Raw genomic sequence first — 52,550 nt, 5'->3', positions numbered from 1 at the left:
GGGAAAAAATGCACACTTATTATCGTTACCGCGGCGGCGAACCGGCGCCCGGCGCCTTGATCATCAGGTTCTATCATTCCGGAGACCAGATCCGCGGCTATATCAGAAGAGTTGCCGATCCAGCCGAGAACGACACGATCTTCCCCGGCGAAGAGATGGAGCCGGATGACGCCTTTCGGATGGCGGAGAACAAGACCAGGGACCGGACAAGCAACCGATCTTCGTGGAACTTTCAGAGGGAGTAGAATGGAACCCTGCCTGGGGCAAGCTGATGTGATTGTCGGAAAACTGGAGCGGGTGAAGGGAATCGAACCCTCGTATTCAGCTTGGGAAGCTCGGCCTATTTGAGCGATTGCCGGCACTTCGCTGTAAAACTCGGCAAATTCCATCCTGAAAAACCAAATGAGTTCAAGCGGGGTGTAAAACCGAAGCGGGCTTGTCGAGAGCGGCTTTTCCGCTATCTCGGCAGAATGAGCAGCATCCCTCCGCCAACCGTTCCGCCCGGCAACGAGAACCGACACCTGTTCTGTCAGATGGCGGTCGAACTGCCATTGCAGGACATCATAGAAGGCGCGGTCAAGGCGGGCTGGGATGATAAGGAAGTGCTGGCGGCCATCATCGAGGTTGCGGACAATCTCATGCTGGCGGCCGGAGCCAATGCCGAGCTGGATGCGCTGCTGATGGCGCTGAAGCGGAAGCTCGAATAGCGGAACGACTCTTCGCGATCATGCGTTGCCTTGATCGAGAGGAGGCCTTGCGTCATGGAGCGCGGACACTGGAACAGGCCGGTGACTTATGAGGAAGACGATCAAGGCGGCTATCGCACGATCACCAGCACGGAGGAAGCCGCCCGTGCTCTGTTGCTCGCGTGGCCGGTCGACGAGGGCAAAGAATATTTCGCGGCGCAGCGCATCTGCCTTGCCGTGCTGGAAGGGAGACAGGCGCCCGAGCTTGCTCGTGAGGCCTTCCTGAAGGCGGCGGCGGAGGCTGGCGTGTTCGTGCGGGATCAATAGCCAGAACGAATATCTCAAATTCCTGATTGACTCATGCGACGATGAGAACATAATTAGAACATCGGAGCCGCAAGGCGGCTGTGCTCCAACCTGAAATCTGACGATAACAGCGCGCTTCGGCGCGAAGGAGAACCTATGCGTATCGACGACAATGACGACGGCTTGCGCCACTTCGGGGAGGCGATTTGCGCCGGTTGTGGTGGAAGCCTGATGAAGGAGTGCGATTTCCCGGGCGCCAGCGACACGATCTATTGCGCCGGGTGCGGCCGGAAAGCCACCTTCGACGAAGTCGCGAAGGATTGCGAGGCCTGGTATCAAGAGTACACCGACTTCTATTCACAGCAGATCGCCCTCGGCAGGGATCCTGAAGCGCAACTCAAGCACTGGAAGCCGCAGGGCAGCTATCGTTTTCAGGTGAAAATCGTCGGGTTTGGCCAGACCGAGGAATTTGCAGAATGTCAGCCGATCCCGCTCAACTACTGACGGAAGACGATGAGCTGCGCTGGGCTGTCGAGGCAGAGCTCGCCTGGCATGATGGAGACGCAAAGGCGGCGATCGCCACCCTGATTAGGGACCGTCAGTTTCTAAGGCAGCAACTCGAATTGTCCGATTTCGCCGGCAGCAAGGGTTTCTCGCGCGGCTGGCGGCCGAGCTACGAACGCCACGAATGACCAAACCGAAAATGAAGATGGTGGAGACGCTGGCCGATCGCAAAGGCCGGAAGGTCAATGTGATCTGCGAAGAATGCGAGATCCTGCGAAGTTTCGACGGAACAGCACTATTCGAAGAACACGGCGACGTTAGCATGCCCGGTTTGCTGGGAGATCTCGCCAAAGCTGTGAGGTGCGATCGGTCCAAGAGCGGTTTCTACAACCGGTGCACACTGCACTACTATTTCACTCATGATGAGTGGGCAGATCGAACGGGGCTGGTCAGCCGCGACGAGTTTGAAATTGCAACGGGGAAACGGCTGGCTGACCTTCAGGAATGGGAAGTTCTTACCGCCAGATGCCGCTGCGGGCGCTATGGAACTTTGAACCGCAAAGCGCTGGAACGGAGATGCGGTCGGGAGGCGCGCCTGAAGGACCTCGCCGGACGGCTGCGTTGCAAAGAGTGCAAACGTTGCGATAGCGTGATCGAGATTTCTTCTCTGCCGAGGTGAGACATGTGCAATCTCTACAACGTCACGACGAGCCGCGAGGCCGTCCTGCAGTTCACCAGGGCCTTCCGGGATAAGGCCGGCTGGAACCAGCCGTCTCTGGACGTCTATCCCGGCTACCAGGCGCCGGTCGTACGAGTGGGGGAAGATGGGCAGCGGGAGATTGCCAGCCTCACATGGGGAATGCCCTCGCCACCGGCTTTCGTGAAAAACTACGACCCCGGCGTGACGAACATCCGCAACGTGAGCTCGCCGCACTGGCGGCGCTGGCTTGGCCCGACGAGCCGCTGCGTCGTGCCTTTCACATCCTTTGCCGAGCCCGATCCGGCGCGCAAGGTGGAAGGCGGCCGCGTGCCGAATGCATGGTTTGCCGGAAACGAGGAACGCCCGCTGATGTTCTTCGCGGGCTTCTGGACGCCGTGGAAGGGCGTCCGCAAGGTCCGCGACGGCGAGAGGGAATACGAGCTGTTCGGATTCCTGACGACGACGCCGAACGAGATCGTCTCTCCGATCCATCAGAAGGCCATGCCGGCGATTCTAACCACGCCGGAAGAGATCGATCTCTGGCTGACAGCGCCCTGGGAGGAGGCAAAGCACCTGCAGCGGCCGTTGCCGGGAAACATGCTGGTAATCGTCGATCCGCCGGCAAAACCTCAAGATCAGAAGGAACCGAGCCTGCTATGAGCATCAGTCCCGATACTCGAACCGAACAGCCGGGCGCCGGCATCCACGACAATCACTGGTGCGAACATCCGGGATGCTCCGAATGGGGTTGCTACGGTTTCGCGCGATCGAAGGCGGACAAGCCGATATGGCATTGCAGCGAGCACTACCCGCACAAGCCGTTCAACCGGGATTGACCATGCATCGGCTGTCGAGCTGGACAATCTTCGTCATCATCGCCGCACTGATTGCGCTGCAGGTCGTGGCGATGGTCATGCGGTTTATCTGAGGAGCAGTTTCCCAAGCCACGGTCTGACGGTATCCCACATGGTGAAGAAGACCCCGCCGGCCGTGAAGCCAAGGCCAACGAAGATCAATGAGGCCGTTTTTCCCAGCCGCTTGATGTCCTTCACCTCCTCGATCGTCGGCGAGATATCCTCGTCGATCGTCTTTTTGAGGCCGACAATCACGTCCCTCTGTTGGGCCACGGTCTGACCGCTGAGAACGACCGTCGTCTCCAGATGGGAAATGTCGCTCTGTTGTTTGTCGAGCCGTTCATGAATGCGGGACCGGGATTCCCTCGCCCTCTTCTCCTCAACCTCCAGCTTCTTGTTGATATGGCCTATCGCAGTTTCTTGGCGCTTCATCCCCTCGCGCAGCTCCCCGAGCATGAGGATGATTTCATTCTCCAGTCCCGCCATCAGTCCCCATGCCCTTTCGAAATGCGTATGCCAGAAATAGACAGTGCCGCGCGGTTACCAGAACAGCGAAGCGACGACGATCAGGATAGCCGCCACGATGCAGAAGACCTTGAACGGCTCGGTTTGCAGGAAGCGCATGGTGACCTCACTTCCGGCACGCCGGCTGAGCGCCACAGGTCCGATTATGGCCCGCAACCTGCTCAGCAAACGGGCGATCATTGTTGATGATGAATGATCGTGTGGCTGAAGACGGGCTGAGCATTTCGAACCCGGCACCATTATTGGCAGGCGCCGTTGACGTACAAGCCGCCAAGAGCAGCGCAAAGGCCGGCATCATCAAGATTGCGGATTTCGGCATTGGTTTTGCCCCGTTCTTCAATGAGTTCCATGCTTTTCTGTAGAGCCGCCGCGCGCTCCTGCTGGCGGGCCTCGTCACGGGCGGCAGGAAGCCACACAAACGCATTGATGGTGAGGCAGGCAACGAAGCCTATTCCTGCCCCGCCGGCAATCTTGAGCCAGTCAAGGAGGCCGAACATTACCCCGCCTCCCGAACCCGCCGGATGAAATACCAGATGCCGGCAAAGACGATGGCAATGCCGCAGATCGCGATCATCCAGGCGACCGGCCCGTCTCCAGTGATCGAAGAGACGCCCGTCAGCAGAGTGCCAACCCCAGGAAGCAGAGCCTCCGGCTTCTTGATGATCTCGATCACGCCTGTATCTCGCACGTCCGCCTTGGCTTCGGCCTCAGGCGGAGCGTTGATCGGCAGCGGCAGGGAATTCCCGGGGCGGTTATCGTGCGCTGCAGCGGCAAGCCGGATGGCATTCCCGACCACGCCCGGCTGATCCTTCCATTCTCTCTTCGGGTCCTTGCCGGTGACACGGATCGTCCAGCCACGACCGTTCGCCGGGAAGCCGGTCTTCGCGTTGGTGAGGCTGCGCAGGTACCGCATGCGCTCCTCGCAATAGTCGCGAATCAACTTCTCTAGGCCACCGGGATATGTCGCCACCGCTGCGGCCGTCTGCTCGCCGACATGGCCGTCCTCACGAACGCCAAGCACCTTCTGGAGCTTCTTTACCGCCGTCGTTGGGTAGGAGTTCACACCGAAGTCGAACGCCGCATAGTCAAGGCCGGCCGGCAGAATGTCACCCCCAGACTGAGACCAGTAGGAGCGACGGTAGATCGCCTCCGCCTCTTGCAGCGTCATGCGCTTGACCTGATCGGCCGTTACAGAAGAAACGCCGCGATGCGCCGCGAGTGTTGTGTGCGTGATCCCATACTTCGTGGGGCCACCGCGATCCGATTTGACATTCACATAGCCGCCCTCGTGACCAAACATAAGGTCAAGAGCGACGGGAAGAGTTTCCCGAGCCATATATTTTCTCCGATTTAAGGCACGATGAGGCGCCACTGCGCGTGCGTCAGGGCGATCTATAAACTCGATATTGATGATTGACTTACTTAGCGATACCTAGGAGACCGAAACGGCCAAACGCTCAGGAGCTATACTTGGATCATCAATCCGCACATCTTCGAATTGTGATTGCATTCGTCATGCGTGAGGTGGCCACAAGATATGGAAGAAGCCCTGGCGGCTATCTATGGGCGCTCCTAGAACCGATAGCATATGTCGCTATGATGAGTGCCATCTTTTCGTCGTTTGCTCGTGTCCCAGCTATGGGAGAGTCTTTCCCCCACTTTTTCGCTACTGGTTTCATCGCATACGGCATGTACAATGGGATGGTGAATTATTTATCGTCATCAATCGCGGCCAACAAAAACCTAATGCAGTACCCAAGGGTCGCTCCCATCGACCCCATCGTTGGCCGAGCAATACTCCAAGCCTTAACATCAATAGTTGTCGGATTCATCATACTGGCCGGGACGCGTAAACTCGAGGCACATCCGCACGACATTATTTGGAGTGCGGTCTTGGAGGCGGTTATTTTTGCATGGACGCTCGCATCTGGCGTCGCGTTAACCAACATCGTTCTCTTTGAGCGTTTCCCGCTGTACCAGAAAATTTTTGGCATCGTCACGAGGCCTCTGTTTATGCTTTCGGGCGTCTTTTACATTCCGAGTCAAATGCCCCACCCGTACCGTGAAGTCCTTCTGGCGAACCCCATCACTCAAATCGTTATAATCTTCAGAGAGGGGTTCTATGGCGTTAGGGCTACAGACGGAGTCAACTTCTCGTATGTCTTCTGGTGGTCGATCGTTGTCGCGTTCGTCGGGCTGTTCATCTTCACAATGTGGCCCGTCGGGCGAACCCGCTAACGACCAGAGGGTTAAGTAATGGCAATACAGGATCTAATCCGTCAGCTCCAAGCGGCATCTCATCCAGATCGAACACTAGACCTGGCTCTTGCGCGTATAATTGGCTACCGGCGAGAAGCCGGAAACGGTGAGGTAAAGTGGTTCGACCCCAACGGAGAGTCCACGAAGCACATACCTTCTTTCACGTCTACGATCGAAGATGCAAGGTCCCTCGCGGAAACTCTCTTGCCACAGCACGCCGGCGCCTGCACGTTCCACGCCCCATTCAGTGCAAGGATCAACCAGGGCCCCCGATGCGTAGGGGCGACACCAGCAATCGCCATTTGCATAGCGGCTTTAACCGAGAAACTTGACGAACAGCACCATGACTGAACAAGACCCAGCAAACAAACCTTCCCTCAATATCCATCCCTCAGTGGCTCTTTCGAAGAAAGTCTTTGTTGCCCACTCGCTGGGCCGTGGGAACAAGGTCGTCATCGAAGGGGGATGCAACATCATACGCCTCAAAGTGACGTTCGCTGGGTCCAACAACACCTTGATCATCCGAAAGCACTGCAAGATAAACTGCGTCGTCGTGTTTAAGGGTGACGGCGGGTCGATCGAGGTGGGCAAAATGGTCGGTCTTGTTGATGCTGTCCTTCATGTGGAGTACGGGACATCAATTGAGATTGGAGAAGGCGGCATATTTAGCCGCGGACTAATCGTTAGAACTGGCGATTCTCATTCAGTAATCGATATTTCCTCCGGAAAGAGGCTCAATTATCCCGCTTCAATCGTAATCGAACCATGGGTTTGGGCGGGATATGATGTAAGCATTATGAAGGGCGTCCGCGTCCGAAAAAACACGATCATTGGTGCCGGAACGCTTGTCAATCGAACCATCCCGGAGAGCGAATGCATGATCGCCGGAGTTCCGGCAAAGGTCGTCCGAAGAGGCGTTGTTTGGGATCGCCGATCTCTCTCGGAAGATCCTTCCCCTAGGTTTCTGGACAGTCTCTTGCAAGCGCGCGGGGTGGACGTTGCGACTATAACGGATCAATCGGGATCGAAAATGAGGGGCCGAATATATTCCAAGGTCAGGTCGCTGTTCCGCTAAGCGCATTGTGTGGTGACAGGCGTGATGGCGGTCTGTCGCAGATAACACTTGGCTATGCAGCGCTCCTTTGTATAACCCGAACGGAACGCAATGTGCCTGGTGGATTCTCTGCATTTAACCTGTTAGGAGCTTTTACAAGGTGAGGTCATGAGCATACGGGCGCTACTACAGGAACTGGAAGAGGCTGATCAGCCGAGCAAGAAGCTAGACACAGCTCTCGGACTCATCGCCGGTTATAGGCCTACCCCCGGCTGCGCTGATCTAGCTCTTGCAACATGGAATTCACCGTCGAATACAACCGTGACAACCCTCCCCAGTTTCACCGCGACTATTGACCATGCGCTGGAATTCTTGATGCGGATCGCTCCTTACGCGAAGGGAGGATTCAGTTGGGAACCCGGAATGGGGTCGGCAATCATTTCAGGCAATCCGCCGGCGCAGGCCGCCAATCCTGCGATCGCACTATGCGTGGCGGCGCTCCGATCAAAGATCAGTGACAATCAGTTAGACAACGACATTAGGACGTAGGGTATGGCCAACTTCAACGAACGATCCGCTGATGCGATTGCTCAAAAGACCAAGGAAATCCTCAAAGACCCTGCGCTGATCGAGAAAGCAGTGAAGAAAGAGGCTGCCTCGATAATTTCTGGAAGGATCGCCAAACGGTTCTTCGACGACGCTTATGCCATATCCTATTCAAAGGCCGACTTGGCCAGGCGTCCGTTTCTCAATATTGGCCCCGGTTCATTCCGACATTCAAACTGGCGCACCGCAGACAAGAAATACGGCGACGGTAGTGCTGCATGGACCGAAATGCGGCGCGGCGTAAAACAGGCGCCCGTCGATTACTATTGGGATGTGTACACCGGTGACCAAATGAGTGAGGAAGACAGTTTCTTCAAAGTGATTTACACGAGTCACGTCATCGAACATCTCTTTCCTCAGGATGTCACCTTCCTCCTTTCCGAAGCGCAACGACTGCTTGAACCAGGCGGAGTTCTGCGAATCGTGTGCCCTGATGCAGAGCAAATTGCCAATGCCTATCGCGAACGCGATTGGGTGTTCTTCATGAACTACCTGATCGCGAAAACCGGGCGTCAGTCCACGCCGATGAGCAAAATGAGGGAACCTCTGTTGGCCGAGCTCGCAGCAGAATTTCTTATCGAATGGACGAGTCTCCTTACCCACAAGGGAAACCCTATAACCTTGAACAGAGCCCAATGTGTCAAGTTTCTTGCAGGATACTCCGATATCTTCGAAGCCTTTGACGAAGCGTCTCGATTGTCCTCTCGCGAGTTGAACCAATCAGCCGGCGGTCACGTAAACTGGTTTAGCAGAGAAAAGCTAAAACGGCTGCTTCATGAAGCGGGGTTCTCTAGGATTAATGAGAGCGCCTATCTCAAGAGCTCTATACCGGTTCTTCGAGATAGTAGGTATTTCGACCGAACCGATCCGGAAATGTCTCTCTTCATGGAAGCAATTAAATAAGCCGCTCTGCCGCCGTGATCGTACGTTTGAAAGGTGCCTCGAATGTCAATTGAGACTTTGTTGGACGCTTTGAAGCAAGAAAACGGACCAGATCGCGTTCTCGACACGGAGATTTCGGTTCTCATTGGGTATCGAAAGATTGTTGATGAAGCCGATGCAGGTGCGCCGAAGGTTTCGTGGCTGCACCACTCTGGTAAAGGAAGAGCAAACATCCCCCGCTATACAGCGTATATTCAGCATGCCAGAGGACTGGCGGAACTTGTGGCGCCGCAGCATGGCGGAGCGTGCCGTTGGGATGAGAGCGGAGGCGGCGCAAGAATCAACGATGAGCCGGTTTCTATGGCGTCGTCGCCGGCGATTGCACTCTGTCTGGCGGCGCTGAACCACCGCCAGCATTTTCCATGACCACTCACTTCAGGACAGACAAAACATGCACGTGCTGATCTGGTGCCCACCATGGGCTGGCCAAGGCGGAGATATCTTCTTCGGCTTAAATTCATTCGCGAAACACCTGCTCATCCAAGCCGAATTGCTGCAGTCACGTGGCTGGTCTGTGACGGTATCCTGCCCTTCCGCCTACCAAACTCACCTAAATCACTCCCTCGACGGTATTAACGTCATCGAAATGGACTCGCTTGCCTCGATAAAGGTGATTGGCTCCTGGGAGGACCCCGCACCGCATCTCTATCGCGATCCAGAAGCTTTTGGTCTTTCGGATCGGATCGCGAAATGGCTATCTCCTCAACTGCCACCAAAGGTAGACGTAGTGCTCGTCTGGGAAGCGCCCGTACCCTACCTGAGAACCATCTATCCCGACGCAACTATAATCAGCCAAATGCCAGGCGCATTGGCGAGAGCGCCATATCCACAAACCACGGTATTTGACCCGGTAGGACTATACCGGGATGGAGTACAATACAAAGCGGCTTCAGAAATTCTCGCCAAGCAGTCACCAAGTTCGCTAGCCCAATCCGTCTCGGCCAAATCCCGCGAAATATTTGGACGCTTGCCTTACTCTTCTCGGCGGGCGTTATTGGCAAAAGGCGGGAGAGACAAACTGACGCTTTTACCCCTCCAAATCTCCGACCATTACGCATTCAAAGTCGACACCGGCTTCTCGTCTCAAGCAGAATTCTGCCTTGAAGCAATAGACACAATAAGCCCGCAAAGTGCGATCGTCGTAACCGAATACGTGTCTCGGCTTTATCGTGATCAGATAATGTCTCCGGAGTTCACGTCGCTGCTGCAGGAGCGGCGCCCAGATCTCGTCTATGATCCAAGCACTTCAAAAGTGCCATCGGTGTCGCAACACTTATTGCAGTTCGCCGATGAAATTGCGACCGCCACCTCCGGCCTGGGTCTACAGGCTATGATGTGGGACATTCCGTTGGTGGTTTTCGGAAACACCCATTTAAGGCCTTTCGATCATGCCAGCGTGGACACAGCGGAAAAGCGCCAGAGAGTATTGAGTTTTGCGCTCAATAAACACCAGCCCCTTAATGAGGCGATCACATCTGATGGTCGCTTCCTCGTGCACCTCATCGAGGAAATTCATGGCCGCCGCGATCGCCCATTGCTTGATCGCCTACCCGATCTTGGCACGATTGATCCAGACTACGCAGACCGAGTCATGAGAGCGTTTCGAGGGCATGAAGTGACATCATCGTTTGTTAAGCTCGGCTTAGCCCAACAGGAACCGTCAAAGGCTACTCAGTTTGCGGAGCTCTTGGCAAAAAAGAAACCGAAGCTGATTTCATTCGACCTGTTCGACACTCTCGTCAAACGGGGCTTCGAGCAGCCTGCCGATCTCTATCGATATATCGAGCAGGATTTGCGGTCTGGTGGCGCAGACGTGCCATTCGATTTTGCCGACAAACGGTTAGCCGCAGAACTCATGGCTCGCGCCAATGCGAAAGGCGACGAGATTTCCATCGACGACATCTACAAGGAACTGGCTTCGGCAGAGGGGCTTACCGAGGCAGAGGTGACGCGGTTCCGCGATCGAGAATTAGAAATTGAAGCGAGCTCATGCCAAAATCGTCCTCTCGGCTCCGCTCTGTTCGATATAGCCATTCAAGCAATGGTCCCAATCTGCGTCACCAGCGACATGTACCTGCCCCGTTCTACGATCGATGCAATCATTGAACGATCAGGGCTGACACATGTCGAGTATGTCTACCTTTCCAGCGAAGTAAGTCTAACGAAAAAATCCGGCGCCCTGTTCGATCACATCGCTGCCCACCGCGGAATTTCTGCGTCAGAAATCGTACACGTCGGCGACAATGAGAAGACTGATGTAATTCCGGCTCAACTAAAGGGCGTTACACCCTTCCATGTACCTAGGGCGGTCGAGTACCTCTGGAAACACGAATCGTTCGCTCCGTGTTTTCCCAAGAAGAGACCCCCCATTACCAGCCTCGGCCGTAGCGTGACAGCGGCTGCGATTGCCGGAACCTTGTTTGACGACCCAAAGAATATCTCAATGAGTATCTCCGGTGGAGACCCATGGAAGCTGGGCTACGCCACACTCGGACCGCTCATCTATGGCTTCGTCACGTGGTTACGGACCGCTGCGCTTGAGCACGACACGCAAGTCCTGCATTTCCTCTCCCGTGAAGGTAAAATACTCAAGGATGTTTTCGATCGGATCGAGCTTGAGTCCCCATCAGGCATTCGCTCGAGTTATCTATGGGGTTCACGTCGAGCCATCAGAGTGGCGCAAATGCAGACTCTTGCCGATATAATTGAACTCGGCAAGCAGACGGTAGACCAGACAGCGACGCTTGGAAGCCTTCTGGCAAATCGTTTTGGCCTCCAATTGCAAGACATCGATGGCAAGAAGATTCGGGCAGCTGGCTACAAAAGCCTAGGCGATAAAGTGCACCAAAGTGGGCCAGAGAGAACCAAATTGGTCCATCTACTAACATCGCTTCAGGATGATATTCTGAGCGTAAGCAGGGCCGAAGGGGCAGTCTATCGCGATTATCTGAAGTCTAAAGGCCTGTTTGCCGACGCGGCTTTCGCGGTCGTCGACGTCGGCTGGAACGCAAACATGCAAGGTAGCTTGGGCCAGCTTATTGGGAAGCCGATCACCGGGTATTATTTCGCCACGCTCGCTGCCGCGGCACGCTGGAAGCCGGCCGGTCACCGCATACACGCTTACTATCTCGAAGAGTGCACAATGACGGAGAACAAGCCGGTCCTTGCAAACCGACTTATGATCGAAAATCTCCTATGTGATATTACCCCCACGGTCCAATCCATTGAAAGGACAGCCGACGGTTCTTTCAGACCGAAGTATGCCGGAAAGGTATTGCCGCATCGCGTGCAACTAATAAACGCTATACAGGATGGAGCACGAAGCTTCGCCGATGATGTTTGCCGGGTTCTTGGCCGGCAATCGGGAACGACCGAGATTCGACCTGACATCACGCTTCCATTGATGGAGCGGTTTCTATCCAACCCGAAGGCTGAAGACGCCAAACTGTTTGAAGGCCACGAACTTGAGGACGCGTTCAGCGGGCTTCAACGTCGCTTTCTCCTTGCTCCATTCGAGCGCGGTCGACCACAACACCCATCTTATTGGCGAGCGGGAGAACGAGCCCTAATGGAGGCAAACCAAAGTCTGAGTAAGCGCCCCTCGACCAAAACCCCATCAAACGCGAAACTCCCTACATCGCCGCACTGGACTCATCGACCTATAATGCCGTTCGTGAGACCCTTCGTTAGGAAATTAGGAAATTCAGATGACGTTCGCGAATTCAACGCTGACCCGTCGGCATTTTTCGCGAAATTGAGTAATCCTAGGTATCGGCGTATTGGAGCTATACTCTTCCCGATCAAACGCTAATAGACGGCATGGAACAACATCAGATGGCTGATATCCCCCTAAACGAGATGAGCTATGCAGAGCTACTCAGCCTCAGAGGTGAAATCGATAAGATCCTCCTGCAGAAAGCTGATGAACGCAGGAACGAGCTCCTCGCAGAGCTAGCTGAGGTCAACAAGATTCGAACCTCTGCGAAGGCGACTAAATATCGGCACAAGGCGAAGTATCGCTCTCCTGAGGGGCATAGTTGGTCGGGACAGGGCGTAACGCCAAAGTGGCTTCGTGAACACGAGGCTAGGGGGGGATCTCGTGACGACTTCCTTATAAAGGGACAACGATAATGAGAATGCCAATCGTGAAGCCGCGACCACTCGCTTCAATGGAAGATGTCGCGCAACAGGATTTCGAATGGCAGGCTGGAATCCAGCAACCGGAAGTGCCGCTCGAGGTCGATTACCCGAAAGCCCCCCCAACCACACTGGATGATTGGGAGCGGCTCGAAATCGAGGACTAGCTACCCTAAAGTCCACGACAGACGAGATATGAACCGCACCCGGTGTGCACAGTTCCCGGTGTGCCGCTGCATGATACTTGTCCTAGATAGCATGCCCCTCGAAATAGGTGCGGGTGACGTCGCCTGAAACGGTCTTGTCGCCCGTACCGCCAAGGTTGACCCACGCCTCAAAGTAATCGTCTCCATCGGCCTCGAATATCGCATCAATTGCCAGTGATTGAGCCGACGTGCCGCTAGGCCGCAGAACGTATTCGGCCGCTGTTGCCCCGTTCTTGGCGATCCGTATCTGGAATTGTGCGGCATCCACGACATTGACGGTCACGTAAACCTGGGCATGCAGGCGGTATCGACCGGCCGGCGGTGTCCAGCGGGCGTTGACAAGATCGAACGCATTCACTGTGTCGAACGCTTCTGCTGCCCATGTCAGCTTTGTACTGGCGCCCGTCGTGACGACTTGATCAGCTGCGTTTTTCGTCACCTTGAAAGCGACAGTTAAGCCGAGAGCAGCGGGATCAATCGGAAGCCCGGACACTCTTCGTTCCCGGACTTCTTGCGCAGAAGCGAAACGTGGGAACTTCAATGCCCCGCCAACAAAGAACGAACTCGTGCTGATAACCCCGCTTTGTTCGCCCCACTGATAGCCTGCCAATGTCTGATGCGTGCCGTCACTGGTCAGAGGTACGCCGGCGGGGGCCTTCCATTTTCCGCTGTCCCGCGCGCTCTCGAAGACATCGGCAATATCGAAGTACCCGGCAACGCCATCGACACCTGACCGAACGGTGTTGTTATAGGAAATACGAGCGGAGTTGGACGTCGCGTCTATGGTCTGGCCAGATACGGAACTCCACCCGTCGCTCGACGTCGTAACCGGCTCAACAGTACCCAACCAAACCTCTTGATTAGGTAAAAGGCCGATGACTGTGTCGAGATCGGCCAGCGCCCCTGCCGAGGTCTGCCCGGCCGTAAAATCGTTGATGCCCATATGAATGACGACATGGCTGCAATATTGAGCCAACGCGATACGGCGAGCGTGAGACGCCACGAACTCTGCCAGGCGCTCTCCGCCCCTGGATACGTCGATATATGCGCATGTTGGAGCGACGGCCCGTGCAACATGTCCGATCACCGAAAGATAGTTCGGCGTGTCAAAGCCAGCAGCGCTCTCGCGGCTGTCGCCAATGACGAAGACGGACGGCTTGCTCGTCGTTCCAATAATAGCACACGGGCCGTAGACGGCATTGGTGCCGCTGTCGGCGATCGTGCCGCCCATGGTCTTGTCTGTGATACCGGAAGATCCGAACTCTGCACCTTCGCCGCGCGCACTGTCCTCCGTCGCGGAGAATAGGATCCCGGTTGCGCTTGTCGAATACGTTCTGATGAAGAATTCCGCGCCGTCCGGTATGCTGATGGCGAGCATATCGGACGGTGCGGAAGTCGTTCGGTCGGCAATTGCAGTGCTCGTCGCGCCACCCCACGTTACCTGATGAAACTCACCAACCGGATACTCGATTGAGGCGGATACGGTGATAGAGCCGTCGATTCCAGTCTCCGTATTCCCGTTATGAAACCAGTTTGGGTAGAGAAGCTGGATCTCTGAAACCTGGTCCCGAGCAAAGTGCCGCGTGCGCGACATGATCTGCTTGTTGGTGGTATTCGAGAACCCGGGGATTACGGATCGGGTTGCGATTTGGCCATTACGGCTTTCACCTCTCGCATCAATTGCCCTGTACCACGCACGCGCGGTGGCACCGCTGGACGTAAACGATGCGGGCCTTCCGTTTGGTTGATCGACATAAAGGCCGCCGAAACCGTCGCCGGCAACCAATCCCCCATTCAGTCTTACGGCGTGAACAAGCGCTGATATTTCAGCGGCAGATGCCGCGGCTTCCGTATCGTAAATCGAAAGGAGCGCAGCAACGCTCGCGGCAGCAGCTTCCGCAGCGGCCTGCGCAGCTTCAGCCGCAGCAACTATCGCACTCGAAATCTGATCGTTCACCAGTCGGAACGTTGCTCCGGACACGATGCCAAGCACGCTCAAACCGGCAACCAGTCCACCCTCAGCAGGGTCATTGCCGCTGTTCGTCTTGATCGTGTAGACAGGGCCTGCACCATTGAATTGCACCGTCGTCGGGCCAGGGCCGTTTGCTCGGAAGATCGTGAAAAACACCATCATCCCGGCCGTGACCGCGTCCTCGGTCGTCACATGAATGGCATTGGCGGTCCCTTCGCCGGTGTCTTCGCCGGGGATGACAGTCTTCGCATTGGCTGGGATCACACCCCAGTTGCCGCCAAAGCCCGTTGCGGAGGCGTTATCGATCAGTGCAACGATCCGGTCTCCAACCGCGAAGAAGCGTCCGCCTGTGGTACCGGCGGTCGTCACAAGCCAGGTGTCGCCTTTTGTCGCCGTCCCGCCACCCGGAAAAGCGCCGGATGAGGCGCTCCATTCGCCCCGGAAATTCCCTGCTGCTGCGATCGCCGCGACCTGCTGATCAATGGCGTCAACGAACGGAAAGATATCGACCGTGTCGGGTTCGTTTGGTCCAGACGACGATACGCCGTCGAGCTTCCATTTGCGCCAGGCATAACGCCCGAGCTGGCTTATCAGTCCCATGATGGTCTCCAGAAAGGTTTAGGACACGGTCGCGCCGTCCGGGCCGGAAAGCGGCCCGGAGATGTTCGAGCGGTTGAAGGGCCGCGCGTAGATGTCGAAATTCCCTGCCGTCGAGAGGATCGGCAGGGCGTAGGAAATGCCGGGGGCGACGGCGTAACGCCCCACCTGATGCGTCCCTTCATCCGGCGCGCCGCCGGCTGGAACGCGGTAGATCGCCACCGTCGCCAGATGCTCATCGTTCGTCGTGCCGAAATTCGCGGTGAACTGCCCCGTTCCATCGGAGGCAGAGAAGGCGACGAGTGCCTGCGGCGGCGTAGGATCGACGACCACAGTCACCGGCGCGGTCGATTCCTGCCAGTCGAAGGTCTTGCCGCTGGCGATATTCCGTATCTGCCAGTCATAAGCGCCGCCGTCCGCAACAGCGGCATAAATCGCCGTGTTCTGATCCTGATTCACCGTCGCGTCGTGCCAGTCATCCAGATCCGCAGCGGAGACCTGCACTTGCTGGCTGTAGCTGTCCGGCAGGTCGGCCCCGCCGGCGGCCGTCCAGGCAAATTTCAGGACAGGCGCCGAGTTCTCCTGCAACTCGACAGTCGCCGTCACGTTCAGCGCCACGTCATCGACATTCGACGGCAGCTCCGGCGGCACGATCACTTGGTCCTGTTCGTCGATTGTCGCGTTCCAGTCGTTCGCGCCATCGCGGAAGATCACGAAAGGCGATGAAACCGCCATCGACTGCTGGTCGTATTCGATTGTGCCGGATGCGCAGGCCACCCGCTCGAAAGCGTCTTCCGGGTTAAGGTCGAGTGTAAAAACGTAGTCTTCCATCAGGTCGAGCGCCTGCGGCCCGGAGGTGAGCTGCCCCGCGAAATCCGGGTTTGCCTCATAGACGGCAAGCTTGCCGATACGCTGCGCCTGGGTCGCCGATGGGCAGAGAAGCGCGCTCACCGGCTCGGAATATTCCTTCCCGTCTTCGTCCAGAAGCTCCGGATGCCGCCAGCTAACCTCATTTGCCTTGTAGTTCAGCGCCGGCTCCACATAGGTCACCTTTGCGGTGTTGAAGAGTTTTTGAAGCGCCCGGCCGCCCTCCAGGTCGAGGCTCAGATGGTCGCCGTTTTTGGCCCTTAGCGCGATCGACGGAACAGAGCGCATCTTCGGCCGCACCGCGATACGTCCCTCGGTGTCGAAATAAACGTCCGCATTGCAGATGGTCGCGATCGAAGCGATGCGCCTTTCGTTCTCGCTGTCGAGATAGATCACGCCGGCGCAGCGATAACGCTTCTCCGTGCCGCCCGCCTTCAGCGCGACGTCCTCGTCGCAGTGATCGGCAAAGGCGGCAAAGCTGTCGAAATTGATGTCTTCGGTGCTCTCATGCGTCAGGCCGTAGACGTCCATGATTTCGGTCAGCAGGCAGTTCCCGGCATTGCCTCCATAACCATAGGTCTCGCTACGAGGATCATAGACGTCCCGCCATCCATCCAGGACGAATTGCAGCGTCGGCATGTTGTTCGGATAGACGTCCTGGAGCTGCTGTGCCGGAACCTGTTCGACGATCTGCAGCGCCATGGCGCAGCCGCGATGCCGGAACGGCGTCATCGGCGTGTCGAGTTCCGGAAACGCCGCGATCAGCTCATCGAACGGTCCATCCGTCATCGTGCCGGTCTTTGTCAGGATCCGCACGCGGGAGCGCCCACCTACCTGGTATTGCGCCTCCTGCACATAGCCGTTGGCATCAAGCGTCACCGGCTTCTTGTCTAGCCGGAAGGACGCGAAACCCTCGATCGGGCCTTCGCAGACATAGTGCAGCAGGTAGCTCTTTTCGCCGCGCCGGAATCCGAAGATGATGACCGAGCCCGTGAGCGTCCGATAATAGATGCGCCGCCGCGGCGATATTTCCTGCCGGATGTTCGACTGAACGTCGGAAGGCTGCGGCGTTGCAGGCTTCGATTGGCCAGGCGCAAAGGCCCGCGACAGGAAATAGGCGCCGGCCGCGATCGCCGCATAGCCCACTCCCAATGCCAGCGCGCCGAGCCCGGTAAACCCGATCGCGCCGACGACGCCGGTGAGAAGCCCCGTCGCGCTGAGGAGGTTGATGAACACCAGCCCGATCGCCTGCGGATGGAACACCACCTGCGAATAGATCGACGTGCTGCAGGTAAGCCCCCATCGGGCGTCCCGCATGCGAGTGTGGAAGCTCATGAAAATCTTAAATCCCAGCAGATATCCGGTGCGCTGCGGGTGAATTTCACGCCGCGCGTTCCGGCTCTCAGAACCCACATCGATCCGGTGCAGATCATTCCCAGATGCCAGCCGTTGGCGGCCATGAGGCCGATATCGCCGCGGCGGGCATCGCTCCCCAGGCGCGGCGGCCCGAGAACGTCAATGACGGCGGCTATGGCGCCGCCGAAGCGCTCAAGCATCCACCAAGCGCCCTGATGGTCGCCATATTCTCCGCGCCATGGCCGGCTCGCATGCGCGCCAGCCGCCAGTTCAGCCCAGCCGAGCAGGAAAAGCAGGCAATCGCCGTTTTCCTCGCCCCAACGGAATGTCTTTTCCTTTTCTTCCGCCAAGTAGCGGTCGAGAAGATCAGTTTCGCGCATCGAACAGGTTCAGGGTCTGGTCGACCATCTTTTGCACATACATAAAGCCGGTGGAGCCGGGGTCGCGCTGCTGCTGGTCGCTGTGAGTAACCATGGAGTTTGCCGAACGGCGGCGCCGCACGAAATAGTCCTCCAGCATCAGCACGATCTGCCGCGAGGAAGGCCCGCTCTTGCTCATCTTCAACCGGTCGCCGAGACCGGTATAGACGTGTCCGCGCGGATCGAGCGGCTGGAGGTCGGCATCATAGAACTGCCGCCAAAAGCGGAACCGCCGCCCCTTTATCTCACGCTGCTCGCGCTCGAAAAACCATTCCTTGATGTTCGCACTCTCGACATTGAGCGTGCAGGTCACCTGCCGGGCTGCGCCGATCTTCGATGCGCCGAGCCCGGAGACGGTGGCGAGGCCCTGCAAGCCTTTCCAGTCGATCGCCTCAATCTGACCATCGAACCCGCGCGATCGCAGAATGCCGCCCTCATTGTGGACATACATCGTGCCGGAATCAAACTGCAGCTCGGCCAGGATGACGCAATGCACGCGATGCCCGCGCGTCGCCCATCTGATCGTTTCGGAAAGCATCAGTCGACGCTCTCCACCAGCCGCGTCAGGTCCTCGACGAATTCAAGCGTGTGCTCGCCATACCAGCCCTGCACCAGCGCCTCGTAACCGGGGCTGTCGGTCAGGCAGAAACCGACGAAGACGGGTGCGAGCGATATCGTGCCGCCGGCCGCCGCAGGTTTGCGCAGCACCGGAGAAAGCCGGAGACGCTGTTGCCCGTGCTCGATCCACGATCCGCCAATGCCATAGCAGAATTCGTCGATCGAGATGGCGCAGCCGGCCGGTATCTCGTCGGTCGCGGTTACGTGAATTTCCCGCGCGCCGAGATCCGCATCCGTCGAAAAATAGGTCTCGACTGTCGGCACTGCATGGCCCACGCCGGTCGCGTACATAGCATCGGTGGCGAACGGAATGCCGTCCGGATACTGGTCGCGGACTGACTGGGTCGCGAGCGCAAACGGCCCGTCTATCCCGTAACGATCCGGCATCCTGATCCGCACCAGCGTCGAATCCGCTTCCATCTGGAAAAGAAAGGCCCGCATGTTGCGCACGCTTTCTTCGTCATGCACCAGCACGTCGAATTTCATTTTCCATTGCGCGCCTGACATGCCGGTCGAGCGGCGCATGCCGTTGGTTGCTTCGTGTCCCGGCCTGGTATTGTAGGCCGGCGCGACGGCAGGGTTGCGAATCTTGAGCGCCGTGAGCGGAAATTCGAGAAGCGCAGCCACGATCAGCCGCCGTTCCGTTCGGTGATGTCGGAAATCCGCCCGGGCAGAGCGCGATCATACTGGCTCAGCCCCTGCTTGACCCCAGCGGAAACCATGTCCTGAATCTCCCGGTTTCCACGGGCACCGGAAACATTAACATTGATATCCACTTTCTGCGGCCCGCGGGCACTGCCGGCCTGTTGACCTGGTTTTGTGACGGTCACCGTCTCGTTCGGGCTGGCCTTGAATGCCACAAGTTGGCTGTCAATCCCGCCGGCACCGCCGACCTGAAACGATCCGCCACTCGCAAAGCCGAACAGCCCGCCGAGCAGGCTGGTGATGATACCGCCAAAGCCACCGCCACCACTTCCGCCGCCCATGAGCTGGCCGAGGCTGGAGACTGCATTCGATCCGATTGAGCGCAGCGCATCCACCATCACGTCGCGCCAGTCTTTCGTTCCTTTGATCGCATCCGCTATGGAGGAGCCCACGTTGCCGAAGGCATTGGAGATCCCATCACCGACGCCTGCGCCGACATTCTCGATCCCGTCGAATGCACCCTTGATCCCGCCGGCCACGTTCTGTGCAGCCGCCACCGCTTCCGGCCCCTTGGTATTGATCCCGTTTGTCAGGCCTTGAACAATGTTGAGGCCGATATCGTGCATGACTTGCGACGGCGAATGAATGCCGAGGGCATCGCGGATGCTCTGGCTGATGGAATCCCCGATATCGTAGATCCCCTGCTTGACGCTCTCCCACTTCGCCTTGATGCCGTTCCACAGTCCTTCGATGATCTGTCCGCCGATCTCCACCATCTTTGCCGGAAGCGCCGCGAAAGCCGCGATCAGGTCGGCGACAAATTGTTCGATTACGGGCCCCACCGCATTGATCTTCGCCGATATCCCGTCCCATGCAGATATGAAACCAGCCCATGCACCGGAGAGAAATTGGCTGATCGCCGTGCCGAGCTGCTGGATCTGCGGCCAGAACGCCACGACGCCGGCTGCGAGGAGACCGATACCAGCCACCACGCCCGCGATCGGTAGCCCGACCGCGGCGATCCCGGCCGCGACCACGCCGAGCGGCACGGCAAGCGCCGCCATACCTGCTGTCAGCGCTGCGGCAATCGAAACGAACCCCTGCATTTCCGGAGAGAGCCCGCGAAAATACCCGACAGCCTGCACCAGCCAATCGGAGAATTGCGCCAGATAAGGCACAAGGTTGGTAGCGACCGCAGCAGAAATGTTGGCGAGCACGCCCTGAAGCCTGGAGATGTTGTCATTAAACGCCTCCGCGTTCGAACCCATCTCCTGGGTAAACACCGTACCGAAGGAACCTGCTTCCTTCATAAGATCCTGAAGCGCCTGCGATCCGCCGTTCAGCAGCGGAATCATGTTCGCGCCGGACCTGCCCATCAGTTCCATGGCAAGCGCGGTCTTTTCAGCCCCTTCCGGCATGTTTGCAAAGCGATCGGCGACCTCGGAAAGCACCTGGCTCGTCGATTTCAAGGAACCGTCCGCATTCGTAGCGACGATGCCGAGCTGCGAGAACGTGTCGAGCGCCGATTTCGAACCGTTCTTGGCCTCGTTCATCATCTTCGCCAGGCGCCCGACCGAGGTCTGAAGCCCTTCGAAGGAAACGCCGGAGAGATCGGCGGCATATTTGAGCCGTGACAGTTCCTCGATCGGTACGCCGATCTTTGCCGCAGCCTTCGACATCTCGTCGGCTTCGTTGATTGCCGAACGCACCCCGGCCGCGATCGCCGTACCGGCCGCAGCGGCAGCAGTCGCGGCAACAGCAAGCCCGGTCTTGATCGACGAACCAAGTTTCTTCATGCGGGCCTCGGCCTTCGTCGCGCCGCTTTCCAGTGCGGCAGAGTCCAGGCCCAGCACGACGCGAAGCGCCCCGATGACTGCATTCATGATTGTTTCGAACGTCCCTTGACGAAGGCGGAAACCTTGGCGAACTGTTCCTGCCAGTTTGCCTCGCGCGGCTTCTCAGCCGGTGATTTCCATGTAACGAGCTTTTCGAGCTTCCAGAATTTTCGCGGCTTGTCCGGCGCGTAGCGCGACATGAAGGCGATGTGCCATGCGAGCCAGGCAAGCGCCTTGAACCGGTTGCGCTGGCGGGCCTGCGCGCCGCGGATGATGATGTCGATTTCGCGGAAGGTAAGCCGCCAGAAGGTTTCCGGGTCTTGCCCGATCTCCACCCAGGCGGCGAGGCGGTCGGCCCAGCTTAACGCGCCGCCGCCCTTTTCGGCTTTCCCGCCGGGCTCGCCTTCACCTCCGGCATGGAGGCGACGATGACGGTCCCGATGAGTGCCGCGCTCTCGACGAGCCCGAGGCTACGCATCAGCACGCCGGCTTCCTGAAGCGTGATGTTCTGCTTCGAATAGGAGACGGCAGCGCGGAAGATGGACCGCAACAGCCGCATGTCAAGCTGCTCGTTTTCGGCCATCGTGCCGAACTCCTTCAGGATCTCGTCGGTCTTCTTGCCGAATTCATCCTCCAGTTCGCACCATTCGTTGGCGGAAAGGCAGAATTCGAGCCTTTCGCCATCGATCTCCTGGGATACGATTCCACGTACACTGTTCGTCATGGATCAACCTCAGGCCGCGATGACGTTGGCGGTAGCGGCGGTCTCGACCTCCGTGTCGAAATCGTCATTGATGGCTGTCACCACGCAGGTGACGGGAGAACCGACATCCGCCGTTTTGGGCACATAGGAAAGCCCCGTTGCGCCGACCACATCGACGTTGTTCACCTGCCACTGATATTCGAACTGCAACGAACCAGCCCAGATGCCCGGTTCCAGCTCCAGCGGCACGCCGACCTGCGCAGTGCCGATGATTGCAGGATTGGCGATTGCGCGGGGCGCGGTAGGCTCGGTAAGAATGTAATCGCCGGAAGCCTTGAAACTCACGTCGGCGGTCATCTTGTCGTCGGTCGGCGCGGTACGTTCATTGCTCTGCAGGTTGCCCTTGAACAGAAACTGGCAGCCGTTGGGAAACGTGACGCGGACGCGCTTCCGCTTGCCCTTCGCCGCGATCAGCGCACGGTCGGAAGTGGAACCGGGAACATAGTTCATCGAGAAGGAGCACTCACCGGAATCGCTCATTCCGTCGATGAATTCCCGGGTCTTGTTCGGACTCTGCATGTTGGAAGCGTCGACCTGGTCAATGGTGTCGGACGGCAGAGTAATATCGAAGATTTCTTCGATGTAGGTCATGTCCGTCGGCGTCGCCAAGTCGGCCATTTCGAAGGTGATCCCGTGACCAATGCGGGCTTTGGTATCAGGCATGATCGTGATCCTTTAGGATGAGTACCAGAGGAAGATGTCGGTGGAGCGCCGGAAGAGTTGCTTGCCGGCGGCGCCGTCCGGCTGGAAATCGCGGCGGCTTTCGATCAAGCCGCCCTGGAACGTTACGCCGGAGATCTTGCCCCGGTATTTTTCGAGAATGTCTGTCGCCGCGTCCGCACAGTCGCGGGCGGTGAGGAAGCGATCAGCGTAACCATCGACCTGCAAACGCACCCTCTCAAGACCGCTGCGGCCGGAATTCACGTGATCGATCTGGGAGCTGATCACCTGCAGGATCACGTAAGCTCCCGGTTGCGCTTTCTGCGGCAGGCGCCCCCAATGGATGCGATCTCCCATGAGGTATCGCACCCGCGCATCGGCGGTAAGCAGAGCCGTGACGGCCTCTTCCATGGATTACCTGCCCCTTGCCAGCCGCGCCGCTTCCCGTGCCGCCTTGCGGGCCTGCCGGCTGACGGCCTTTTCGATCTCAGTCGTCAGCTCTGATTTGACGATCTCCAGCGCTTCGCCCTGCTTCGCATCCCAAGCCGGCCGCAGGTGCGGCTCGGCCGCCTGATGCTCATTGCCAAACTCGGTTTGCACGGCCGCCGGATCGTTCGGGCCTGCGAATACTTCCACCGGGCTTTCCTTGCGGTGCTGCTGGCGCTGGCGTCGCGTAAGCTTCGTTCCGACACCATAGGACGCTTTCAAATGGCCTTCCTTTTCGGGCGCATTGTCCCGGCCGGCGTCGGCGATGACCTGCCCCGCCTTCATCAATGCCCGGCGCGACACGTTCTTGCCGGTCGCCCGAGGCAATCCACCGAGCGCCTTGTCAAGTTCCTTCAACCCTTCGACCCTGACCTTCAGCCGCATCACTCTGCCCTCGCCTGGCAATCGAATTCGCTCACTACGCCGCGCCCGATCTCGCGCACGGCGGTGATGTCCCATTCCTTGCCCTTGTAGCGGACCCGATCCTTGACACTCAGATCGGCGCGATAGCGGATATGAAAGGTCATGACCTCGGTACCGGCGAGCTGCTGAGCCTGAAACCGCTCTTCCCCGCGCACCGGCCGCGCCTGCACCCATACGGTTGCGACATCGGACCATCCATAAATCGGCTGGTTCGCCCCGTCGCGGCCGGTCTCCGTAAGCCGCACGATCGTCAACCGCTTGTCGAGCTTCCCCGCGCGCATCTCAGATGATATTCCGCCGATACGGGAAAGTCAGTGTCTCGACCGCCGCAGAAACAGGAAGAGAGGCAACAGGAACGCCGATCACGGTCTCCTCACGATTTTCATACCAGGCGCCCACAAGCAGAAGTATCGCCTGCTTAATATCCTTTGGCAGAGGCGTGTAACCCGCCTTGTAGGTAACGGCGATCGCGGCGATCTCATAAAGATCGGACGGAAAACTATAGCTATTCCGGAAGCGGCAGACGCTGACGCCGGCCGCATCGGTCTTGAGCGCGTATTCCGAAGACGATATCGTCGCGATTTGGCCTGCGCTATTCCGCCAAGTGACGCTTTCGATCGAGGCGACGGGCGACAGCGGTAGTCTAAGGCATTGTGAGAAAGCGTCGAACTCCTGTTTCCAGACCTGCTCGCCGATAACGACCACGCCGCCCAATGTGCCATTCCACCCTTCGAGATGACTCACCGCCGCGCCGATATAGCCCTCCAGCAGCGCCGTCACTTCGGCGAGGGCGACATCGTCGCCGTCGTCGATCGTGATGCGGCACTGCCGCATGGCCTCCTCGACGGAGACCGGCAAACCGGCGGCAGGAGTGACCAGAACGGGACGGTGCATAGGTTATGCGCTCTTGTTTTTCGGTGCGGCCTTCTCGGCCTTATTGGCAGGAGCCGTTTCGGCCTTGGTCTTGGCTTCCTTGAGCACGCCGGCGTCAACCAGATGCTTCACGTCGGAAGGGCTGGCCTCGCGTGTCTCGCCGGGCATGTACTGCCTGTCGCCATAGTGCTGGCGGATGACGTCATAGGTTTTCATCTCAGTCTCCTTCAGTTCATAGAGAGGGCGAGCGGACCCGCCCTCCTTGATGAGCCGAACTCGATCAAGCCACCCGGCCGAAGTCGCCGTAGATGAAGGCCTCGGGGCGGTAGACCGCCAAAGCGAGACGCTCCTCCGCGAGGATGGTGATCAGATTCTTGATGAAGTCATCCTCGGTGTAAGCCGCTTCGATGCGAGCGTCCCATCGGTCAAAAACCTGGGCGCCGAGACGGAAAGCCCCGGTCAGGAACTTGTCGACCGTCATGGCCTGCGTCTGCACGACAGGGAGCCCCCAGAGCGTCGGCGTGATGCTGCCCTGCGGATTGCCGATGATATAGCGGCCCTCGCCGTCTTTGAGGGTCTCGATCCACGTCCAGTCGATCGGGTTCATCACGTGACCAGTCGCCGGGTATTCCGCCAACACTGCCTGCAGCATCGCGAGACGCATCACATCGATGCTCGTCGGGCTCGTCAAAGTGATCGGCGCCGCATAGGCGGTGGCTTGCGGGATGATACCGTGCAGGTTCTGGCCGGTACCGTCGCCGTTGAGTAGTTGCTGCTCTTCGACATAGGCGAGACCGTAGAGTAGGCGCTGATCGATCATCGATCGGAGCTGGCTGATGTCATCCAGGACCTGCTTGGACGCCTTCATCCAGTGGGCAATCACCTTTGCCGACGTGGTAACCAGGTCCAGTTTGATGTCCGATGATGGCTTTGCCGCGCCTTCAGCGACAGGGGCGGCATTATTGGTGAAACCGGTCTCCTTCACATACTCCAGCGTGTTGCCATCCATACGGCCAGGCGTGAGTAGATCCCGAACAGTCATGCGGCGCTGGGGCAGCTGCATAACACCAGGCAAGCGAGTGTTCTGGATCGCATCGCCGACTGAGCCCGCGGCGTCGGTCGTCAGCGAGGTCAGTGTGGCCTTCACCTTCATGTCGGCGCCGCGAGCGCTCTTGGAGAACTTGCTGTCCTGGAAAGCCTTGAAGCTTTCCGATTCGGTGAACTGCTCGCCAAGCGATTTTTCGCCTTCCTCGCCACTCTTGTTGCCGCGAGCCATCTTCTGCTCGATCTCGGCAATCTGCTCGGTCAGGCCGTTCATCTTCACAAGAGCTTCGTCGGCCTTTTCCTTGAGCGAGGAGGCCAGTTCCTCGCCAGACTTTGCCTTGCCGAGTGCTTCTTCGGCGATCGCCTTGACGGCATCGACGGCCTGCTTGTGCTCGGTCTTGATCTGCGTCGCGAGAGCATTGATGTCGACGCCCTGGTCATTCGGCGGCTCAAAGACAATGCGAGGTGCGAAGCGGGAATAGCACATGCCAGCCACGAGCATAGCGATACCACCCGCCGCAATGAAGCGATGGTTATTCATGGGAATACCTTTCCGGAGTGTTTGAGGGTTTCAGTCTGTCTTCAGCATCTGCAGGAAGCGCAGGGCCTGATCGTTCGCCTTCTCGCCCTCGGATTCACTCCGAATGGCCTTCGCATAGCCGTGCGAGGCGATCGCAACGGCCATGCTTTTCGGAACCCCTGCCTCGCGCAGGATGTCCTCGAAATCCTTGATGGGCATGGGGTCGCCATCACGCAGCCGGCGGGCGAATTCGTCCATGCGCTCTGATTTGACGGTCTCCACATTCGCCCGACGATTGGCGGGGAATGAAACGATCGACACCTCCAGCAGGTCGACTTCAACCAACTTGCGCGGGCCGCCGTTTTCGGCTGGCTTGGTGTCGACCTCTCGATATCCGATGGAGAGCCCGCGGATCGCCTTGTTCTTTAACATGATGCGAACCTCGTCGGACTTCTGGACGCCGGACAGGAGGAGCCCTTTGACCCACAATCCCTTTCCGTCTTCGGCAAGCTCTTCCCAGACGCCGATGGGCGTCCATGGATCATGCTGCCACAGCATCAGTGGCATTGTCCCTTCACGACGATGTTTTGCAAGGCTGGCCACGAATGCCCCAGGCTCAACGCTTTCGTTGTAGCTGTCACGGACACCGAACACAGACCCGTAACCTTCGAAGATGCCCTCTTCCGACAGGTCTTTGACTTGCAGCTCGAAACCTTTGGTCTTCATCTCAGCTATCCCCGTTCTGGGCGATCATTTCCCGCAATGCGTCACGGTCGATCTCGACAATCGGCACATTCTGCATCTGCATGCGCGGCACGTCGCCACCGTCGACCCTTGGCAAGTTTTCGAGCGCGCGTACCTCGTTGATGGTCATCGCGCCGATTCCGGTCATGGCCTGGTAAAACCGCGCCCTACCTTGGCTATCTGCCCGCAACAGGCCTTCCAGGTTGAATTCGATCGTGATGCCGTTTGCGCGATCGGAGGGCGTGAGAAGCTGCTTTTCAAGCGCCTGCTCGATACGTTTGAGGCGACGCCGCAACGTGAACTTCTGAAATCCAAGCGTTTGTTGCTCAATACCGGTACCCCAGCTCGTCGACTTTTCGGTATGCCCGATCATGAAAGGAGGAACGCCGAAGAACCGGCAGATTTCCTCAACGGAAAAGCTCCGCGATTGCAGCATTTGGGCATCTTCCGGCTTCAGCGATAGCGCTTCCAACTTGGCGCCGCCTTCGGCGATATATGGACGGCCGGAATTGACCGCACCGAGATACTTTTCAGCCAACTCCGACTGGGCTAGAGCGCGTTGCTCTGCAGTTAGCCACTTCTCGAAAATGATCTGGAACGTCGGGCGTAGACCGTTCTTGAATGTGGATCCCGCCGATCTGTCGATGGCGCGCGCCAAACCAAACGTATTTCGACCGAAGTGAAGAGTGGACAGGCCGCCAAGCGGGTCGCCACCGAACCCGCGGATGTGCAGCACGCCGCTATCCGTCTCGACATATGATCTGCCATCTTGCGTCCACCTATACTCCAGCGTCCCGGTCGGCAACCGTCGTACAGACATTAGGCTTGGCGTCACCGGACGAAGAGCAATTACCCGGTCACCATTTCGCTCGATCTTCGCATAGGCACTGCCCCACAGTTCCAGCGAGGCGCTGAGGAACTCCCAGAAGTCTACGGCCGTCTGGTCATAGTTCGGGCTATCATGAAGGATGCGGTACAGCGCGTGCGCTTTGGCAACTTCCCGTTCTCCGGACGCATTGGTGCGGTAAACCATCAATGGTAGACTACCGATCGTCCCGGCCAGCAGATTGACGCACGCCCAGACCGCTGACAGGCCAAGCACCGTCTCTCCGCTGACAACCTCACCGGAATCCCCCTTCAAACCGTCTGGATACCAGACATCCGTCTGCCGAAGCGTTAGAGGACGAATGATGAGGCTCGCCATTTTGCGAAGAATGTTCACGCTGCCCCCGCCAGACTTTTGAAGTAGCCGTCCATGCCGTCTTCCTCGCCACCCATCGCCAGCCCGACTCCCATGACGGACGCTACGGCGCCGTCGATCTTGTCGAGTGAGTTCTTCTTGTCCGGCACATAGTTCAGGTTTGCGTCGAAGCGCACCGTGCAGTGGCCGAACATCCACGCGAGAACCGGGTGTCCGCCATGCTCGACCTTGCCGGCGAATACCAGGCGCTCCAGTTCCTTGGTCGGGCCCGAAAGCGTCTGATGCCCCTGTCGCATCTCCACCTGCAATTCGGCGTCCATGCCGTCATGCTGCAAGTCTCCCGCGAGTTTGCGGGCGTTCCACGGGTCGAAGCCGAAGGCCTGCACGTCGAAATGCGCGCAGGCATCCTTGATCGCTTCCTGCACGAAGGACTGGTCGACGGAATCGCCGGGCGTGGTGCGTAACGCACCGCTGGATACCCACTTTTTCCAGTCCACTCGCCGATCCTGCTCCGCCCGCTCATCAAGCGTTGCTTCCGGCACCCAAAAGAGCGGGATGATCACCCAACGTTCACAGGTATCATCCGGAGGAATGACAACGACCAACGCGGTAAGGTCTCTGGTCGAAGAAACGTCGCAGGCGAGAAACGCCTTTCGCCCCTTATGTTGGTTCCAGAGCGCCGGCCAGGACTTCGCATCGATCGTGCAGGCCGCCCATTTGGTGCGCGGTATCCAGCCGGAAAGCTGGTCCACCCAGCGATTGAGATGGTAGCACTGGAAGATTGCTTCCTGTGCCGGCCGCCCCTTGGCTTTCTTGAACTCGGTACGAAGGTAATCGAGTGTCGGTGTCAGGCCGAGGCTTGGATTTGCCTTTCTCCAGACCGTTTCGTCGGTCCAGTCGTCATCCTCGTCGATGCCGAAAAAGAGGACCAGCGTGGCGGGATCGTCGATCTCGCCACGCATGATCGCTATGGACTCTTCGAACCATTCGAAGCCGGTACGGTTCTGCTTCCGACCGGATGTCGAGGCGTAGAGCTCGATCGGTTGCAGCCTGGCGCCCGTTCCTTGCCGCAGCGTGTCGGCGAGATCGCGGGTTTTCCATTCGTGGATCTCGTCGCCGACGATGACGGTCGGCGAACGTCCGTGTTTTCCGTCCGGTGCTCCGGTGAGGAGCTGGCAGAGCGAGGTCGTTTCCCTGAGGAAAATCGACTTGTCGTGAAGGGAAATCCGCTCGTTTCCCTTCGCATCCTCCATCAGTCCATCCGCCTCGCGGATGATGTCCTGCATCTTGCCGAACGGAACACGGCCCTGATCCTCGTTGCGGCCGAAGACGTAGGCCTCGGCGCCGTGGATCTTCTCCAGCACGAAGAACAGGACGGCGAGCGCTGCCAGGAATTCCGATTTCCCGTTCTTGCGCGGGATCCAGAGATCGAGCCGACGGAAAACCCTGACATGCTCGATCGCCGGTTTGTGCGTGGCCGGATCGATGACTTCGATCGGCTTTTTCCAGCCAACCAGAAGGCGAACCGTGATTTCCTGCCACTTGACCAGCCGGAACGGGATGCCCTTGAACCGGTCATTGGTCAGCCGGAAGATGCGCGGCCATGCGGCAACGACCTTGTCGGCCTTGGCATGGTCGAACCATGCCCCCGGCACCGCCGCGGCACGGTTCCAACCTGACAGTGCCCACTCATAGGCCGGATCGTCCGCCACGTCTGCGAGCCATGCCGGCAGCGGTGCCGGCGTGGTCACCTCCTCAGTTTGGTCGGACGCCTGGCGGTGGGCTGTCTGCCCCATTCATGAGATCCATCGGGTCTTCGGTCGGCTCGCCGGGCGATGGCGATCTGTGAGATTGGTCGGGATGGGTGCCGCCGAGAGGCAATTTGCCTTGCGCTCGGTTGAAGGATTCGACGCGGACTATGTCCTGGTCGCGGAGCGGCGTGAAACCGAACTCGGCATCGAGGAGGCGCAGCGCTGTTTCGCACCGTGCCATGAAATCGATGTTCGGATGTTGCCGGATGACGGTTTCGCCGTCGCCCTTCTTCACCTTGATCGATGCCCCGCCTCTGGGAAGATCGCGCCGGAGCTGGTCGGCTGCCGAAACATAGAATTGCGTCCAGATGCAGTAGCGGGCAAGGGCGTGGCGATAGCCTGGGCGGCGCCGGCCTGCTGCTCTGAGCACTTCCGACTGTTCCTTCCAGACTTTGATCGCCAGCGCCCAATAGGTCGGCGCCTTGGTGAACAGTTCCGGAAGCGGAAACGGATCGTCCGGCGTCGCCTGCATGGCGGCGGCAGCCTCCGCAGCGTGCTCGATTTCCTTCTCGACCGCCTTTTTCCGGCGCCCGGGGAACCCTTTTGCCGCCTGCAGCAGCGGGTCATCCTTTCGCCGTCCCATCGTCAGTTCTCACCGGTCCCAGAAAAAAAGTTATCCGTCAAAAATAACGCGCCCCTTTTTTTTGTGTGAGGCCGCCGGTCAGGAAGGGGGTGGGCTGGACTTTTGACCCACCCCCGGCCTCAGGCACCGAGGCCGGGCAGCATGCCCATGGTGAGGCGCTTTGCGGTCTCGCTGTTCAACCAAAGCTCGATTACGGGTATGCGACCGGCCCGCCACATCGCCTCAAGCTGCTGCTTCACGCTGTTATGATGCCAGTCGCACGACGACTGCCACATGCCCGTGTCCCAGAACTTGACCTGGTCGCCTTCATGGGGCTCGACGTGATCGACGAGAGTGGCTGGCACGACGAGGCCGACAGCCTCGCATCCTATGCAGATCGGCGAACGAGAGAGATGCGTCTTGCTGGCCTTGGACCATCGCCACGTGTAGCCGCGATCGCTGGCGCTGCCTCTCCACCTGTCCGCCTGACGCTTCTGCTCTTGCCGTGTCGGAGCACCTGCCGGCCTGAACTGCTTCGCGCGCTTCATACCCTTGATGCGACAAAGGCGACCATTCGGCCGCCTTCTCATTCGTTCAGACATGGCTTGCGCACTGGCCTTGAATCGATGGCTCTCAGTTGAGCCCGTCAAGGCTGGGGTAGGATGCCCTGTTCCGTGACACCTGTCGGCATCGTCTGGCCCGAACCAAGCATCGGGCGATGATGACGGTGAGTCTTTCCTACGCGTCCACTGTGCAAATGACTCTCACAGCTTCTTGAGAAACACAAGGGGCATGCTTTCGATCTCGAAAACCTTGCCGCCGCAGTCGATCGCTACTCTTGCGCTCGGCTGCCTGCACCACTTGACGGCAATGACAAGGCACATGAACCCGGCGAAAGGACCGAGCACGATGTCAGCCCTGTCGCCGTCGACAAAGGTCTTGTCGGCTGCGATGCGTGGCGCTTCTCCGTCACCTATCATCCTGAAAATCTCCACATCCTCGTCACGCACCACATGGTAACCGCTGTCGCCGCCGACGATGTCGAGCACATGCTCCACCTGCTTCAGGCCAAGGAATGCGTCTGCCGTCGGCACGCAATGCACCAGGATATAGCCGGGGAAATACGGACGATCCGGAGCGTCGACACGAACGCCCTTGCGGATCCTGAACTGGCCCTTGTCCCTTGGTACAAGCGTCGTCACCTTCGCATCGGCAAGCGACTTTTCCACAGCAAACTCGCGTCCGGACCACACCTGCAGGCAGAACCAACGGGCCGATTCGGGCATCGCGTCGACGAGATCGGCCGACGCGGATTGCAGCATCGCTTCCTTCATGCCGAATTGCTGCGCAGCACGGTCCTGCCTCGAATAGACGCGCTCGCGCTCGCCTGCCGACAATTCCGCCTCGATCATCGGCCTGTAATTGATCTTCCGTCCCGTGATCCTACGCTGCATCGTCATTGCCCTTGCCCTCGTTCAGTCGCATCTGGAATTCCGCCATCGCATCCTCCGGCTCACCCGGCGGCAGGTAGAGCCAGTCGAATTTCGTCGAAGGCCAGGGCCAGCCATGCCGTTCGAACATCGCCTGCCAGCGTGCGGCGGTCCCGCTGTCCCGATGCACAGCCGAAAATCCTTCCGAGAGCGGCAGGAGGTGAACCGGCACCAGCGACGGTTTCATGTCCGCCGCCATCGCCGCAGCCTTCGGCCAGCCGTATTTCGCCCGCCGCTCGCGCTCGATTTCCCGTGCCTTGTCGGCGTCGCGCATCTGCATCTGCTGGAACGAGGTGAGCGCCGGCCATGCGGTCGCCATGGGCTTGGAGACTTCCGAGAGGAGAAGGGCCATCCACGGCCGGCTCATCGCGTTGTGCATCTGCGGAGCTGCCGCTTCCGGCTTCGGTTCCGCCACGTCGTCGAAGAGCTTTTCCCGGAAATAGGTGGACGGCGCCGGCACATGGCTCTTGCGCTGCGCCTTCAGCATCGCGAACCAGGCATCGCGGCGTCGCTCGGCCCGCTCCCGCTCATCCGCCGTCAGGTTGAACCATTCGCGCTTCGCCTGTTCCTTCGGCATGCCAGCGAAACCAGGCCAATCCTTGATCGTCCTCCAGAAGGCCCGCTCAATCGCCTTCCGATCTTCCCCGTCAGGCTCGCGCGCGCCCTCTCTCGAATTTACGGGTTCTATTACTGGTTCCCTTACAGGTTCTATTGAGGACTCAGGAGTCCGGTTCAAAGCGCCACCAGAGTCCGGTTCAATGGTGCAATCCTGTCCGGTAGACGCAGCGGTTGAACCGGACAAATTGTCCGGTTGATTTTCGGGTGTTTCCGCAGGCTCGGCGCGGCGGAACCCGGGCTCGAAAGCAAGGCTATAGCGATTGGCCTTGCGGTTCTTTCCCTCACGCGCCTCGGTCCAGTTGATCAATCCCTTGTCGCGCAGGGAGGCCAGCGAGCGGCGCACGGAACGCTCGTCGATCTCGCAGGCGTCCGCAAGGTAATCCTGCTTCGGATAGCACCCGTAGATCGGGTTGTGACAGTCGGCGAGATGCCAGAGCACGCGGGCTTCCGTGCAGGAAATCCCCCTGATCTTGACCGCCCACATGGTCGCTTCGTGAGACATCAGGCGGCCACCTCAAGCGCATGCCCGCCCCATTGCGCGGCCATCGCATCAGCAATGCCCGGATATGTCCTGGAGCGGATTTTCCAGCGGTCAGGTCCGGGCGTGGCACGATGCACGCGCGACCACCGCTTATGTTCGTCGGTACCGGATTTCGGCGGCGTGAGCCGATTCGTCGCGACGAGGGAGGGGAGATTGCGAAGATAGAACGATGTCGCCTTGAAGGCTTCGTTTCCGAACCACCACGGCTGCACGGTCTGGGCCGGCGCCTGATAATTGACGATTCGGTCCTTCGCATAGTGATGCATGACGGGGTTCTCGATCGCCACGCGCTCGATCGGGGCGTTCCAGCAAGCCGAAAACAGCGCCGCGCCTTCGTCCAGTTCTGCCCACATTTCTTCGCGCGTGCGGCCCGGCGGCGGCACCTTCAGCCACCGCACACCCGAATTGCAGAGCCGCGTGCAGGGCGGATGCATGACGGCGAGCAAATCCCATCCATCGTCCAGAATGTCGCGGATATCACACCGGATATGCCGGTTGCTGCCGTCGTCTGCCGGCAGGAGGTCGCAGGACCAGACATCGTGCCCGAGGTTCGCAAAGGCGAGCCTGACGACGCCCGAAGTCTCGCATCCGATCAGAACACGCATCACCGCCTCCAGACGCCATAATCGGCGCAGACATCGCGCACGGTGTTCTCGCTTCCGAGAAAGACCGGCGGTTGCGTCCGTCCGGAAAAGACCGAGAGGAATATCCTCCCCGTGCGGGTTACCTCCGCCAGCTCCTCCGCCGAAAGCTCCCAGCACGAGACCGAGCAGAGGCCGTTCGTGAATGTGTGAAGATCCTGCACGGTCTCCTCCTGGCCCTTCGGAGCCCTGAGCACCATGTTCGCGCCCTGAAATGCGACAGGCTGTCCCATCCGTTTCCCTCTCAGCGTGGCGGCAGGCCGTCCGCCACGCGCCAGAGGCGACCGTTGGCGGTTGCGAATGCCATGTAGTTCATGAGATTGCCGTCCTCGCGCCGGTCCTCGCGGAGAACGGAAAGCATGGTTTCGAGGTATGAAAGCCCCTCGCGAAACCCGCTCAGCCGCAGGGTGCGTCGGATGAAGGCTTCCTCGGTCACCAGCGTCGCCAGAGGGCAGGCAAGCAGCCAGGCGGCCGTCTCCTGTTGCGTCGCGCAGTCGGAAATATCGGGGCGCAACAGACGATCGCTCACCGGCCCAGCTCCCGTTCGATGCGGCGACCGAGCAGGCGCAGGGATTCGAGCGATTGATGCGCGGCATGATAGGCCGGGCGGAACTCGTCCAGCGCCTTCATGACCGCGTCATGCGCCGCCTTCACGTCGCACCAGTGCCGCTCGACCTCGTCCCGCGCCGTCAGATACTCGTCGAACAGCGGGTTCGATCCCTCCGGACCGAAGAACTGGTCGCGTACTTGCGCAACCCAGTCGCGCGGCACGCCGAGGTCTTTCGCCACCATCGCATCGCACCAGGGAGACTTGTAGCAATCCTTGCCGTAGACCTCGTCTAGCTTGTCGTTGATGATGCGGCGGTCGTCGCGGGTCATCTCGCGTGGCTTTTCCGCGCGCGGATTGTCCGCCTGCGGTTTTGCCGCAGCGGTCATGTCGGCCATAACCTTCTCCTTTTTGGGCTTCCTGCGGCGGGCGCATTCGGGGCAGAGGTCCTTACGGGCACCGCTGCCGACGCTCCATTTCATTCCGCGAAAATGTTCGGCGATCGAATGCAGCGGGCGGCGTATGCCAATCCGCTTTTGCGGATAGAATCCCACTGCCGCGCAGGATGAGCATTCGATGCGATAGGCGACAGCGGTGACGCCACCGGCCTCGATTCGCTGTTCGGGAAAGGTCCGCTCACTCATGTGCAAGCTCCATTTCCCGAAGGCTTTGCTGTCCGCCGACCCTGCTGGTAGAGGTCACGAAAAAACCCGGCAGGCCGCACGCGGCGAGCTGCATCGCATTGGCTTCGCCGAAGGCGGCAAGCACGATCGGCGCTCCGGAATTCGCGGGCTGGCGTTTTCCGTCGATCGTATGGAAATGCAGCCGGTCGGCCAGGAACAGGATCGCGTCCGCGCGCTCCCAGATCGGACGGAACCAGTCGGCCTCGGTGCGGGCGTGCACGAGGCAGATACCGTTTCCATGCTCGGCGAGCTTTCCGATCCACCGGCCGACCTGATAGCGATCGAAGGGAGGATTGAGCCAGACCCTGCCCCCCCATGGCTGCGAAAGCCCATCATCTTCGATCGTGAAATGCCGCTTTGCCGTTGCCCACGGCTGGCCGAGCGCAGCACACGGATCGAGGTCGAATGGCCCGAGACGGTGGATGATGAAGGGCGGCGTCAGATGCGTCTGACTCTTGCCGACGGTGCGCTGATGGGAACCGATGGTCACCGTCGGCCCTCCCGTTGCCAGCGGTAGAAATCGGCCCGAAGCTTCAGGAAGCGCCCGCGCGCCGCCTGGTCGGAATTGAGCTCAGCCTTGGAGGAGATGCCGAGCATGCCTTTCATGCGCGTTTCGGCGGAAAGCGGCGAATTGATCAGTCCCTCGATCCCCCGGCTTTCGAGGAAGTTCCAGAACCTGCGGTTTTCGCAGAGTTGCTTTGCCTGAAATCCGAAGTTCTCCGCCCGCTTCTTGCCGATGAGCCCGTCGAGTTGCGCCTGCAGTTCCCTGACCCGCTGGACCGCGCGCCCCACGAAGCCGAGGAAGAAAAACAGGTGATCGAGCGCACCGGCGACGAGTTCCTGTTCGTCGGGCAACGCCTCGTGATGCATGGTGAGGATCTTCACTTCCTCGCCGGTCGAGCGCAGCGCGAAGAGATGGATGCCTTCCTCGTCGGCCTCCATGTTCCACTGGTCGCCCGTCAGCCGGTCGGCAATGCCGCGCAGCTTGTCGAGCTTCAGTTTTTCCCTTTCGCGGTCGGTGAGCGGTGGCAGCGCGTTCATGCGTCACTGCCTTCGCTGCGCGCCTTGCAGGCGCCCGCAATGATCTTTCCGAGGACAACGCCCCCGACGAACAGGAGGAAGGATTCCAGATTGTGACCCTGCCGGGCGAGATCAACCGCAAAGAACCAGATCAAGAGGTCGGCAATGCCGTACCTGTCCCTAAAGACAAAGCGAAGAAGCGTCATGCCGCCTCGCTTTCCGCCGCGTCTGCCGGCAGATGGTCTTGCCAATCGACGCGGCTGATCACCGTCTGGCTACCATAGGTGCCGTCCGGCTGCTTTTCCCACACAAACCAAGCGGTGTTCATGCGGCTGGAGGCTTCGTTGCCGTCCCAGCCTTCCCGGTGCATCATCGGCAGCCGGCGCTTGAAGACGTGGATCCGCGCCGGCGGGCTTTCGTCCATGGCGAAATTGCGGTCGGGATCGTCGAACCCCGCGAGGAAGTTGAGGTTCAGCAGCAGCGCCATCTTCTGAGGCCGGTGCACCCGCAGCGCATGCGCGACAAAGGCGTTCAGCACCTCGCCATAGGGCGGATTGGTGATGATGTCCGGTTCGGCTTCGTTGCGCTCGGTCTGTAGGAAATCGCAGACATCCTGGACCACACCTTCCTGATCGGCCGTGCCGTAATCGACAAGATCCGAGAGAATGACGCCGAAACCTTCGGCCTCAAGATGGCGAGAAATCGCGCCCTTGCCGCAGGCCGGCTCCAGAATCCACAGCTTGAACCGCTCCAGCGCCAGCAGCGTATGAATCGCCTCGGGCGGCGTCTGGTAAAGGTTTTTGCCCCGCTCTTCCTTCGTTGCGGAGGCGGTCCCGATTGCGGCGCGAAGGTTCGCCTTGCTTGGCTCCAGCCCCGCCGCGATGCGGGCCGCAATCGCACGCTCGACGATACCCGGAGCACCGCGCTCGGCATCCGCCATGCGCCGCGCCTCAAGGATTTCCTTGCGCGAAAGGCCGGTGTCGTCGTGGGTTAACCCGTTCCCCTCGGAAACGGCTTTCGGTCTGCCCCCCTTGGAGACGAGCCCCGCCGCCTGCGCTGCATCCCACTCGGCGGCGATCGCCATCTTGGCGCGGGCTTCGATCAGCAGCGCGTCGCCCTGCAGGCGGCGGGCCTTGGCACAAAGCGCTTCCGTCGCGCCGAATTTTTCCGCGAAGGTCGCTTCCGTCTTCGCCTGCGCATAGGCGCCGGCCGCAACGATCCGCGCCCGGATCACGTCGCCCTCGTCGAGCAGCGCGCGCGCCCGCTCCACCGTGGCGACGAGGCCGGATGCATCAATTCGTTCCGCCACGGCATGATCAGCCGCAACCGCCGGAACAGATACGGCCGCGCCCTCGTCATCCTCGGGCTTGACCCGAGGACCATCCAGCCATTCCAGCATCTGCCGGGCCTTGTCGGTCGGATACCAGAGGGACGCCTGTTTCCGGTCCCGGTCGAGGTAGCCGTAAGCGTTGCATTTCGCAGCCGCGGTACGTTCTGGCTGCTTCTTGCCGTCGTCGAACGAGCCGGTCTCGACCGCCGAGCGGACGATCGCCAGGGCACGCGGGCCGGGAACCGTGAACGGTTTTGGCACGTGGTAACCCATCAGTGCGCCCTCGCAAGCTTTGCGAGATAGGCCCGGCCCTCGCCCGTGATGTGGAACAGCGCCGCATCCATCTGGTCGCGCTTCAGGTAACCGCGTTTCACGCAGGTGCCGGCACGCTGCTCTTCGGCCCGGCTTTCCGCATAGAGGCTGCCCTCTCCCTCGATCGAGACGCGGCGCAGGAAGGCGATTGCGGCGCCGCCGATCGGCTCCATGGTCCGCGTGGTCATGGCGCGTCGCCTCCGACGATCTTGAGGCCGGACTTTTCGCCGTGGCGGGCGCGGATGGATGCGATCTTGGCGCGCAGGGTGTCGGTAGCGCGGTCGAGCGCCGCCGCCTCGCGATCGATCTCCGCGGCCTCGGCAGGCGTCACCTGCCCGTCGGCGATCGCTTCGGCCACGGTGAGCCCGAGCGAGGCTTCGCTCACCCTGACATGCGCATGGGCGACGAGGATGTCGGCGCTGCAGTCCGGCCGGGCTTCCGGATCGGTGAGCCGGCGCCCGGTGACTGAAGCCATGACCTCGGTGACAAAAGGCTGGCCGCAATCGGCCTCCAGCTTGGCGATCGCGGTGAGCGGCATCAGGGCTGGGTCGTAGCGATCGTTCCAGCGGCCCACCGTGCTCTTGCCGTATCCGGCCTTGTCTCCGGCGCGGTCGATACCGCCGCAGGCTTCGATCAGATCGAACTGCGCGGCCTTCAGGCGGATCAGAAATGCGTCCATCGTGGTTGCCTCCCAAGAGGTCAGAATCTCAAGACAAATCCATGCCCGACGCCGGGAAATCCGGCCGGGTTTTCCCGTGGCGGGAAGAAGTTCCAAGGTGCGAATGTCGGGGCGTTACGAGATCACGGGGGACCACATGCCAGAGGCAGGAAAGGAAACGGGCGGGACGGCCCGCAAGACAAAGTCTGTCCCGCCCGAGGTTTCGCGCATGCCAGGGAGGAAAAGCGCATCGCGCGATGCACGGCGGCAGACCGGGAGGAGAGGAGGCCGCCGCCGTATGGGGTGCGAAGGCGCGTCATTCAGCGGCCTCCGCGATCTTCGTCGACGACGCGGGGCGAACAACGCCTGCCGGCCAGTCGAAACCTTCGGGCCAGTTGTCGGAAAGCCACTGCACCGCGACATCCAGTCGACGCACGCCGATATCCGACCCTTCACGAATCTGACCGATCCGCTTGCCGTCACGGAACATCCGAGACGACAGCGTCGCCTCCGCGATACCGGCGGCGCGGCAATAGGTTTCGGCAAGTAGCAAGAACGAGGAAATCAGCGTCATGCCAGTCATAATGCGGGATAAATACCGCACATGTCAACGGGACATGTCCCGCTCGCCGGAAGCCTCGATTGCGGCAATAATACCGCACATGGCAAATCTTTTGAAAAGTCAAATCCTTGAGCGCGTCGAAGAACGACTGAAAAAGGTCGGGATAAGCGAACGCAGAGCCGGCATGCTTGCAGCCAACAAGCCCGATCTCGTGCGTGGCTGGCGGGCGAAGGATGCGTTGCCGCGCATAGACAGCCTGATCCAGATTGCTCCCGTCCTGGAGACGACGCCGGAATATCTGGCCTTCGGCATTGAGACGGAAGCGAACCAGAGCGTCCCGAAAATCTCCTGGGTGAATGCCGGTGCCTTCGGCACGGCCGATCCGGTCGTCGACATCTCGGACGCCCCGCGCGTCGAGGTGGCAGGCCTCGGCGACGGCGAGTTCTATGCGCTCGATATCATCGGGGATTCGATGGACCGCATCTCGCCGGAAGGCTCGGTCATCATCGTCAACCGCAAAGACAAGCGCCTTGTCCAGAACGCCTGCTATATCGTTCTGGACGGCCATGGCGGCGCCACCTACAAGCGTTATCGCCAGAGCCCGACGCGCTTCGAACCGGTTTCGACCAATCCGGCACACGAGCCGATCTTTCCCGACAACGACAATATTCCGGAAATCTTCGGCCGGGTCATCATGACCATCGTCCGGATGTAAATCGCCCGTCACCTGCCTTTCCACCTACGCGCCTGGCCCTGATCGGAGCCGGGCGCGTCGCGTTTTGGATGGGCGCTTGCCGAATCAGAAGCCGACGCGGCGCTTATCCCGCAAAATGCCAATCGGGAACGAAGCAGGAAACATGCGGTATATATACCGTATTTCTGTTGACGCGGGATAAATACCGCATTATCGTCTCTCCTTGTCCGGCAACGACCCCCTTGCCGGCTATCCCCCGCCGAGAGAGGCCGGCGCGCCTGCTACCCCCATGGGCGCGCCGGTCGAGCGGGAAAACCCAACCAAGGAGAGAGCCGTGAGCCGTATTCTGAAGACCAACGCCCGCAACATCGAAACCGAGATGTTCGATCTTTACCGCGAACGCGGTGCCATGACCGACGCCGACCTGATCCGCGCCGGTTTCACCCAGGAAGAAATCGCAGCGCACGCCCCGAAGGTAGCGGCCCGCATCCGCGAGGCCGGACAGGCTGCGGCATGAACGCCCGCGCCGTCACGATCCAGCCTTTTGCAACGGCCGGCCGGAGTGAGCGCCACGCCGATCCCGATCTGCTCGACATCCTCGCGACCGTCCATTTCTGGCGGTTGCGCGCGGTCGAATTCACCCTTCTGAGCCTGATCGTCTTCTGGCTCTGCTTCGCCATCGCCTGCCGCCTGTGATGGGCGGCAGGCATTCGTTTGAACGGGGACCTGACCCATGAAGATCATACGCGATGCGAAAGTGCTGATCGGCCTTCTCGAAAGGGGCGATCTCAACAGGGAGTTTTCCGACACCCTGCACAATACCCAGAAGGCACTTACCGAACTGGTCGCGGCCCAGCCGAACCGCAAGTTTTCCGCCACCGTCAAGCTGGAATTGAAGCTGACGGCGGCAGGCGACACGATCGAGTTCAATGCCGAAATCCCCCCCGTCAAGCTGCCGAAACTGCCGCGCCGCTCGACGGTCTATTTCGTTCTCGACGACGGCAACATTTCCACCGAGCACCCCCAGCAGATGGACATGATCGGCGGTCCCTACGAGATCGACCACAACCGGCCGGGCATCACCCGACCGTCCTGACCCTCCCCCTCAACCCTCGTCATCCACGGGCCTGACCCGAGGAACAATCTGGAGAATTTAGACCATGGATCAACTGTCCAATTCTGCCATCGGCGCCGTCGCCGAGCTCGCCCGCGAAAAGAGCTTGGCCGTGACGACCATTTCCGCCCCGTCCGGAGCGAAGGGCATTCCGACCTCCATTCCCGTCCTGCTCGACCCGAAGAGCGGCGAGGCTACCGGCATCAAGTCGCTGTTCGATGACTGGCGAGTCACGCCGGAACACAAGAAGGGCGTTGCGCGCGTCACCACGCTCGAAAGCTTCATCGATCTCACCGAGCGCCACAAGACCGAGCATTCGGTCATCTTCGCGGACACCAACTGGAAACAGCCGCGTTTCGTGTCCATCATCGACTATCACCAGATGAACATCGAAAACGAGGTTGATGGCGGCGGCAGCTTCACCACGCTCGGAGCCCCCGACAACGGCAGGCATCGCATCGAATACGCCTTCCCGCTTTCCGAGGAATGGCAGGCGTGGGTCGGCTGCAACAAGAAGGCAATGAACCAGGTCGAGTTTGCCGAGTTCATCGAGGACCGGATTGGCGAGCTCGCCGCGCCGCACGAGGACGAGATCACCTATTGGGAGGGCAAGCTCGGCGGCAAGATGGGCTATCCGAACGAGCTGCAGCTTTTGTCGCGCGGCCTGAAGATCCATGCTCAGACGCGCGTCTCGAATATCGTCACCCTGTCGAGCGGCGAGGGCGAGATCAGTTTCGAGGAAGAACACCGCGACATGAAGGGTGACAAGCTCATCATTCCGTCGCTGTTCATCATCCAGTTGCCGCCCTTCTTCCAGGGCGAAGCCACCCGCGTACCCGTGCGGCTGCGCTATCGCGCCAAGGAAGGCATCACCTGGTTCTATCAGCTCTATCGCCCGGATCAGTACATCACCGAACAGGTGATGCGCGACCTCGCCCGCGCTGAGAGCGCCACGGGCCTGCCGGCCTACCAGGGCGCCCCGGAAATGTCCGCCTGATCGTCATCCTCGGGCCTGACCCGAGGACCGCTTCGGTGTCCGGCGCTCCTCCCGCGCGCCGGCATCCCAAACGGACCTTTGGAGGATGCCATGGGCAAACAGACCTATCGCGTGGAAAAGAAGCTGAAGGAATTCGAATTCGACGAGGAAGCCGTTCGCGAGGCCTATCTCGCAGGCGAACCGCCAAACGCGATCGCCCTGCGCTACGGCGGCAACAATGCCCATGCGGTCGCGAACTTCATTTCGTACCGCAAGCAGCAGTGGCTGAACGAGGCGCGCTACAGCCGTCTACAGGCCGATGAAATCCGCATCGTCCTGCCGCGCCGCGTCGCCGACCGTTCCGGCGGCAGCTACGTGATGCCGATCTCGCTCCCGCGCATCTCCATGCACATCGCAGCCCTGCAGGAGACCCGCCATGTCTGACCGCTTTTTCGGCTGGAACACGATCTACGGCGTCGAGGGCGAGCATTCGACGCCCTATCTCACCCGCATCTGGTTCGGGCGCTTGCGCCTGCACATCTTCCATCGCGGCGATGCAGATCCGGATTGCCACGATCACCCGTGGGATTTCTGGACCTTCCCCCTGACATCCTATGTCGAGGAGGTCGCGACCCGCGCCTTATTCGGTCACTATGAAATCAGCCGCCAGCTTGTCCGCGCCTTCCGCCTGCATTATCGGCCGGCAACGCATATCCATCGCGTCATCGGCAGGTATGCCGGTGCTGGTTTCGAGCGCGACGAGGGCGAGACAGGCGAATTGCTGACCAACGGCCGCCGGATCATCACCCTGGTCTGGACCGGCAAGAACCGACAGCCGTGGGCCTTCCTGAAGCACCGCGACGGACAATGGTGCTGGACGCCGTGGCGGGAATATATCTTCCGCGGCGGCAAGCACGCCCCTTGCGAGCCGGTCGAAGCGTCCGGCCTGACGGGCAACCGCCCGCAAACCTTCATGCTCGACGAGCTCGCCACGCACGCAATCGCCGGCCTTGAATGGATCGACCGCCCCGTGACGGTAACTGGCGGCGATTACCAATACGACGGCCATCTGCTTTTGAGCTTCCCGAAGGGCGAGGGTGGCCCGATCCGCTACGTCGTCATGGACCAGAACCGCCGGCTCTTCATCCACAACGCAACACAATGCGGCCTCGCGCCGGAAACGACGGAGGCCGCGTGATGGCTGAAAACTCCCCGATCTCATGGACGCGCCACACCTGGAACCCCTGGATGGGATGCACAAAGGTCTCGCCGGCCTGCGACGGCTGTTATGCCGAAGCGCTGATGGACAAGCGTTATGGCAAGGTGAAGTGGGGACCGCACGCCGAAAGGGTGCTGACGTCGCCGGGCTACTGGAAGCTCCCGTATCGCTGGCAGCGGCAGGCTGAGTGCGACGGCGACCGACCCTTCGTCTTCTGTGCATCGCTTGCCGACATCTTCGACAACCAGATAAATACACATTGGCGCGCCGACGCATTCGAGGTCATGCGCCGTACTCCAAACCTCGTCTATCTCCTGCTGACGAAACGTCCCCAGAACATCATCAAGCTTGTTGCAGAAGTCGGATATCTGCCGACGAACGCGGCCATCGGCGCCACGATAGAGGACCAGCAGCGGGCGGATATCAACCTGCCGGCGCTCGATCGGGCGTTTCGCGCCCTGCCCGCAGCGTTCTCGTTCGTATCCTGCGAACCTCTGCTTGGCCAAATCGTCATACCGCCGCACCTGATGCCGCATTGGGTGATCACCGGCGGTGAGACCGACCAGGGCGGCCACAAGGCCCGGCCGACGCACCCGGATTGGTTCAGATCGTTGCGGGATCAGTGCGCGGCTGCCGGCGTTCCGTTCCATCACAAGCAGAACGGCGAATGGGTTTCCGTTTCGGAAGTCGCCGGGCCGGGCGCGCATTTCACGTTTGAAGACGGCGCCACCGTGCGGCGCGTCGGCAGGAACCTCTCGGGCCGCACGATCGATGGCGTGACCCACGATGCATTCCCGGAGGTGCGCCATGGATTTTGACGAGGGCCTGCCACGCAAGCTGGCCGCGCTGCTGGAGGGCGATTTCGCCGAAGGTTATGCGCAATTCAAGGAAATCGTCGATTTTTCGGAATCGCTGGAAGGCCTGTCGGCCAGCGACAAGGCGGTGATCTACCTCTACCAACTCGTCTCCACCGCCATGATTGAAGGGCTCAACCGCGGCGAGGAACGTTTCGAGATCGATCCGACCGAAATGTTGGTCTGCCTCTGGGCAGCGACGGGCACAGCTCTGGCGCTGGTCAATATCCAAGCGTTCAAAACCGAAGGCATGGGCATGGTGAAGAAACAGACCCGCACAACGGTCATGGACAATTACCAGGCTTTTGTGAAGCACGCGATCGACGAGGAGAGGAGGGCGAAGTGATGGCACGCCGCGCCGGCATCCGCGCCACCGATATCAAGACGACGCTCGCCGCTCTCAAGGAGAGCGGTCTAACGCCGTGCGCGCTGGACACCTTGCCGGACGGCGGCATGCGGTGGCATTTTGTCCCCCTGAAGGCGTCCGAAGAGGACGATATCGATCGCGAAATCAGGGAGAATGAGGACAGGTGGTCCAAGTCGAGCTAAAAGGCATCCACACCGTCAAGATCAGGAAGAACGGCCGCATCTTCGTCTATTATTATGCTTGGCGAGGTGGGCCGCGGTTGGAAGGCGTCCCCGGCACGGCCGGTTTCATGGCGTCCTATAACGAAGCCATCGAAAGCCGGCACGCAGTCGATGACACAAAACTCCAATCCGTCATCAACCATTACAAGAAGACGGAATTCCCGAAACTTTCCGATTCCACCAGGCGCGTCTGGTCGCCTTGGCTCGACAGGATCTCCGCGCATTTCGGCCAAATGCGGACAGCGACATTCAATCACCATGAGAAGATCAGGCCATCCATCCGGCGCTGGCGAAACCAGTACGCCGAGACGCCTCGCACGGCCGACCTCGGCATGCAGGTCCTGTCCCGCATTCTTTCGCATGCGGTCGATCCCTTGGGAAAGATCGCCTCCAACCCCTGCGAGGGCATCAAGCACCTCTACACCAGCTCCCGCGCCGAGATCGTTTGGACCGATGACGATATAGCCCAGATCAAGGCGATCGCCTCCGATGAAGTCTGTTTCGCCGTCGACTTGGCCGCTCACACCGGCTTGCGTGTCGGCGATCTCGTGCGCCTTTCGTGGTCGCACGTCGGCGAAGACGCGATCATCATCACGACGGGGAAGAGCAAGCATAGGCGGGAAGCCGTCGTTCCGCTGTATGATGATCTCCGGAGTTTGCTGAGCCGGATCCCGAAGCGATCGCCGGTCATCCTGACGAACAGCCGCAAGAAGCCATGGACCAGTGACGGTCTCGCAAGTTCCTTCTGGACGGCGAAGGTCGAGGCCAACATGCAGGAACGGGATCTGCACTTCCACGACTTGCGCGGCACCGCTGCGACGAAGTTCTACATCGCCGGCCTGTCTATCCGCGTGATCGCGGAAATCATGGGCTGGGAAGAGGAATACGTCGAGAAGATCATCAAGCGCTACGTCGCCCGTGGAGCGGCGACGCGTGAGGCGATTCGGCAGATCAACGATGCCCGCCAGCGCCGTGCCGGCGAGGCGAAAAAGAACGAGGGATGAACAGGCAGGTGTAAAACTGTCTGTAAAACCACGGTCTGTTCTGAAACCAAGAATTCGCCGGAAGTGCCTGAGGATCAAGGTGGAGCGGGTGAAGGGAATCGAACCCTCGTATTCAGCTTGGGAAGCTGCTGCTCTACCATTGAGCTACACCCGCTTGCGGGTTGAGACTTTCAACAGATGGGGCTGCGTGTCAAGCGTTCCCGCTTTCGATCATGTACGAAAATGTTTGGAGAGCTTCAGGCCTTGTGCCTGATAGTTCGAACCGACACCCGTCCCGTAAAGCCCTTCCGGCTTTTCCTGCATATGCTCGTAGACGAGGCGTCCGACGATCTGGCCATCCTCCAGGATGAAGGGCACTTCATGGCTGCGCACTTCGAGCACCGCCCGGCTGCCGCGGCCGCCTGCGGCTTCATGGCCGAAGCCCGGATCGAAGAAGCCGGCATAATGGACGCGAAATTCGCCGACCAGCGGGTCGAAGGGTGTCATCTCGGCTGCATAGAGCGGCGGCACATGCACGGCCTCTCGCGAGACGAGGATGTAGAATTCATCCGGATCGAGGATCAGTTCGGTGCGACCGCGGCTATAGAGCGGCTCCCAGAAATCGAAGATGTCGTGCTGGGCTTTCTTGTCGACATCGACCACCGCCGTGTGGTGCTTGCCGCGATAACCGATCAGCCCCTCTTTGTCGCCAGTGAGATCGATCGACAGCGCGATGCCGCCGCCCGAAACGTTCGGCTTGGTGGCGGCGACGAGAATCTGGTCATTGTGGAGTTGCAGTAGCTCCGGCTCGCCGAGCAGGGCATTCCCCACCCGGAAGCGGATCTGCGACAGGCGCGAGCCGCGGCGCACGACGATCGGGAAGGTGCGCGGCGAGATTTCGAGATAGAGCGGGCCGGAATAACCGGCCGGGATCTTGTCGAATTCCTGCGCGTAGTCGGTGATGACGCGGGTAAAAATGTCCAGCCGGCCGGTCGAGCTCTTCGGGTTAGCCGAGGCCGACATGCTGGCCGGCAGGTCGAGCCTTTCCATCAGCGGCACGATATAGACGCAGCCGGTTTCAAGCACCGCGCCTTCCGAAAGATCGATCACATGCAGTTTCAGACGGTCGAGCTTGTCGGATACGAGGTGCGTGGGGCCAGGCATGAAGCTCGCGCGGACGCGGAAGGCTTTCGTGCCCAGGCGCAGGTCGAGACTTGCGGGCTGGATCTGATCGACGTCAAGCTCTCGCTCGGAGGTGAGCCGTCCACTTTTGAAAAGCGCCGCAATCGCGCGGTCCGCCAGAATGCCTGTTTCGCGAGCCATCATGTCTCTTCCGTATTTCAGGTGACAAAACCAAATCGAGACCATTGACGCAAGAAGGCAGCGGGCGTATGGCAGCTTTATCCCGTGGTGATTTGGCCGGTCGGCTTGCAGCCACGTTAAATAAGTGGCTAAAAAGACCGGGTGCCAAACCGGTCTGCTTTTGCGGCCGGTTTTTTTGTTGTTGAAGGTGGGAACTAACATGACCAAGACATGGCGCCCGGCAACCCAGCTCGTTCACGGCGGCACGTTGCGCTCGCAATATGGCGAAACCTCGGAAGCGATCTTCCTGACCCAGGGCTTCGTCTACGATACGTCGGAAGCCGCCGAGGCCCGCTTCAAGGGCGAGACGGACGGCTTCATCTATGCACGCTACGGAAGCCCCACCAACGATATGTTCGAGAAGCGCATGTGCATGCTGGAAGGTGCGGAAGACGCGCGCGCCACCGCCTCCGGCATGGCCGCCGTCACCGCTGCAATCCTCTGCCAGCTGAAGGCCGGCGACCATATCGTCGCGGCACGCGCCCTCTTCGGCTCCTGCCGCTGGGTGGTCGAGACACTCGCTCCGAAATACGGGATCGACTGCACGCTGGTCGACGGCCGCCATCTCGAAAACTGGGAAAAGGCGATCACTCCGAAGACCAAGGTCTTCTTCTTGGAAAGCCCGACCAACCCCACACTGGAAGTGGTCGATATCGCCGGCGTCGCCAGGCTTGCCAACCAGATCGGCGCGAAAGTGGTGGTCGACAACGTCTTTGCAACCCCGCTCTTCCAGAAGCCGCTGGAGCTCGGCGCGCATATCGTCGTCTATTCGGCAACCAAGCATATCGACGGCCAGGGCCGCTGCCTCGGTGGCGTTGTGCTGTCCGACAAGGCCTGGATCGACGAGAACCTGCACGACTATTTCCGCCATACCGGCCCGGCCATGTCGCCGTTCAACGCCTGGACGCTTTTGAAGGGGATCGAGACCCTGCCGTTGCGCGTCAAGCAGCAGACGGAGAGCGCCTCGAAGATCGCCGATTTCCTGGCCGAGCAGAGCCAGGTGGCGCAGGTCATCTATCCGGGCCGCAAGGACCATCCGCAGGCCGATATCATCGCCAGCCAGATGACGGGCGGCTCGACGCTCGTCGCCTTCGAACTGAAGGGCGGCAAGGAAGCCGCCTTCAAACTTCAGAACGCGTTGGAGATCGTCAGAATTTCCAACAATCTGGGCGATTCCAAGAGCCTCATTACCCATCCGGCCACGACGACGCACAAGAACCTGACGGACGAGGCCCGTGCGGAGCTCGGCATTTCGCCCGGCACCGTACGCTTTTCCGCTGGCATCGAAGACACCGAGGACCTGCTCGAGGATTTCGCGAAGGCGCTTTCCGAAGTTACGGCCTAACAATCCGGCATGGTGAATCCGGTTCTGCCGGATTCACCATATCAGTTATCCCTAATTTCAAGAAACGCTCACACTCCGTTGTTCAAACCGTGAGAATTCTTGACGTTTCAGCAGCCCTGTACAATATCGGCCAGTGTGGTGGATTGAAATTCGCAGTATTGTTCGCGGCAAGCGCTGCGGCGAACTTCCAATCCGAAACCACGCTGGAATTATAAAGCTGCTCATGTTCTTTGGATTCGGAAGTTCGCTCCAAAGTTGCTGCGAAGTATGACGAACTTCGAAATCAGAAACGCAAGTGAGCATTGTTGAGGTGCCGCATGTATCGCGCCCGGACACGAGATATCGAAGTCGCTGTCGAACCCTACTACCTGGAGGAGCAATCCAATCCGGAGGAAAGCCGCTACGTCTGGGGTTACCGCATCGTCATCGAGAATCATTCGCCGATTTCCGTGAGGCTGGTCCATCGTTACTGGCACATCACCGATCAGAACGGTGTGGTGGACGAGGTCGACGGTCCCGGCGTGGTGGGCGAACAGCCACGGCTGAAACCCGGCGATTCCTACGAATATTCCTCGGGCTGCCCGCTCGACACGCCGTCCGGCATGATGTTCGGCCACTACGACATGCAGACAGACGAGGGCGAAACCTTCGAAGTGACCATCCCCGCCTTCTCTCTGGATTCGCCCGGCCTCCTGCGCGTACTCAACTGAACCCGCAGCCGCGGCGACAACCCCGAGGTTATGGGTTGTGCCGTTTTTTCTATTTGTTGCTCCTTTCCTCCTCCGGCATTCTCAGGCCGTCAAAACGGTCTTTGGGAGGAGCCTTGATGACACGTCCTCTTCTGCTGGCGTCCTGCGCCCTTCTGACGTTGGCGGCCTTCACACCCGCGCTGGCGCAGAACAAGAGCAGCTTCATCGACATGAAGGACAGGCCGGATTTTTCGGCCGCCACCGTCTCGCCGCAGATCGCCTGCGGGATGCTGAACGGCCAATCCCTCGCCGACGTAACCATGCTGAAGGCCACGCATGTGGCAATGGCCGGCACCCTGCCGGGCCATTGCCAGGTGACCGGATATATCCGACCGCAGATCCGCTTCGAGATCACCCTGCCCGACAACTGGAACCGGCGGCTCTACATGTTCGGCAATGGCGGTTATGCGGGCGAGAATCTCGCCGCGCCATCACGCATCGCCACGCGCGATGCCGAACTTTCGCGAGGTTTCCTGACAGTCCAGCAGAATACCGGACATGACGCAGCCACCTACAAGCTCGGCGATTTCGCTCAGGATCTCGATCTCCTGATCGACTACGGTTCACGTGCCGTGCATGTGACGGTCGAGACGGCGAAGGCGATCGCCGCACGCTATTACGACCGGCACCCTTCCTTCTCCTACTGGGATGGCTGCTCGACAGGCGGGCGCCAGGGGCTGATTTCCGCGCAGCGTTATCCCGGCGATTTCGACGGCATCCTGGCCGGTGCGCCCGTCCTCGACCTCACCAACACGCAGATATGGGGTGTCTGGAACGCCCGGGCGCTCATCAAGGCGCCGATCAGCAAGGCGCAGCTTCCCGTGCTGGCCAAGGCCGTGATGGACAAATGCGATGGGATAGACGGCGCCGAGGACGGGCTGATCGCCGACCCGCGTCAATGCAATTTCGATCCTGCCAAGGACCTGAAGACCTGCGAGGCCGGTGGTTCCGACTGCTTCACCAATGCGCAGGTGGAAACGCTGAAGACATTGGCCGGCGGCGTGAGGATCAAGGGCGAGACGATATTTCCCGGCGTGCAACACGGAACCGAGGGCGTCGATGCCTCCGGCACCAGCGGCTGGGACATGTGGATGGTCTCCGAAGAGGGCCCGAGCCGGCAGCTCGCCTATGGAGAAACCTTCGTAAAAAACATGGCCATGCTGCCCGCCTCCGGCAAGGCGATCGACTGGAAGACCTTCGACTTCGACACGGAATATCCGAAGATCGGCATGATCCGGGAGATCGTCGATGCGACCAATCCCGACCTCAGCGAATTCGAAAAGCGCGGCGGGCGGATGATCACCTATTTCGGCTGGTCCGACCCGGCGCTCAACCCGATGATGGGCGTCAATTACTACGAATCCGTCCGCAAGCAGATGGGCGCCGAGCGGACTGCGGAATTCTACCGCCTCTTCATGGTACCCGGCATGTACCACTGTAGCATGGGCTACGGCACGGACGTCTTTGACGCCTTTACGCCGCTGATGGATTGGGTGGAAAACGGCAAGCCGCCGGAGGTGATACAGGCCGCTCAGGTGAAGGACGGCAAGCCTGCCATGACACGGCCGCTCTGCCCCTATCCGCAGGTCGCAAAATATTCCGGCAGCGGCGACCTCAAGGACGGCACCAACTTCCAGTGCAAGATGCCATGAGACGAAAAAGGCGGGAGGAAACTCCCGCCTTCGACTTCAAGCCTCGGCGAATTCGGCCGCTTCGTAGCGATACGTGGTCGAGCAGAACTCGCAGGTGACGGCGATATGGCCATCTTCCTGGCTCGCCTCGATCTCCTCGGCGGTAAAGCCGTTCAGCACGCTCTTGATCTTCTCGCGCGAACAACTGCAGCGGTCATAGACGGTCTGCGGTTCGTAGACCCTCACCCCGCGCTCGTGGAACAGCCGGAACAGCAGCCGCTCGATCGGGACCTGCGGGTCCGTCAGCTCGTCCGTGTCGATCGTCTCCACCAAGGTACGCGCTTCCGTCCAGGCATCGTCCTCCGTGAAATCGAGCTCGCGCTCGTCGCCGTCACCGCCATGCAGGTCCGGCTGGCGCATGCGTTCCGGCGCCTGCGGCAGGAACTGGGCGACCAATCCGCCAGCCCGCCAGTTGTGGCGCGGCCTGCCCTCGGCATCACGGTCGAAAAGCTCGGCAACACCCAGACGAACCGTGGTCGGAATCTGCTCCGACTGGCGGAAATAGACGTCGGCAATTTCCTCGAGCGAGGAACCGTCGAGCGGCACGATGCCCTGATAGGGCTGCATGCCCCTGCCCTGATCGATGGTGAAGGCAAGTACGCCGTTGCCCAGGAGATCGGGCGGAGAGGTCCGATCTTCCTCGATGGCCTCGGCAAGCGCCTCTTCGTCATAGCGGGCATAGGCGCGCAGAGCATCGGGCGTGGAAAAGTCAGCGACCAGCAAGTCGACCGGACCGTCGCCTTTGGTCTGGACGGTGAACTTGCCATCGAATTTCAACGAGGTGCCGAGCAGCGCGGTCAGCACGATCGCCTCGGCAAGCAAACGCGCAACCGGCGCCGGATATTCATGGCGGCCGAGAATGGCGTTGAGCAACGGCCCAAGCTGAACCGCCCGTCCACGTACGTCCAAGCCTTCCACCTGGAAGGGAACGACGCGGTCATCTCCGGCAAAATCGAGATCGTTCAGTACCACAGTCGCTTCCGCCATGACTTCACTCCTTCGCGCCAACAGTCTTACACAAGCGCCAGCCCGAGCGGAACCGCTGGCTGGAGGAAAAGACGTGACGATGTATGTTGAAACGCCGCTTCTTAAAAACGCGGCGCGATTGACAGCCGGTAGATGGGACCGGCTTCATTGAAAATCAAGACTGCGCGCAACGAGGCTCAGACAGCGCCAAAGCACCAGGCGAGAATGGACTTCTGGGCATGCAGGCGGTTTTCCGCCTCGTCGAAAACGACCGACTGCGGACCATCGATCACCTCGTCGGTGACTTCCTCGCCGCGATGAGCGGGCAGGCAGTGCATGAAGAGCGCGTCCTTGTCCGCCCGTTTCATCAGCGCGCCGTTGACCTGGTAGGGCTGGAAGATGTTGTGGCCCCGCGCCTTGTGCTCCTGGTTCATGGAAACCCAGGTGTCCGTGACGACGAGATCGGCGCCGGCGACCGCGCGTTCGGCATCGTGGCAGAGCATGATATCGCCGCCATTGTCGCGCGCCCAGTTCAGGAACTTGTCATGCGGTTCGGAACCCATCGGCACCGCCATATTCATGCGATAGCCGAAACGGGCCGCGCCTTCCACGAAAGAATGCAGGACGTTGTTGCCGTCGCCCGTCCAGGCGAAGGTCTTGCCCTTCACCGGACCACGATGCTCCTCGAAGGTCATCAGGTCGGCCATGATCTGGCAGGGATGGGTGTCGTCCGTCAGGCCGTTGATGACCGGCACGGTCGCATGTTCGGCCATCTCCATAAGGCGCGAATGATCGGTGGTGCGGATCATGATCGCATCGACATAGCGGGAGAGGACTTTTGCCGTGTCGCCGATCGTCTCGGCGCGACCGAGCTGCATTTCCGTGCCGGAAAGAAAGAGCGTCTCGCCGCCGAGCTGGCGCATGCCGACATCGAAGGAAACGCGGGTGCGCGTCGAAGGCTTTTCGAAGATCATCGCCAGCATCTTGCCGGCAAGCGGCTTTTCCGCCGTACCCGCCTTGGTCGCCTGCTTGCGGGTCTTGGCATCGTCGAGGATCGTCCTCAGATCCGCCGAGGACATGGCGGAAAGATCGAGAAAATGTTTCGGTGCGGCCATCTTACGGTTCCCTATAGAGAGGGAACCATCAAATGGCGCCCCCTTCTGCCCCTCAGGCTGATTTCTTCAGTTCGGCGGAGGAAAGCTTTTCCGCCGCCTTTTCAAGACGGGCAAGCCCCTCGCGGGCCTCCTCGACGGTAACGGTCAGCGGCGGCAGGAGGCGCACCACATTGTCGCCGGCCGGAACGCCCAGCATATGTTCGCCGCGCATCGCCGCAACGAGATCGCCCGCCGGCACCTTCGCCTTGATACCGAGGAGCAGACCTTCGCCGCGGATTTCCTCGATGACATCGGGGAAGCGATCCTTGAGGCCGGCA

General features: G+C 59.9%; 69 protein-coding genes, 1 tRNA gene, 1 pseudogene and 1 riboswitch (1 of these 72 only partly in view). Of the genes and pseudogenes, 30 read left to right on the top strand and 41 right to left on the bottom strand.

Annotated features, from left to right (window positions below):
• Positions 1–8 precede the first annotated feature (8 nt).
• The 8 genes and pseudogenes from QEO92_RS00910 (at position 9) to QEO92_RS00875 (ending at position 3,124) form a co-directional block, all read left to right on the top strand.
• Positions 9–277: pseudogene (locus tag QEO92_RS00910) on the top strand (hypothetical protein).
• Between the two features lie 193 nt (positions 278–470).
• Positions 471–707, top strand: coding sequence for a hypothetical protein (locus QEO92_RS00905; protein ID WP_210048328.1), 237 nt, complete (start codon positions 471–473; stop codon positions 705–707).
• Between the two features lie 54 nt (positions 708–761).
• Positions 762–1,013 carry a DUF982 domain-containing protein gene (locus QEO92_RS00900; protein WP_227701854.1) on the top strand — a complete coding sequence of 84 codons (252 nt, stop codon included), beginning with the start codon at positions 762–764 and terminating at the stop codon, positions 1,011–1,013.
• 135 nt (positions 1,014–1,148) lie between these two features.
• Positions 1,149–1,496 carry a hypothetical protein gene (locus tag QEO92_RS00895; protein WP_227701853.1) on the top strand — a complete coding sequence of 116 codons (348 nt, stop codon included), beginning with the start codon at positions 1,149–1,151 and terminating at the stop codon, positions 1,494–1,496.
• The gene (locus QEO92_RS00890) at positions 1,469–1,684 is read left to right on the top strand and encodes a hypothetical protein (RefSeq protein ID WP_227701852.1); all 216 of its coding nucleotides are present in this window, start codon (positions 1,469–1,471) and stop codon (positions 1,682–1,684) included. Before QEO92_RS00895 ends, QEO92_RS00890 begins: the two co-directional genes overlap by 28 nt.
• Entirely contained in the window at positions 1,681–2,175 is a 495-nt protein-coding gene (locus QEO92_RS00885) for a hypothetical protein (RefSeq protein WP_227701850.1), read from the top strand. Before QEO92_RS00890 ends, QEO92_RS00885 begins: the two co-directional genes overlap by 4 nt.
• 3 nt (positions 2,176–2,178) lie before the next feature.
• Complete coding sequence (locus tag QEO92_RS00880; RefSeq protein ID WP_227701849.1) at positions 2,179–2,856, top strand: SOS response-associated peptidase; 678 nt, start codon at positions 2,179–2,181, stop codon at positions 2,854–2,856.
• 82 nt (positions 2,857–2,938) lie between these two features.
• The gene (locus QEO92_RS00875; RefSeq protein WP_227701847.1) at positions 2,939–3,124 is read left to right on the top strand and encodes a hypothetical protein; all 186 of its coding nucleotides are present in this window, start codon (positions 2,939–2,941) and stop codon (positions 3,122–3,124) included.
• Here the strand turns inward: QEO92_RS00875 and QEO92_RS00870 are convergent.
• Positions 3,117–3,536 carry a hypothetical protein gene (locus QEO92_RS00870; RefSeq protein WP_227701846.1) on the bottom strand — a complete coding sequence of 140 codons (420 nt, stop codon included), beginning with the start codon at positions 3,534–3,536 and terminating at the stop codon, positions 3,117–3,119. The two genes, QEO92_RS00875 and QEO92_RS00870, sit on opposite strands and share 8 nt — an antisense overlap.
• Before the next feature lie 97 nt (positions 3,537–3,633).
• Here QEO92_RS00870 and QEO92_RS00865 point away from each other — a divergent pair, with 97 nt between their 5' ends.
• The gene (locus tag QEO92_RS00865) at positions 3,634–3,771 is read left to right on the top strand and encodes a hypothetical protein (protein ID WP_227701845.1); all 138 of its coding nucleotides are present in this window, start codon (positions 3,634–3,636) and stop codon (positions 3,769–3,771) included.
• 43 nt (positions 3,772–3,814) lie between these two features.
• Here the strand turns inward: QEO92_RS00865 and QEO92_RS00860 are convergent, their stop codons facing one another.
• The gene (locus QEO92_RS00860; RefSeq protein ID WP_227701844.1) at positions 3,815–4,072 is read right to left on the bottom strand and encodes a hypothetical protein; all 258 of its coding nucleotides are present in this window, start codon (positions 4,070–4,072) and stop codon (positions 3,815–3,817) included.
• Positions 4,072–4,911, bottom strand: a complete 840-nt coding sequence (locus QEO92_RS00855; protein ID WP_227701843.1) for a glycoside hydrolase family 108 protein — start codon at positions 4,909–4,911, stop codon at positions 4,072–4,074. Before QEO92_RS00855 ends, QEO92_RS00860 begins: the two co-directional genes overlap by 1 nt.
• A 134-nt stretch (positions 4,912–5,045) precedes the next feature.
• Here QEO92_RS00855 and QEO92_RS00850 point away from each other — a divergent pair, with 134 nt between their 5' ends.
• The 7 genes from QEO92_RS00850 (at position 5,046) to QEO92_RS00820 (ending at position 12,740) form a co-directional block, all read left to right on the top strand.
• A complete protein-coding gene (locus QEO92_RS00850; protein WP_227701842.1) occupies positions 5,046–5,813 on the top strand; it encodes an ABC transporter permease in 768 nt (255 codons plus the stop codon).
• 364 nt (positions 5,814–6,177) lie between these two features.
• Positions 6,178–6,909 (top strand): acyltransferase, encoded by a 732-nt coding sequence (locus QEO92_RS00845; protein WP_227701841.1) that lies wholly within the window; start codon positions 6,178–6,180, stop codon positions 6,907–6,909.
• A 531-nt stretch (positions 6,910–7,440) separates the two neighbouring features.
• Positions 7,441–8,397, top strand: a complete 957-nt coding sequence (locus QEO92_RS00840) for a class I SAM-dependent methyltransferase (RefSeq protein WP_227701840.1) — start codon at positions 7,441–7,443, stop codon at positions 8,395–8,397.
• Positions 8,398–8,439: 42 nt separating this feature from the next.
• Entirely contained in the window at positions 8,440–8,802 is a 363-nt protein-coding gene (locus QEO92_RS00835; protein ID WP_227701839.1) for a hypothetical protein, read from the top strand.
• A gap of 25 nt (positions 8,803–8,827) precedes the next feature.
• Positions 8,828–12,247, top strand: a complete 3,420-nt coding sequence (locus tag QEO92_RS00830) for a hypothetical protein (RefSeq protein ID WP_227701838.1) — start codon at positions 8,828–8,830, stop codon at positions 12,245–12,247.
• A 23-nt stretch (positions 12,248–12,270) separates the two neighbouring features.
• The gene (locus QEO92_RS00825; protein ID WP_227701837.1) at positions 12,271–12,567 is read left to right on the top strand and encodes an H-NS histone family protein; all 297 of its coding nucleotides are present in this window, start codon (positions 12,271–12,273) and stop codon (positions 12,565–12,567) included.
• The gene (locus tag QEO92_RS00820) at positions 12,567–12,740 is read left to right on the top strand and encodes a hypothetical protein (protein WP_210048289.1); all 174 of its coding nucleotides are present in this window, start codon (positions 12,567–12,569) and stop codon (positions 12,738–12,740) included. The genes QEO92_RS00825 and QEO92_RS00820 overlap by 1 nt, the downstream gene beginning before the upstream one ends.
• An 82-nt stretch (positions 12,741–12,822) precedes the next feature.
• Here QEO92_RS00820 and QEO92_RS00815 read toward each other — a convergent pair whose 3' ends face one another.
• From QEO92_RS00815 to QEO92_RS00655, 33 genes are all read right to left on the bottom strand, one after another.
• Positions 12,823–15,351, bottom strand: coding sequence for an SGNH/GDSL hydrolase family protein (locus tag QEO92_RS00815; protein WP_227701836.1), 2,529 nt, complete (start codon positions 15,349–15,351; stop codon positions 12,823–12,825).
• A gap of 18 nt (positions 15,352–15,369) precedes the next feature.
• A complete protein-coding gene (locus tag QEO92_RS00810) occupies positions 15,370–17,550 on the bottom strand; it encodes a phage tail protein (RefSeq protein ID WP_227701835.1) in 2,181 nt (726 codons plus the stop codon).
• Positions 17,547–17,951: a DUF6950 family protein gene (locus QEO92_RS00805; protein WP_227701834.1), complete on the bottom strand. Its 405-nt coding sequence runs from the start codon at positions 17,949–17,951 to the stop codon at positions 17,547–17,549. The genes QEO92_RS00810 and QEO92_RS00805 overlap by 4 nt, the downstream gene beginning before the upstream one ends.
• Positions 17,938–18,528: a hypothetical protein gene (locus tag QEO92_RS00800; protein ID WP_227701833.1), complete on the bottom strand. Its 591-nt coding sequence runs from the start codon at positions 18,526–18,528 to the stop codon at positions 17,938–17,940. Before QEO92_RS00800 ends, QEO92_RS00805 begins: the two co-directional genes overlap by 14 nt.
• Positions 18,528–19,235: a hypothetical protein gene (locus QEO92_RS00795; RefSeq protein WP_227701832.1), complete on the bottom strand. Its 708-nt coding sequence runs from the start codon at positions 19,233–19,235 to the stop codon at positions 18,528–18,530. Before QEO92_RS00795 ends, QEO92_RS00800 begins: the two co-directional genes overlap by 1 nt.
• Positions 19,236–19,237: 2 nt before the next feature.
• The gene (locus QEO92_RS00790; protein WP_227701831.1) at positions 19,238–21,136 is read right to left on the bottom strand and encodes a phage tail tape measure protein; all 1,899 of its coding nucleotides are present in this window, start codon (positions 21,134–21,136) and stop codon (positions 19,238–19,240) included.
• On the bottom strand, positions 21,133–21,423 hold the full coding sequence (locus tag QEO92_RS00785) for a hypothetical protein (RefSeq protein WP_227701829.1): 291 nt from the start codon (positions 21,421–21,423) through the stop codon (positions 21,133–21,135). Before QEO92_RS00785 ends, QEO92_RS00790 begins: the two co-directional genes overlap by 4 nt.
• A gap of 26 nt (positions 21,424–21,449) precedes the next feature.
• Positions 21,450–21,812 carry a hypothetical protein gene (locus tag QEO92_RS00780; protein WP_227701828.1) on the bottom strand — a complete coding sequence of 121 codons (363 nt, stop codon included), beginning with the start codon at positions 21,810–21,812 and terminating at the stop codon, positions 21,450–21,452.
• A gap of 9 nt (positions 21,813–21,821) precedes the next feature.
• Positions 21,822–22,514: a phage tail tube protein gene (locus tag QEO92_RS00775; protein ID WP_227701827.1), complete on the bottom strand. Its 693-nt coding sequence runs from the start codon at positions 22,512–22,514 to the stop codon at positions 21,822–21,824.
• Between the two features lie 12 nt (positions 22,515–22,526).
• A complete protein-coding gene (gp17, locus tag QEO92_RS00770; RefSeq protein WP_227701826.1) occupies positions 22,527–22,922 on the bottom strand; it encodes a tail completion protein gp17 in 396 nt (131 codons plus the stop codon).
• 3 nt (positions 22,923–22,925) lie between these two features.
• Positions 22,926–23,381 (bottom strand): HK97-gp10 family putative phage morphogenesis protein, encoded by a 456-nt coding sequence (locus QEO92_RS00765; RefSeq protein ID WP_227705063.1) that lies wholly within the window; start codon positions 23,379–23,381, stop codon positions 22,926–22,928.
• Positions 23,381–23,701 (bottom strand): phage head closure protein, encoded by a 321-nt coding sequence (locus tag QEO92_RS00760; RefSeq protein WP_227701825.1) that lies wholly within the window; start codon positions 23,699–23,701, stop codon positions 23,381–23,383. The genes QEO92_RS00765 and QEO92_RS00760 overlap by 1 nt, the downstream gene beginning before the upstream one ends.
• Before the next feature lies 1 nt (position 23,702).
• Positions 23,703–24,314, bottom strand: coding sequence for a head-tail connector protein (locus tag QEO92_RS00755; protein ID WP_227701824.1), 612 nt, complete (start codon positions 24,312–24,314; stop codon positions 23,703–23,705).
• Positions 24,315–24,317: 3 nt separating this feature from the next.
• Positions 24,318–24,509: a hypothetical protein gene (locus QEO92_RS00750; protein WP_227701823.1), complete on the bottom strand. Its 192-nt coding sequence runs from the start codon at positions 24,507–24,509 to the stop codon at positions 24,318–24,320.
• A gap of 64 nt (positions 24,510–24,573) precedes the next feature.
• Positions 24,574–25,878 (bottom strand): phage major capsid protein, encoded by a 1,305-nt coding sequence (locus QEO92_RS00745; protein ID WP_227701822.1) that lies wholly within the window; start codon positions 25,876–25,878, stop codon positions 24,574–24,576.
• Positions 25,879–25,908: 30 nt separating this feature from the next.
• Positions 25,909–26,583: an HK97 family phage prohead protease gene (locus QEO92_RS00740; RefSeq protein ID WP_227701821.1), complete on the bottom strand. Its 675-nt coding sequence runs from the start codon at positions 26,581–26,583 to the stop codon at positions 25,909–25,911.
• A gap of 1 nt (position 26,584) precedes the next feature.
• Positions 26,585–27,823 carry a phage portal protein gene (locus QEO92_RS00735; protein ID WP_227701820.1) on the bottom strand — a complete coding sequence of 413 codons (1,239 nt, stop codon included), beginning with the start codon at positions 27,821–27,823 and terminating at the stop codon, positions 26,585–26,587.
• Entirely contained in the window at positions 27,820–29,598 is a 1,779-nt protein-coding gene (locus QEO92_RS00730; protein ID WP_227701819.1) for a terminase large subunit, read from the bottom strand. The genes QEO92_RS00735 and QEO92_RS00730 overlap by 4 nt, the downstream gene beginning before the upstream one ends.
• The gene (locus QEO92_RS00725; protein ID WP_210048237.1) at positions 29,558–30,196 is read right to left on the bottom strand and encodes a P27 family phage terminase small subunit; all 639 of its coding nucleotides are present in this window, start codon (positions 30,194–30,196) and stop codon (positions 29,558–29,560) included. Before QEO92_RS00725 ends, QEO92_RS00730 begins: the two co-directional genes overlap by 41 nt.
• A gap of 119 nt (positions 30,197–30,315) precedes the next feature.
• Entirely contained in the window at positions 30,316–30,723 is a 408-nt protein-coding gene (locus tag QEO92_RS00720) for an HNH endonuclease (protein WP_227701818.1), read from the bottom strand.
• A gap of 216 nt (positions 30,724–30,939) precedes the next feature.
• Positions 30,940–31,635 carry a transcription termination/antitermination protein NusG gene (nusG, locus tag QEO92_RS00715; RefSeq protein ID WP_227701817.1) on the bottom strand — a complete coding sequence of 232 codons (696 nt, stop codon included), beginning with the start codon at positions 31,633–31,635 and terminating at the stop codon, positions 30,940–30,942.
• Positions 31,619–32,785: a helix-turn-helix domain-containing protein gene (locus QEO92_RS00710; RefSeq protein WP_227701816.1), complete on the bottom strand. Its 1,167-nt coding sequence runs from the start codon at positions 32,783–32,785 to the stop codon at positions 31,619–31,621. The genes nusG and QEO92_RS00710 overlap by 17 nt, the downstream gene beginning before the upstream one ends.
• Positions 32,785–33,429, bottom strand: a complete 645-nt coding sequence (locus tag QEO92_RS00705; RefSeq protein WP_227701815.1) for a hypothetical protein — start codon at positions 33,427–33,429, stop codon at positions 32,785–32,787. The genes QEO92_RS00710 and QEO92_RS00705 overlap by 1 nt, the downstream gene beginning before the upstream one ends.
• Complete coding sequence (locus tag QEO92_RS00700; protein WP_227701814.1) at positions 33,429–33,698, bottom strand: hypothetical protein; 270 nt, start codon at positions 33,696–33,698, stop codon at positions 33,429–33,431. Before QEO92_RS00700 ends, QEO92_RS00705 begins: the two co-directional genes overlap by 1 nt.
• Positions 33,699–33,709: 11 nt before the next feature.
• On the bottom strand, positions 33,710–33,994 hold the full coding sequence (locus QEO92_RS00695; protein WP_227701813.1) for a hypothetical protein: 285 nt from the start codon (positions 33,992–33,994) through the stop codon (positions 33,710–33,712).
• Positions 33,991–34,656: a hypothetical protein gene (locus QEO92_RS00690; protein ID WP_227701812.1), complete on the bottom strand. Its 666-nt coding sequence runs from the start codon at positions 34,654–34,656 to the stop codon at positions 33,991–33,993. The genes QEO92_RS00695 and QEO92_RS00690 overlap by 4 nt, the downstream gene beginning before the upstream one ends.
• Complete coding sequence (locus QEO92_RS00685; protein ID WP_227701811.1) at positions 34,649–35,185, bottom strand: DNA N-6-adenine-methyltransferase; 537 nt, start codon at positions 35,183–35,185, stop codon at positions 34,649–34,651. The genes QEO92_RS00690 and QEO92_RS00685 overlap by 8 nt, the downstream gene beginning before the upstream one ends.
• A complete protein-coding gene (locus tag QEO92_RS00680) occupies positions 35,182–35,736 on the bottom strand; it encodes a hypothetical protein (protein WP_227701810.1) in 555 nt (184 codons plus the stop codon). The genes QEO92_RS00685 and QEO92_RS00680 overlap by 4 nt, the downstream gene beginning before the upstream one ends.
• Entirely contained in the window at positions 35,733–35,921 is a 189-nt protein-coding gene (locus QEO92_RS00675) for a hypothetical protein (RefSeq protein ID WP_227701809.1), read from the bottom strand. The genes QEO92_RS00680 and QEO92_RS00675 overlap by 4 nt, the downstream gene beginning before the upstream one ends.
• On the bottom strand, positions 35,918–37,318 hold the full coding sequence (locus QEO92_RS00670) for a TRM11 family methyltransferase (RefSeq protein ID WP_227701808.1): 1,401 nt from the start codon (positions 37,316–37,318) through the stop codon (positions 35,918–35,920). Before QEO92_RS00670 ends, QEO92_RS00675 begins: the two co-directional genes overlap by 4 nt.
• A complete protein-coding gene (locus QEO92_RS00665; RefSeq protein ID WP_227701807.1) occupies positions 37,318–37,545 on the bottom strand; it encodes a hypothetical protein in 228 nt (75 codons plus the stop codon). The genes QEO92_RS00670 and QEO92_RS00665 overlap by 1 nt, the downstream gene beginning before the upstream one ends.
• Complete coding sequence (locus QEO92_RS00660; RefSeq protein WP_227701806.1) at positions 37,542–38,036, bottom strand: hypothetical protein; 495 nt, start codon at positions 38,034–38,036, stop codon at positions 37,542–37,544. The genes QEO92_RS00665 and QEO92_RS00660 overlap by 4 nt, the downstream gene beginning before the upstream one ends.
• A 295-nt stretch (positions 38,037–38,331) precedes the next feature.
• On the bottom strand, positions 38,332–38,589 hold the full coding sequence (locus QEO92_RS00655) for a hypothetical protein (RefSeq protein WP_227701805.1): 258 nt from the start codon (positions 38,587–38,589) through the stop codon (positions 38,332–38,334).
• 172 nt (positions 38,590–38,761) lie between these two features.
• Between QEO92_RS00655 and QEO92_RS00650 the strand changes: the two genes are divergently transcribed.
• The 11 genes from QEO92_RS00650 (at position 38,762) to QEO92_RS00600 (ending at position 45,026) form a co-directional block, all read left to right on the top strand.
• The gene (locus QEO92_RS00650; protein ID WP_227701804.1) at positions 38,762–39,292 is read left to right on the top strand and encodes a S24 family peptidase; all 531 of its coding nucleotides are present in this window, start codon (positions 38,762–38,764) and stop codon (positions 39,290–39,292) included.
• A gap of 313 nt (positions 39,293–39,605) precedes the next feature.
• Positions 39,606–39,788: a hypothetical protein gene (locus tag QEO92_RS00645; protein WP_227701803.1), complete on the top strand. Its 183-nt coding sequence runs from the start codon at positions 39,606–39,608 to the stop codon at positions 39,786–39,788.
• The gene (locus QEO92_RS00640; RefSeq protein WP_227701802.1) at positions 39,785–39,967 is read left to right on the top strand and encodes a hypothetical protein; all 183 of its coding nucleotides are present in this window, start codon (positions 39,785–39,787) and stop codon (positions 39,965–39,967) included. The genes QEO92_RS00645 and QEO92_RS00640 overlap by 4 nt, the downstream gene beginning before the upstream one ends.
• 37 nt (positions 39,968–40,004) lie before the next feature.
• Positions 40,005–40,367, top strand: coding sequence for a hypothetical protein (locus QEO92_RS00635; protein ID WP_227701801.1), 363 nt, complete (start codon positions 40,005–40,007; stop codon positions 40,365–40,367).
• 64 nt (positions 40,368–40,431) lie between these two features.
• Positions 40,432–41,382 carry a DUF2303 family protein gene (locus QEO92_RS00630; protein ID WP_227701800.1) on the top strand — a complete coding sequence of 317 codons (951 nt, stop codon included), beginning with the start codon at positions 40,432–40,434 and terminating at the stop codon, positions 41,380–41,382.
• 90 nt (positions 41,383–41,472) lie between these two features.
• The gene (locus QEO92_RS00625) at positions 41,473–41,805 is read left to right on the top strand and encodes a hypothetical protein (protein ID WP_227701799.1); all 333 of its coding nucleotides are present in this window, start codon (positions 41,473–41,475) and stop codon (positions 41,803–41,805) included.
• A complete protein-coding gene (locus tag QEO92_RS00620) occupies positions 41,798–42,559 on the top strand; it encodes a hypothetical protein (protein ID WP_227701798.1) in 762 nt (253 codons plus the stop codon). Before QEO92_RS00625 ends, QEO92_RS00620 begins: the two co-directional genes overlap by 8 nt.
• Positions 42,559–43,398 carry a phage Gp37/Gp68 family protein gene (locus tag QEO92_RS00615; protein WP_227701797.1) on the top strand — a complete coding sequence of 280 codons (840 nt, stop codon included), beginning with the start codon at positions 42,559–42,561 and terminating at the stop codon, positions 43,396–43,398. The genes QEO92_RS00620 and QEO92_RS00615 overlap by 1 nt, the downstream gene beginning before the upstream one ends.
• Entirely contained in the window at positions 43,388–43,780 is a 393-nt protein-coding gene (locus QEO92_RS00610) for a hypothetical protein (RefSeq protein ID WP_227701796.1), read from the top strand. Before QEO92_RS00615 ends, QEO92_RS00610 begins: the two co-directional genes overlap by 11 nt.
• The gene (locus QEO92_RS00605) at positions 43,780–43,983 is read left to right on the top strand and encodes a hypothetical protein (protein WP_227701795.1); all 204 of its coding nucleotides are present in this window, start codon (positions 43,780–43,782) and stop codon (positions 43,981–43,983) included. The genes QEO92_RS00610 and QEO92_RS00605 overlap by 1 nt, the downstream gene beginning before the upstream one ends.
• Positions 43,965–45,026, top strand: coding sequence for a tyrosine-type recombinase/integrase (locus tag QEO92_RS00600; RefSeq protein ID WP_227701794.1), 1,062 nt, complete (start codon positions 43,965–43,967; stop codon positions 45,024–45,026). The genes QEO92_RS00605 and QEO92_RS00600 overlap by 19 nt, the downstream gene beginning before the upstream one ends.
• Before the next feature lie 80 nt (positions 45,027–45,106).
• Here the strand turns inward: QEO92_RS00600 and QEO92_RS00595 are convergent.
• Positions 45,107–45,180 (bottom strand) — tRNA-Gly (locus tag QEO92_RS00595).
• Between the two features lie 56 nt (positions 45,181–45,236).
• On the bottom strand, positions 45,237–46,331 hold the full coding sequence (locus QEO92_RS00590) for a 2'-deoxycytidine 5'-triphosphate deaminase (protein WP_227701793.1): 1,095 nt from the start codon (positions 46,329–46,331) through the stop codon (positions 45,237–45,239).
• 71 nt (positions 46,332–46,402) lie between these two features.
• Positions 46,403–46,481, top strand: a riboswitch (SAM riboswitch).
• Between the two features lie 46 nt (positions 46,482–46,527).
• Between QEO92_RS00590 and QEO92_RS00585 the strand changes: the two genes are divergently transcribed.
• The 3 genes from QEO92_RS00585 to QEO92_RS00575 all read left to right on the top strand — a co-directional run bounded on the left by QEO92_RS00585 (position 46,528) and on the right by QEO92_RS00575 (position 50,113).
• Positions 46,528–47,712 carry an O-succinylhomoserine sulfhydrylase gene (locus QEO92_RS00585; RefSeq protein ID WP_227701792.1) on the top strand — a complete coding sequence of 395 codons (1,185 nt, stop codon included), beginning with the start codon at positions 46,528–46,530 and terminating at the stop codon, positions 47,710–47,712.
• Positions 47,713–48,029: 317 nt separating this feature from the next.
• A complete protein-coding gene (gene apaG / locus QEO92_RS00580; protein ID WP_037159018.1) occupies positions 48,030–48,422 on the top strand; it encodes a Co2+/Mg2+ efflux protein ApaG in 393 nt (130 codons plus the stop codon).
• Positions 48,423–48,538: 116 nt separating this feature from the next.
• A complete protein-coding gene (locus QEO92_RS00575; RefSeq protein ID WP_227701791.1) occupies positions 48,539–50,113 on the top strand; it encodes a tannase/feruloyl esterase family alpha/beta hydrolase in 1,575 nt (524 codons plus the stop codon).
• A gap of 36 nt (positions 50,114–50,149) precedes the next feature.
• On the opposite strand, the gene QEO92_RS00570 is transcribed toward QEO92_RS00575, so the two are convergent.
• From QEO92_RS00570 to QEO92_RS00560, 3 genes are all read right to left on the bottom strand, one after another.
• Positions 50,150–51,139 (bottom strand): Hsp33 family molecular chaperone, encoded by a 990-nt coding sequence (locus tag QEO92_RS00570; RefSeq protein WP_227701790.1) that lies wholly within the window; start codon positions 51,137–51,139, stop codon positions 50,150–50,152.
• A 176-nt stretch (positions 51,140–51,315) separates the two neighbouring features.
• Entirely contained in the window at positions 51,316–52,233 is a 918-nt protein-coding gene (argF, locus tag QEO92_RS00565; RefSeq protein WP_037159027.1) for an ornithine carbamoyltransferase, read from the bottom strand.
• Between the two features lie 52 nt (positions 52,234–52,285).
• Positions 52,286–52,550, bottom strand: partial view of an aspartate aminotransferase family protein gene (locus QEO92_RS00560; RefSeq protein WP_037159028.1) — the 3' portion only. Its footprint extends 932 nt past the window's final position; the window shows 265 of its 1,197 coding nt (coding positions 933–1,197); its start codon lies off the right edge, out of view; the stop codon is at positions 52,286–52,288.

The sequence above is a fragment of the Neorhizobium petrolearium genome (genome assembly GCF_029854435.1).
Classification (GTDB): domain Bacteria; phylum Pseudomonadota; class Alphaproteobacteria; order Rhizobiales; family Rhizobiaceae; genus Neorhizobium; species Neorhizobium petrolearium.
The sequence above is the reverse complement of the archived record's forward strand: the minus strand, read 5'-3'. Positions and strand labels throughout refer to the sequence as shown.

What these genes read in the sequence shown, in the direction of transcription:
- QEO92_RS00790 (WP_227701831.1), bottom strand. Translation starts at nt 21,136, where the DNA reads ATGAATGCAGTCATCGGGGCGCTTCGCGTCGTGCTGGGCCTGGACTCT.
- nusG (WP_227701817.1), bottom strand. Translation starts at nt 31,635, where the DNA reads ATGACGATGCAGCGTAGGATCACGGGACGGAAGATCAATTACAGGCCG.
- QEO92_RS00615 (WP_227701797.1), top strand. Translation starts at nt 42,559, where the DNA reads ATGGCTGAAAACTCCCCGATCTCATGGACGCGCCACACCTGGAACCCC.
- QEO92_RS00575 (WP_227701791.1), top strand. Translation starts at nt 48,539, where the DNA reads ATGACACGTCCTCTTCTGCTGGCGTCCTGCGCCCTTCTGACGTTGGCG.
- QEO92_RS00905 (WP_210048328.1), top strand. Translation starts at nt 471, where the DNA reads ATGAGCAGCATCCCTCCGCCAACCGTTCCGCCCGGCAACGAGAACCGA.
- QEO92_RS00890 (WP_227701852.1), top strand. Translation starts at nt 1,469, where the DNA reads ATGTCAGCCGATCCCGCTCAACTACTGACGGAAGACGATGAGCTGCGC.
- QEO92_RS00745 (WP_227701822.1), bottom strand. Translation starts at nt 25,878, where the DNA reads ATGAATAACCATCGCTTCATTGCGGCGGGTGGTATCGCTATGCTCGTG.
- QEO92_RS00740 (WP_227701821.1), bottom strand. Translation starts at nt 26,583, where the DNA reads ATGAAGACCAAAGGTTTCGAGCTGCAAGTCAAAGACCTGTCGGAAGAG.
- QEO92_RS00720 (WP_227701818.1), bottom strand. Translation starts at nt 30,723, where the DNA reads ATGAAGCGCGCGAAGCAGTTCAGGCCGGCAGGTGCTCCGACACGGCAA.
- QEO92_RS00855 (WP_227701843.1), bottom strand. Translation starts at nt 4,911, where the DNA reads ATGGCTCGGGAAACTCTTCCCGTCGCTCTTGACCTTATGTTTGGTCAC.
- QEO92_RS00680 (WP_227701810.1), bottom strand. Translation starts at nt 35,736, where the DNA reads ATGAACGCGCTGCCACCGCTCACCGACCGCGAAAGGGAAAAACTGAAG.
- QEO92_RS00815 (WP_227701836.1), bottom strand. Translation starts at nt 15,351, where the DNA reads ATGGGACTGATAAGCCAGCTCGGGCGTTATGCCTGGCGCAAATGGAAG.
- QEO92_RS00885 (WP_227701850.1), top strand. Translation starts at nt 1,681, where the DNA reads ATGACCAAACCGAAAATGAAGATGGTGGAGACGCTGGCCGATCGCAAA.
- QEO92_RS00805 (WP_227701834.1), bottom strand. Translation starts at nt 17,951, where the DNA reads ATGCGCGAAACTGATCTTCTCGACCGCTACTTGGCGGAAGAAAAGGAA.
- QEO92_RS00750 (WP_227701823.1), bottom strand. Translation starts at nt 24,509, where the DNA reads ATGAAAACCTATGACGTCATCCGCCAGCACTATGGCGACAGGCAGTAC.
- QEO92_RS00810 (WP_227701835.1), bottom strand. Translation starts at nt 17,550, where the DNA reads ATGAGCTTCCACACTCGCATGCGGGACGCCCGATGGGGGCTTACCTGC.
- QEO92_RS00760 (WP_227701825.1), bottom strand. Translation starts at nt 23,701, where the DNA reads ATGCGCGCGGGGAAGCTCGACAAGCGGTTGACGATCGTGCGGCTTACG.
- QEO92_RS00800 (WP_227701833.1), bottom strand. Translation starts at nt 18,528, where the DNA reads ATGCTTTCCGAAACGATCAGATGGGCGACGCGCGGGCATCGCGTGCAT.
- argF (WP_037159027.1), bottom strand. Translation starts at nt 52,233, where the DNA reads ATGGCCGCACCGAAACATTTTCTCGATCTTTCCGCCATGTCCTCGGCG.
- apaG (WP_037159018.1), top strand. Translation starts at nt 48,030, where the DNA reads ATGTATCGCGCCCGGACACGAGATATCGAAGTCGCTGTCGAACCCTAC.
- QEO92_RS00825 (WP_227701837.1), top strand. Translation starts at nt 12,271, where the DNA reads ATGGCTGATATCCCCCTAAACGAGATGAGCTATGCAGAGCTACTCAGC.
- QEO92_RS00775 (WP_227701827.1), bottom strand. Translation starts at nt 22,514, where the DNA reads ATGCCTGATACCAAAGCCCGCATTGGTCACGGGATCACCTTCGAAATG.
- QEO92_RS00635 (WP_227701801.1), top strand. Translation starts at nt 40,005, where the DNA reads ATGAAGATCATACGCGATGCGAAAGTGCTGATCGGCCTTCTCGAAAGG.
- QEO92_RS00705 (WP_227701815.1), bottom strand. Translation starts at nt 33,429, where the DNA reads ATGCGTGTTCTGATCGGATGCGAGACTTCGGGCGTCGTCAGGCTCGCC.
- QEO92_RS00585 (WP_227701792.1), top strand. Translation starts at nt 46,528, where the DNA reads ATGACCAAGACATGGCGCCCGGCAACCCAGCTCGTTCACGGCGGCACG.
- QEO92_RS00780 (WP_227701828.1), bottom strand. Translation starts at nt 21,812, where the DNA reads ATGACGAACAGTGTACGTGGAATCGTATCCCAGGAGATCGATGGCGAA.
- QEO92_RS00620 (WP_227701798.1), top strand. Translation starts at nt 41,798, where the DNA reads ATGTCTGACCGCTTTTTCGGCTGGAACACGATCTACGGCGTCGAGGGC.
- QEO92_RS00625 (WP_227701799.1), top strand. Translation starts at nt 41,473, where the DNA reads ATGGGCAAACAGACCTATCGCGTGGAAAAGAAGCTGAAGGAATTCGAA.
- QEO92_RS00870 (WP_227701846.1), bottom strand. Translation starts at nt 3,536, where the DNA reads ATGGCGGGACTGGAGAATGAAATCATCCTCATGCTCGGGGAGCTGCGC.
- QEO92_RS00840 (WP_227701840.1), top strand. Translation starts at nt 7,441, where the DNA reads ATGGCCAACTTCAACGAACGATCCGCTGATGCGATTGCTCAAAAGACC.
- QEO92_RS00610 (WP_227701796.1), top strand. Translation starts at nt 43,388, where the DNA reads ATGGATTTTGACGAGGGCCTGCCACGCAAGCTGGCCGCGCTGCTGGAG.
- QEO92_RS00570 (WP_227701790.1), bottom strand. Translation starts at nt 51,139, where the DNA reads ATGGCGGAAGCGACTGTGGTACTGAACGATCTCGATTTTGCCGGAGAT.
- QEO92_RS00605 (WP_227701795.1), top strand. Translation starts at nt 43,780, where the DNA reads ATGGCACGCCGCGCCGGCATCCGCGCCACCGATATCAAGACGACGCTC.
- QEO92_RS00675 (WP_227701809.1), bottom strand. Translation starts at nt 35,921, where the DNA reads ATGACGCTTCTTCGCTTTGTCTTTAGGGACAGGTACGGCATTGCCGAC.
- QEO92_RS00765 (WP_227705063.1), bottom strand. Translation starts at nt 23,381, where the DNA reads ATGCGGCTGAAGGTCAGGGTCGAAGGGTTGAAGGAACTTGACAAGGCG.
- gp17 (WP_227701826.1), bottom strand. Translation starts at nt 22,922, where the DNA reads ATGGAAGAGGCCGTCACGGCTCTGCTTACCGCCGATGCGCGGGTGCGA.
- QEO92_RS00725 (WP_210048237.1), bottom strand. Translation starts at nt 30,196, where the DNA reads ATGGGACGGCGAAAGGATGACCCGCTGCTGCAGGCGGCAAAAGGGTTC.
- QEO92_RS00590 (WP_227701793.1), bottom strand. Translation starts at nt 46,331, where the DNA reads ATGATGGCTCGCGAAACAGGCATTCTGGCGGACCGCGCGATTGCGGCG.
- QEO92_RS00820 (WP_210048289.1), top strand. Translation starts at nt 12,567, where the DNA reads ATGAGAATGCCAATCGTGAAGCCGCGACCACTCGCTTCAATGGAAGAT.
- QEO92_RS00660 (WP_227701806.1), bottom strand. Translation starts at nt 38,036, where the DNA reads ATGGACGCATTTCTGATCCGCCTGAAGGCCGCGCAGTTCGATCTGATC.
- QEO92_RS00830 (WP_227701838.1), top strand. Translation starts at nt 8,828, where the DNA reads ATGCACGTGCTGATCTGGTGCCCACCATGGGCTGGCCAAGGCGGAGAT.
- QEO92_RS00690 (WP_227701812.1), bottom strand. Translation starts at nt 34,656, where the DNA reads ATGAGTGAGCGGACCTTTCCCGAACAGCGAATCGAGGCCGGTGGCGTC.
- QEO92_RS00835 (WP_227701839.1), top strand. Translation starts at nt 8,440, where the DNA reads ATGTCAATTGAGACTTTGTTGGACGCTTTGAAGCAAGAAAACGGACCA.
- QEO92_RS00630 (WP_227701800.1), top strand. Translation starts at nt 40,432, where the DNA reads ATGGATCAACTGTCCAATTCTGCCATCGGCGCCGTCGCCGAGCTCGCC.
- QEO92_RS00875 (WP_227701847.1), top strand. Translation starts at nt 2,939, where the DNA reads ATGGGGTTGCTACGGTTTCGCGCGATCGAAGGCGGACAAGCCGATATG.
- QEO92_RS00895 (WP_227701853.1), top strand. Translation starts at nt 1,149, where the DNA reads ATGCGTATCGACGACAATGACGACGGCTTGCGCCACTTCGGGGAGGCG.
- QEO92_RS00640 (WP_227701802.1), top strand. Translation starts at nt 39,785, where the DNA reads ATGAACGCCCGCGCCGTCACGATCCAGCCTTTTGCAACGGCCGGCCGG.
- QEO92_RS00755 (WP_227701824.1), bottom strand. Translation starts at nt 24,314, where the DNA reads ATGCACCGTCCCGTTCTGGTCACTCCTGCCGCCGGTTTGCCGGTCTCC.
- QEO92_RS00865 (WP_227701845.1), top strand. Translation starts at nt 3,634, where the DNA reads ATGCAGAAGACCTTGAACGGCTCGGTTTGCAGGAAGCGCATGGTGACC.
- QEO92_RS00655 (WP_227701805.1), bottom strand. Translation starts at nt 38,589, where the DNA reads ATGACGCTGATTTCCTCGTTCTTGCTACTTGCCGAAACCTATTGCCGC.
- QEO92_RS00900 (WP_227701854.1), top strand. Translation starts at nt 762, where the DNA reads ATGGAGCGCGGACACTGGAACAGGCCGGTGACTTATGAGGAAGACGAT.
- QEO92_RS00730 (WP_227701819.1), bottom strand. Translation starts at nt 29,598, where the DNA reads ATGGGGCAGACAGCCCACCGCCAGGCGTCCGACCAAACTGAGGAGGTG.
- QEO92_RS00860 (WP_227701844.1), bottom strand. Translation starts at nt 4,072, where the DNA reads ATGTTCGGCCTCCTTGACTGGCTCAAGATTGCCGGCGGGGCAGGAATA.
- QEO92_RS00670 (WP_227701808.1), bottom strand. Translation starts at nt 37,318, where the DNA reads ATGGGTTACCACGTGCCAAAACCGTTCACGGTTCCCGGCCCGCGTGCC.
- QEO92_RS00845 (WP_227701841.1), top strand. Translation starts at nt 6,178, where the DNA reads ATGACTGAACAAGACCCAGCAAACAAACCTTCCCTCAATATCCATCCC.
- QEO92_RS00650 (WP_227701804.1), top strand. Translation starts at nt 38,762, where the DNA reads ATGCTTGCAGCCAACAAGCCCGATCTCGTGCGTGGCTGGCGGGCGAAG.
- QEO92_RS00665 (WP_227701807.1), bottom strand. Translation starts at nt 37,545, where the DNA reads ATGACCACGCGGACCATGGAGCCGATCGGCGGCGCCGCAATCGCCTTC.
- QEO92_RS00710 (WP_227701816.1), bottom strand. Translation starts at nt 32,785, where the DNA reads ATGTCTCACGAAGCGACCATGTGGGCGGTCAAGATCAGGGGGATTTCC.
- QEO92_RS00700 (WP_227701814.1), bottom strand. Translation starts at nt 33,698, where the DNA reads ATGGGACAGCCTGTCGCATTTCAGGGCGCGAACATGGTGCTCAGGGCT.
- QEO92_RS00880 (WP_227701849.1), top strand. Translation starts at nt 2,179, where the DNA reads ATGTGCAATCTCTACAACGTCACGACGAGCCGCGAGGCCGTCCTGCAG.